This window comes from Allobosea sp. RAF48, from assembly GCF_052114025.1.
GTDB lineage: Bacteria > Pseudomonadota > Alphaproteobacteria > Rhizobiales > Beijerinckiaceae > Allobosea.
Genome location: NZ_JBFRDZ010000010.1, coordinates 1 through 57181 on the forward strand (window position 1 = coordinate 1; position 57181 = coordinate 57181).

Below are 57181 nucleotides of genomic sequence, written 5' to 3' on the forward strand. Positions count from 1 at the left end.
ACGCTCGACTTCTCCCGCCCGGGAAAGCCGACCGACAATGCCTTCATCGAAGCCTTCAACGGCCGTTTCCGCAGCGAGTGCCTGAACACGCACTGGTTCCTGACGCTTGCAGATGCGGCCGAAAAGATGGAGGCTTGGGTCAGATACTATAACGAGGATCGGCCGCACGGGGCCATCGGCAACAAGCCACTGATCCTGCTGCAAAATCCCGGCGGGACACCCAGCTCACCGCCGTGATCGAAGGCCGGAAACTCCAGCCTCCGGCGGTCCAGCAAACGGTCTCGGATCAACCGCCTTGAAGCATTCGATCATTCTCAAGTTGAGGTCCATGAGACGATGGCTCTCATATCCGGTGCGTATGGATTGCGGTCCGAATTTCATTCGTCGAGCACAGTCTTGCAATGTCAAATGCGGCGATTGCGTTCGCCATAGCGGCGCTCCGCGTCGCCTTCAGTTGCTCGACGGCCTACGGACAGTCGACAACCCTCGATCGGGTCAAGGCTTGCGGCAAACTGAGCTGTGGTGTCAGCCAGGTGGTGGGCGGCTTCTCGATGCCGGATGGAATCGGCGTCTGAAAGGGTTTCGACACGACGTTCGGAAATGCAGTCCGGCATGCACGCCGAGCGCGATGAGTTCAGCCTTGTTGCTCACCCTGCCCTCATCGTGGACCTCGCGTCCTCGCGATCGGCGACCGAATGCACGTCATAGCAATCGGGGCCATGAGCCGATTCCGGCCTCCACGAATCCGGATTCCCGTGGCTATAGGCCCCTGCGAATCCCTCCGGGACTTCAAACAGACAGCCGCAGGGCGTTCGCGAAGTGCATCATTGCATCTTCCATGTCCTGTGGGGGCCGGGAGGCGAAACCCATGAGCCAGCCTCCGGTCGGCGCGGAGCCGAGCGCCAGCCGACCGAGACCGCGCAGAGCAATGCCCGAGCGCTCCGCGACGGCGAGCGTCGCCGCCTCGTCCAGCGCGCTCTTCAGCATCGCGGTGACGTGGAGTCCCGCCCGCGGCACATTGCAAGCGGCAAAGGCGCCCAGATGCCGGTTGAATGCTGCGACGAACCGATCCCGGCGCGCCTGGTATATCTGCCGCATCCGTCGGGTATGCGCGGTGAAATGTCCTTCCCGCATGAAATCGGCCAGCACCACCTGATTGAGCTTGGCGGCGGAACCGTCGATCAGCGAGCGCCCGGTAACGAAGGCCGCAGCCAGGTGCTCCGGCACGACGAGGTACGCGATCCGAAGCCCCGGAAATAGCACCTTGGTCATGGTGCCGACGTAGAGGACATTGGCCCGCGCATTCAAACTCTGGAGCGCGGCGATAGGCCTACCATCGTAGCGGAATTCGCTGTCGTAGTCGTCTTCGACGATCCAGGAGCCGTTCCTCTCCGACCAATCGAGCAGCGCCAGCCTTCTGTCGAGCGACATGGTGACGCCGAGGGGATATTGGTTCGACGGCGTGACGTAGGCGGCGCGGACCCGTGCCTCCGCCTTCGCGAGTTGCTCGACCGAGAGTCCCTCCTGGTCGACAGATATCGGGAGCAGCATGGTGCCCGCGCCTCGGAACGCCATCTGCGCACCGTGGTAGCCGGGATCTTCGATGGCGATTAGGTCCCCGGCCGAGGCCACCAGCTTCGCGATCAGGCTGAGGGCCTGCTGCGAACTGCTGAGAACGAGAATCTGCCCGGGACTGGCGACGATTCCGCGGCAGGCCGCGAGGTAGTGCGCGATTTCTTCGCGCAGAGGCAAATAGCCCTGCGCCTCTGCGTAGAGCAGGTCCGTGCGTGATCGTGCGCGGACGGCGCGGGCAGCGATGCGCTGCCAGGTTTGCAGCGGGAAGATCTCGACATCTGGGAGCAAGGTGAAAGGCACCGGCCTGCCGTGGTCGATGATGCCGCCGCCGGCCGTCAGGAGCTGCCCGCGCTCGGATAATCCCGCGATCCCGCGGCCCTTCGCGCGCGCTCGGCCATTGGGCCCGGCGGGTGCGGCATCGCGCGGCGCGACAAAGGTGCCGCTTCCCTGCCGCCGCACGACAAACCCCTCGAGTTCGAGCTGATGATAGGCGGCATCAACGGTTTCACGGGCAAGGCGGGCCTGCTTTGCCAGCATCCGGCTCGACGGCAGGCGCGCTCCCCCAGGAGCGTGGCCTTCCAGCACGAGGCGCCGCACGGCTTGTTGCAACCGCGCTGCCAAAGACGCTGGCGGAGTGGCTGTCTCCAGCAGCGTCAGCAGGATCTCGGCCGTCGATCGTGTCCGTGAAAGTGGCCTGGTCATACTGTCCAAATTGGCTGAATTTGCCTGGTCAATTCGCCCGTATAAGGGCGCCTTTGGTGCACGGCAATGCCGGAGGGCGGCACGCCAACCACCCCTGCAACGAGGCTGCTATGCTATCCGACCTCCATTGGGCCGCGCGGACGGCCGAGGATCTCAACGATCTCGCGCAGAGCGATGCGATCGTGCTGCTGCCCGTGAGCTCCACCGAGCAGCACGGTCCGCATTTGCCGACGGGCTGCGATACAATCCTGACCGAAGCGGTCGCCGGGTGGGTGGCTCGTCTTGTCGCGCCTCATCGCCCGATCCTCATCGCTCCGACGGTCTGGATCGGGCTCGCTCAGCACCACATCGCATTTGGCGGGAGTTTCAGCGTTTCCATGGCGACCTATCACGCCTTGCTCCGCGACATCGTCACGTCGATCAAGGTCGCCGGTTTCCGCAAGGTTCTGCTCGTGAACGGACATGGCGGTAACATCTCGGCCCTGCATGTGCTGACTGATGTTCTCACGCAGGAAACAGGACTGGCCGTGGCGAGCACGACTTATACGCTCCTCCCCAATCAGCAGCGCGCACTGGAGGCGATCCTCGAAGACCAGTTGGTTCTGCAGCATGCCTGCGAGGCTGAAACCTCTATGATGATGGCCGTACAGCCCGATCTGGTCCGGACCGAGCGGCTTGGTGAGGCATTTCAGCCCGGATACCGCAAGGGCGACGCGTCGCCGCTGAGCGATCCATTGCTGCTCTGGACCTCTTTCAAGGACTTCTGCCCGAGCGGCGTTCGCGGCGACGCCCGGCGCGCTTCGACAGAAAAGGGCGAGCGTATCCTTGAGGTTGCGGCGGAACTTCTGGCCGCGAAGCTCATCGCCGGCGAACCGTGGAACAGGCAGGGAGGTTCTGCGTGATGGGGTGGGGCATCGCGGTCAGAGACGTCGAGCGATGCGATTTCGAGCAATGGCGGACGCTCTGGGACGGCTACCACAGCTTCTATGGGCGCACAGGCGAAGCGGCTTTCGCCGACGACGTCACATTGACCACCTGGGGGCGGTTCTTCGACTCCTACGAGCCGGTCCACGGCCTCGTCGCGGAGCATGCCGGCACGCTCCTCGGCCTCACGCACTACATCTTCCACCGCAACACCACCATGATCGGGCCGACCTGCTACCTGCAGGACCTGTTCACGAGCGAAGCCACGCGGGGCAAAGGCGTCGGCCGGAAGCTGATCACGGAGGTCTATGAGCGCGCGAGCCGAGCCGGGGCTAAACGCGTCTATTGGCAGACTCATGAAAGCAACGCACCAGCACGCAAGCTCTATGACAACGTTGCCCGTTGCTCAGGCTTCATTGTCTATCGCAAGGAGCTGGCCTGATCTCGAGCGACCTCACCGTCACCGTTCTTCCGAGGCGAATGTTCACCCGAGCAGTGCCTTCCCGATCGCATGACTTTTGACCACACGCCCTGGCAATCAAGCCTTTGGCGAACACCGGAGCTGAAAGATGAGTCGGACTGGGCAAATCCTGATCCAGGAACTCGATCTCTATGTCCTATCACGGGCAGTTTGCCGAGGAAGAGCGGCTGGGCCAGCGCTTCGTCATCGATCTCGTGCTCGATTGTGACCTGAGAGCGTCCTCTACTAGCGACAATCTGGCCGACCCGGTGAATTATGGGGACGTGGTCGCATTGGTGACCAAGACCTTCTCCATCAGACGTTTCAAGTTGCTCGAAGCCGCCGCTCGCTCCTTAGCCGACGCCATTTTCGTCGCCTATCCACCGATCAATGCCATTGCTTTAACGTTGCGCAAGCCCTCTCCACCAATCCCGGGCAGAATGACTGCGGTGGGCATCAAACTGGATTTTGCCCGTGAAAGCTGACGCAGCGATCGCCAAATGCGGTCGCAACGCTCAAGTCCGCGTGCTCGCGATGCGTTCCGCGCCGAAGCCAACGGGCATTTGGCCAGCAAGATCAACGACACCGCATCCGAGGTCGGTCAGATTTGGCCCTCTTATGGTGCCTTGGACGATTGCCGAAAAGCAGACGTTTGCAACGCCAGAAAAGGTTCGATTGTGTTGAAAAAAGTCCGGCTAGCGCCAAATTCGTTCGAGGTCGGCGCTAGACGGAGAGGAATTTTCTTCACGATTCAGGAAAATGCCCTTCGCGTCCGAACATCGCGTCAGCGTAGAGATGAAATTTCTACTCTTCGGCCGAGTAAACCGGCGCGAAGTATTGCAGCGAACTTTTTCAACATGGGGTAACGGTCTGGCTGCTCTTCTTTGGAGACCGATAGGGTTGTCTCCGCTGCAGAAGAGGAGATCGATCATGGAGTATTTTGCTGGACTGGACGTCTCGATGGAGGAGACGCACATCTGCGTCGTCGATCGCGACGGCGCGGTTATGCACGAGGTCAAAGCCATCTCGTCCTCGGTGGCGATAGCGGCAGCCCTGGAGCAAGCGCCCCGCTGCACGCGGGTGGTGTTCGAGACGGGCCGGATGGCGCCGATGCTCTATCACGGTTTGGCCGAACTTGGCGTTCCGGTCATCTGCATCGAGAGCCGACAGGCCTATCAGGCGCTCAAGATGCTGGCGACGCACAAGACCGACCGCAACGATGCGCGCGGGCTGGCGCAGCTGGCGAGGACCGGCTTCTACAAGGCCGTGCATGTGAAGTCGCTACCGGCCCATGCGATCCGCGCGCTGATCGCCGCCCGCAAGAAGCTCGTCGGGTAACGCGTCACGCTGGAGAACCAGATCCGGGGGCTGGCGGTGGTGTTCGGCGTCCGCTTGCCGCGCGGGCTCAGCCCGGCCTTCCGTCGACGAGGTCGTGCGGATGAGCGACGGAATCACCGGCTTGGCCGGCGCCATGCGCGGCCTCGTCGCGGCCCGGGACGCGGTTCTTGGCGCGGTCGCCGCCATCGACGCGGATATGAAGCGCCTCGTTCGCGCCTCCGACACCTGCCGTCGGTTGATGACCATCCCCGGCGTGGGCCAGCTCACCGCGCTGGCCTTCACCGCCGCCGTCGATGATCCGTCGCGCTTCCGGCGCTCGCGCGACCTTGGTGCCTATCTCGGTCTTGTTCCCGTCGCTATCAGTCCGGCGAGATCGACTATGTCGGCAGCATCTCCAAGGTGGGCGACCAACGCATGCGAATCCTGCTCTATGAAGCGGCCAACGTCACGCTCACCCGCTATAAGGGCAAACTGAAGCTGAAGGACTGGGCGCTCGCCATTGCCAGGCGCTCGACAATGCGTAAGGCGCGGATCGCGCTCGCCCGCCGTCTCGCGATCATCATGCACGCCATGCTTCGGCATGGCACCGAGTTCCGGCCCGCCTGACAATCAGAGCCAGGCAGAGGCAGACGAGACAGGAGGCCGCAACGAGCTCCCGAGCGGGAGCGACGCCCAAGGGAGGGAGCAGATGATGGCGCCGATTCCGTAGCATGCTGCCGACCAGGTCGGCCGACTGCGCTTTCAACCAAGCCACCTTGCACCCAGCTGACCCCATCAAGTGCCAATGAGCACGCAGAGAACACAGGCACCCAACGGCTGCCAGACCTTGACCCGTTAGAGAACACAATCGGTCGGGAGCGGAAGTCGCTTGAACGGTATCCAACTTGTTGCGAACCTGTCGCTCGCGGCGAAAGAGGTTCATGTATCAGGCTTAAGATCAGCTTCTTCGAAGTAGAGCGAGTGTCGTATCGGTCAAGCCTAGATTGGCTGAACTTCCTGCTGGCGGATCTGCGCGGCGGGCTCGGCCCCTACGTCAATGTCTTCCTGCTCACGGAGGTCGGATGGGACCAGGCGAAGATCGGGGCGCTGCTCACCGTCAGCGGTCTGATCGGCATTGCCTTTCACGCGCCGATCGGCGCCCTGATCGACGCCACGCGCGCCAAGCGCGGCCTGATGGTGGGCGGGGCCTGGCTTCTCGCGCTCCTGGGGGCGGGCATCGCGACCTATCCGACGATTGCGGTCGTGTTCGTCGCGGATGTCAGCATGGCGCTCCTCGGCGCCGTCTTTGCACCCACGATCGCGGCGATCACGCTCGGGCTCTACGGCTCCCGCGACGTTGCCGCGCAGCTCGGGCGCAATGCCGCATTCGACCGGTTCGGCAACCTGTTCATAGCCGCGCTGGCTGCGGTGGTCGGCACAAATTTCGGGCAACGTGGTGTCTTCTATATGCTTCCGCTATTCGCCGGGCTGTCGATGATCGCGGTCCTTTCGATCCCGGCCGGTGCCATCGATCATGAGCGCGCTCGCGGCCTCGATGACGTCGCCCCCGAAGCCGGCTGGCCCTATCCCTGGCGGCAGTTGTTCGCCGAGCGCCCCTTTTCCGTGCTGGCGATCGGCACGGCGCTGTTCCACTTCGCCAATGCGCCGATGCTGGCCCTCGCAAGCCAGAAGCTGGCACTTGAGGCAAAGGGCTTCGAGTCCGCCGTGACGTCGGCGGCGATCATCATCGCCCAGCTCGCGACGATCCCGATGGCCTTCCTCGTGATGCGCGCCAACCGGATCGGCGGCAAGCCGCTGCTCATCCTGGCGTTCGCCGCTCTCCCGCTGCGCGGCATCCTCTTCGCCACGGTCGACGACCCCTACTGGATGATCGCCTTCCAACTTCTCGACGGGGTCGGGGCCGGGTTGTTCGACGTGTTGCTGCCGCTCGTTCTCTACGGCGCCGTCCTGGGCAGCGGTCGCTACAACATGGCGCGCGGAATGCTCGGTACCATTCAAGGTATAGGAGGCGCATCAAGCTACGCATTCGCTGGCAGCTTGGTCGTTTGGGGCGGATACAATGTCGCCTTTGCCGTGCTCGCCGGAGTGGGGGTAATCGCCCTTCTTCTTATTCTGACGGCTATGCCGGAGACTGTCTCGCAGGCCCGACCAAAAACCCGCATCGGCGAGCTCTGACCCTGAACTTCCGGCCGCGATCGGCGTTGAAAGCGCGCCCGCGTTCGCAGGGCAGGTTGGCCGGAGAGCAAGGGATGCGGATCGCGCAAGCTGCGGCGCTGGCGGAACCGGTTCCTCCACGGCTGTATGGGGGCACGGAACGGGTGGCGTCATGGCTGACCTAGGAGCTCGTGCGGCAGGGGCATCAGATCACCTTGTTCGCCTCGGGCGATTCCGAGACCTCGGCCGAGTTGGTCGCCTGCGCACCCGGAGGCTTGCGGCTGTCAGGAATTCGAGATCACACCGCCAGCCACCTCGCGATGCTCGCGTGAGTCCGGGAACGGCAGGCGTCATTCGACGTCATCCATTTCCATCTCGATCTGCTCCAGCACGCTATGTTCTCGGACCTGACCCATAAATGCGTGACGAGGCTGCATGGTCGCCTGGACCTGCCCGATTTCCTGCCGGTCTATCATGCATTCCCGCGGATGCCGCCGATCTCAATCTCCGACGGCCAGCGGAAGCCGATGCCCAGCACCCGTGAACTGGCTGGCGACCGTCCATCACGGACTGGGGCAGGGACTATGTCCGTTCAATGAGCGGGGAGGGGATTACCTCTGCTTCCTGGGTCGGATCGCTCCGGAGAAGCCACCCGACCGCGCGATCAAGATCGCCAAGCGTGCCGGGATGCGCATTCGGATCACTGTGAAGGTCGACCCCGTCGATGAGGATTATTTCCGAAACATGATCCAGCCGCTTGGCCTCCGTGCGACGCACTGTGGCCGGCGGGCGCATGAGGTTCATGCCGCTATCCGACACGCACTGAGCGGCTCCGTTGGCGGGCGATCTCTGCCAGTCAAGCCGTCGGGATCGTACCCCCATCGACGACGAACTCGGTCCCACTGATGGCGCCGGCGCGCGGCGAGACGAGGAACGCGATGAGGTCGGCGACCTCCGGCGGCTTCGCCGGCCGGCCCAGAGGTATGCCGCCCAGGCTGTTTATGATGATCTGCTTGCCACCCTCATAGTCGGTGCCGGCCTGCGCGGCCAGACGCTTGGCGAGAGCGATCGCGGCCTCCGTTTCGATCCAGCCGGGGGAGACGCGCACCACGCGGATTCCCTTCGGCGTCACCTCCTTGGACAGACTCTTGCTGTAGGTCGAAAGTGCTGCCTTCGCCGCCGCATAGGCGGTCGTCGACTCGGGCAGCGGCAGGACATGCTGGATCGATGTGACGTGAACGATAACACCCGCCCCTTGCTCGATCATCGCCGGCAGCAGCGCCCGGTCCAGCCGAACGGCGGGCATCAGATTGAGGTTCAGTTCCTGCTGCCATTGCTGATCGTCCAAAGCGGCGAAGCCGCCGGCCGGCGCGCTCGATCCGCCGACGACATGGACGATGATGTCGACGCCTCCGAGGCAGTCGAACACCGCTTTGACCACTGTCGCGCAACCTTCGGCCGTGGCGATGTCGGCCGCGACATAGTGTAGATGCCCCGAAGCCGATCCGGGCACGCTGCGCGCCGTCGCCACCACCCGCGCTTCTGCTTCCCGAAGGACCGAGACGACGGCGGCCCCGAGGCCTTTCGTGCTGCCTGTCACGAGGGCACGGCGTCCATTCAAATCAAGTTCGAAGCTCACGGTGCAATCTCCAGCGAGACGATCGCATCGCTTGCGAGAACGAAGACGAAACGCAGATCGACGGGGCTGCCAGGGAAGTTGCCGGTCAAATGGCTCGTCACGATCGTCCGGTCGCCTTCGGCGGCGATCGCGACAGGCTCAACTACATAGCTGTATTGCGACGAGGCTTGCGCCTTCCAACGACGGATCGCGTCACGCCCGGTGTAGGTCCGGCGTTCGTCGATGACAGTGGCGTTCTCGGCGAAACAGCGGGCGACCGCTTCGCATCCTTTCGATCGGCGGCGAAGTAATCCGCGATCGGCTTGGGGAGCGTGAAGTGCATAGGGCATCTCCGGCTTGTTGCTTACGCTTGGAGATCGACCTAAACTCACCGAATGACAAGTACGCATGAAAAAGTAAGGTACATACCTGATGGTGAGCCGCAGGGCCACACGCGGGAATCGGCGGCGGAAGGCGTCGAGAAGGTGCTGAAGCTTCTGGAGGGGCGCTGGAAGCTCGTGATCCTGTTCCATCTCTTCGGCGGACGGATCCTGCGCTTCTCCGATCTCGAACGGGCAATCCCCGCCGTCTCCCAAAAAATGCTGATCCAGCAGCTCCGACAGATGGAGCAAGACGGCATCGTCCGCCGCATTGTGCACCATCAGGTGCCGCCAAAGGTCGAGTACGGGCTGACCGAGTGGGGACAGGCCCTTTGCCCTGCGCTCGACGCCCTGCTGACATGGGCTGCTTTGCGCGAGGACATGCGGCCATCGGACGGTGCCGCCTCGCCTACGGCTGCGGAAGGGCAGGGCTAGGCGGGCGGTTCGGTATCGTTGCCTGTTCCGTTGGCCTGGCGAAGGCGCGTGGAGGACAGCCCATGCTCTTCCAGGCTCGCAGAAGCCGTGTTGAAACGGCCCAGATGTGCCTTGGCTTCGGTCGCGCTGGTTGCCTGAGCGCTCATTTCATCGCCCGCACGTTGCGCAGGCTCCGCAGCTCAGGCGATCCCTACGATCCAGACAAACCAACTTAGCTTTGAGCTTCGGCCATCGCCCAGGTTGAACCCGCGTCCTGCATTAGCCGTCGGCAGAACCTTCGTGTCGAAATGCGAGACCGAGGAACGACGGGCTCGATGCGGCCGAGTACACCGCCAGTGCGAAAGCGGTCAGGCTAGAGCCGCACAAGCTCAGGAGGAAGCAGCTTCACCTGCCAAATAGGGCCGTTAATGGCCCCTAGCTGACTTGTGGAACTTCCGCTCTCGGGCGGCCTAATTCGCGATTTTCAAATTAGCCCGCGGCTGGCACGGCACTACCGCACAGCTCACCGAGCTTTTTTCGGCGCAGCATCATGACGAGCTCAAAATCATACTTGCTGAAAAACCGGTCACGCTCGCTGGCAAGTCACGCGCGGGTGGCAAGATCTTCATCGCTTTTTTTAGGCTTCGGCGGGTGTAACCCCAAACCTAGGTATGATGGCCGTTGCCGCGATAACGGGAGATTGGACGCTGACAACATTCTCCATGCGGGAGCCTCATCATGGCGGACGACGCGACCGACGGCATCAAGCCATATTCAGGACCGGCGGGAGGCTGGGGAGCCCTGAAGGCAGTCGCTGAGGCGCTCCGCAACGAAATGGGCACCAGCAGCGGCACACGGGCTCTGCTGCGGATGAACCAGCCGACTGGCTTCGATTGTCCCGGCTGCGCCTGGCCGGACCCCAAGCACACCTCCTCCTTCGAGTTCTGCGAGAACGGCGCCAAGGCCGTTACCTGGGAGGCGACCGTCAAGCGTGCCGGACCGAGCTTCTTTGCGGAACACACGGTGTCCGAGCTTTGGACGTGGTCGGACCATGCACTGGAGGACGCCGGCCGGCTGACGCACCCCATGCGCCATAACAGGGAAACGGATCGGTTCGAGATCGTCGAATGGCAGGAAGCCTTCGCCGAGATCGGCGCGCGCCTGCGAGCGCTTGATCATCCTGACAAGGCCGAGTTCTACACTTCGGGCCGAGCCTCCAACGAGGCCGCCTTCCTCTACCAGCTCTTCGCCCGCGCCTTCGGGACCAACAACTTCCCCGACTGCTCGAACATGTGCCACGAGGCGACGAGCGTCGGACTTCCGCAGTCGATCGGCGTCGGCAAGGGGACGGTGACGCTGGAGGATTTCGACCTCGCCGACGCGATCTTCTGCATCGGCCACAATCCCGGCACCAACCATCCGCGGATGCTGACGACCCTGCGCGAGGCTTCCAAGCGCGGCGTGCCCATCGTCGTCGCAAATCCTTTGAAGGAACGCGGCCTCGAACGCTTCGCTGCTCCCCAAGACCCGGTCGAGATGACGACGTTCAGCTCGACGCCGCTTGCCTCCGCCTACTACCAGCCGAAGGTCGGCGGCGACGCGGCGATGCTGAAAGGGATGATGAAGGCTTTGCTGGCTGCCGATCGGGCGCAGATCGACGACGGCGGCGAAGGGCTGCTCGATCGCCCGTTCATCGCCGAACACACGACGGGGTTCGCAGCACTCGTCGGTGACATCAATGCGACCTCGTGGGCGCAGATCGAGGCCCGGTCGGGCTTGTCCCGCGCCGACATCGAGGCCATGGCGCAGGTTTACTGGAGCGCTGAGCGCGTGATCATCTGCTACGGCATGGGCCTGACGCAGCATCGCCACGGCACCGAAAACGTCCAGCAGCTCGCCAATCTCCTGCTGATGCGCGGCCAGATCGGCAAGCCCGGCGCAGGCATCTGCCCGCTGCGCGGCCACAGCAACGTGCAAGGCGACCGGACCGTCGGCATCACGGAAATTCCGACGGAAGCGTTTCTGGAGAAGCTGGACAAGGCCTTTGGACTGAGTGCGCCGCGCAAGCACGGCCACAATGCGGTCGAAGCCGTGGCTGCCATGAAGGAGGGGACCGCGCGAGCCTTCATCGGGCTGGGGGGCAATCTCGCCGTGGCGATGCCCGATCCGGAAGCTTGCTTCGCGGCCTTCCGCAAACTCGATCTGTCCGTGCAGATCATCACCAAGCTCAACCGGACAGCCCTGCTCACCACGCCACACAGCTACATCCTGCCCTGCCTCGGCCGGACGGAGCGGGACGAGCAGCAAGGCGTGCCGCAGTCGATCACCGTCGAGGATTCGATGTCGATGGTGCATGCCTCGCGCGGCGGCTTGAAGCCCGCCTCGGACCTTCTGCTCTCGGAGCCCGCGATCATTGCCGGGCTGGCGCGCGCGACTTTGGCCGATAGCGCCATCGACTGGGAGGGAATGATCGCCAACTACGACCGCATCCGCGACAAGATCGAGGAGGTCTTCCCGGACTTCCATGATTTCAATACCCGTGTTCGCAAGCCCGGCGGCTTCCGGCTCACCGTTGCAGCGTCCGATCGCGTCTGGGCCACGCCGGATGGGAAGGCCCGCTTCCTGACTTTCGAGGGCGTCGACGAGGACGATCATCGCGACGATGACACCTTGGTGCTGACGACGATCCGCAGCCACGAACAGTACAACACCACGATCTACGGGATGAACGATCGCTATCGCGGTATCAGCGGGCGGCGCGACGTTGTCTTCGTGAACGAGGCGGATCTGAGCGATCTCGGCTTGTCTCATGGCGACCGGATCGACGTCGTCGCCGGCCCCGGGCGGGTACTTGCCGGCCAGACGGCCGTCGCTCATCCGATTTCGAAAGGATCGGTCGCGGCTTATTACCCCGAAGCCAATCTGCTGCTGGGTTTGCACGACTATGACCGGAGCAGCGGTACGCCCAGCTACAAGTCAATTCCGGTCATTCTGCGCGCTGCCGCTGGCTGAGCCGGCTCCTTAGCCGCCCGGCAGAATTTGGCGTGGCCGCGCGCACCTGAGGCGGGTTCGCGCGCAGAATGCGTGGCAGCGTGTCTGAGCCGCCGGCGATCCAGTCGGATCCGATCGTTCGTCGCATTGTCACGGGCCCTGCGGCGATTCCGGATGATCATGCGCGACAACGACGTCGCTTCGTAGCCCATCCATGCAGCTAACTCGTTTCGCCGGTGTGTTTCTGGCCGACTGAGAATTAGTCGGCCCGGAATCCTCACGCGGATGGGAGAAGAGATTCCGCTGGTATGACCCGAGCCGAACCGGCTTTCGGCGCCAACGCGGCCAGAATGCAGCAAAGAACGGCAACGCCCGCAGCGGCCGCGAAAGCGTCGATATAGGCCAGGACCGCCGCCTGCTGACCGACCGCTGTCGCCAGCACTTTCAGTTCCAGCGCCGCCGCTTGCGATGTCGTGGCGAGACGGTGCGCAATCGAATATCCGTAGTCCGCGAGCCGATGCGCCGTGTCCGCCGTCTGCCCCTGCACGTGCAATCCTAGCAGATTGGAGTGGATCTGCTCGCGCACTCTAACAAAGGTTTGCATGAAGGCGGTCCCGGCCTCGCCACCAAGAAGCCGACTGGTCTGCATGAAGGCGCCGACCGTCACGGCTTGCTCGGGCTTCACTGTTCTCGATACGAGGGCTACGAGGCTGGTCAGGGCGAGGGACTGGCCGACGGCCTGCAGGATCTGCGAGGGCAGGAAATCGCCCGTCGCCCAGGATCCGGTCATCTGGGTCAATAGGAGGCAAGCGATCGCGACCAGTCCCGCGCCCGCGATAAGCGTCCAGCGGGGATCGAGGCGCTTGATCAGAATGGCCAGCGGGACGACGAGAAAGACCTGCGGCGCGGCTATCCAGACGAGCACTGCGCCGATGTCCAGCGAGCGGTAGTTCTGCAGCGTCTGAAGGTAGGTCGGGATGACATAGGCCGTCGAGAGAATGATGAATCGGAATCCGGCGAGCAGCACAAACAGCACCAGGAGGCCCGGAACGGCGAGCAGGCGCAGATTCAGCGCCGGGCGGCTGGCCGTCGTTTCTCTTGCGACGAAGGCGATGATTGCCAGGCCGCCGGCGACGAGCAAGCCGTTGATCAGCCCGCTGCCGAGCCAGTCCAGGCGGTTGCCCTGGTCGAGCGCGATGTAGAGCGCGCCGAGCCCTAGCCACGCATAGGCCAGCCCGCTGCCGTCGAGGTTCTTGAGCGGGTCGCGGATGGGCGTGTCCCTGGGCATCCCGAGCCAGACGCACAGACCCATCAGCGGCAGCACGAGGCAATATTGCCAGGATATCCAGCGCCAGGACCAATGGTCGAGATAGAATCCTTCGAGCGAGGCCGCCACATTCAGCGAGATCTCCAGATTCATCGCGTAGACCGCGATGCCGTAGGGCAGCAGCGGCTTGGGCAGATAGCGGATGATGAAGATGATCGTCAGCGGTATGAAGGTTCCCGTACCGAGCCCGGCGAAGAATTGCGCGGCGATATAGCCGTGGACAGTGTGAGATAGTGGCGCGAGCAAGAAGGCGACGAAGGAGACGACGATGCCGCCCAGCAAAAGCCTTCGTCCGCCGATGACGGAAGCTATGTAGGGACATGAGATCCCCGAGATGAGCTGGCCGAGGCCGAGCGCCGTCGTGATCCAGGCCCCTTCATCGAAGCCAGCGCTCAAGCTGCCGCGAAGGTCGGCGAGACCGAAGGTGGTCACTCGCGTCCCGAGAGTCGCGATCATGGAGCCCAGCATCACACCCAGAAGGCCAATGTAGGGCTGCCAGGCGATCCCGGGCGTGGCGCTAGACACGAGGCTCTGGCTTTCGACGGAAACCGTCACGGCGCCCTCCCGGACGAAGCCCCTGCCGGGCCGGCTGCCTGGGGGCGGGCGGTGTCGATCGTGGCGACAACGGACATGCCCGGCCGGATCAAGGCTCCCAGATCGCGATTGGGATCGAGCGTGAGCTTGACCGGAATGCGCTGGACGACCTTGGTGAAGTTGCCGGTCGCATTGTCGGGAGGAAGCAAGGCGAAGACGCTGCCGGTGCCCGGAGACCAGCTCGCGACACGCGCCGTCAGCACGCTTCCCGGGAAGGCATCGACCGTGACCGTGGCCTTGTCGCCCACGCGGATATTGGTCATCTGCGTTTCCTTCAGATTGGCGACGACCCAGAGTTTTGTCATCGGCATGACGGTGATGATCTGGCTGCCGACGGAAACAAACTGTCCGGGATGGGCCTGCCTCGCACCGGTGAGGCCATCGACCGGAGCCAGGATGCGCGTGTAGCCGAGATTGTCATGAGCGAGCTTGAGCCGGGCTGCGGAGGCACTCACTTGCGCAGCGAGCTCGCGTTCGGTTGCATCGAGCGCGGTCAGGGCGGCTTCCTGCTGAAGCAATTGCGCACGCGACAGAGCCAGCGATCCAGCTGCCTTGGCTGCCGCGGCATCCGCCTGCTCGACCAGTTGTTCGGTTCCCGCGAGGCCTTTGCGCAGCAGCTCGCGTTGCCGGCTGGCCTCCGCATCGGCTCTCAGCACTTCGGCCTCGGCTATCGCGATCGTGGCCCTGGCCTGCTCGATCAATGTGCGCTGGATGGCGCGCTTGTCCGTGACCGAGGCGAGCGTCGCCCGGGCAGCGGCGAGATCGGCCTCGGCGAGGTCACGCTGCGCCAGATAGTCGGCGGGCTCGATCTCGGCGATCAGATCCCCCGCTCGCACGAGCTGATAATCATCGACCGCAACCGACCTGACCAATCCCGTGATTTGGGCAGAGAGCGGCGTGGTGTCGCCTGCTATGAAGGCGTTGTCGGTGGCCTGGTAGCGCGCCGACCCGGTCCAGCGGTCCCAATGCGCCGCGATGGCCCAACCGACCGCGACGATCGCGATCACAATTCCCGCATGGAACAGCGGATGGGCCAAGGCCGCGAGGCCGCGATAGCGCCAGGACGCCGGGCCGTCATACTGCTCAATGGGCGCGACGCTGTCGGTTTCGGTCACGGCAGATGTCATGGTCGTTCCTCCCGCTTTGAAGGACGAGGGCGCCAGTGGCTTCAGTGCGACGAGGCGCTGCCGGAAGCGGCGCTCGCGCGCCGTCTCCGCCGCTCGCCGATATGGCTTGCTGCCTGCAGCGCGACAGCGGCGGCGCCGAAGGCGATCCCGAGCGCGACAACGCCAGGCCAGCCGGCAGCCTGCCAGGCATAGGTTCCGGTCGCCGAACCGACGGCGCCGCCGAGGAACATCGCACCCATCAGGATGGTGTTAAGGCGAGCCCGGGCTTCCGGCCGCAGCGCAAAGACGATGTGCTGGTTGGAGACCAGCGCCGACTGCATGCCGAAATCGAGCAGCACGACGCCAAGAACGAGCCCTGCGAGAGAGGTCCACAGCCCGAAGACCAGCCATGACGACAAGGTCACGACGGCGCCCAGCGCAACCACGGGAGCAGCTCCCTTGGAGTCCGCGATGCGGCCGGCGAGCGGCGCCGCGAGGATTCCGACCGCGCCGACGATGCCGAAAAGTCCTGCTACATCGGCGCCGAAGCCGAAGGGTGGCGCCTGCAGGCGGAACGCAAGGACGGTCCAGAAGGCCGTGAAAGCCGCAAAGAGCAGAGCCTGCGTCAGCGCCGCCAGTCGCAGGGCCGGGAACTCGCGCCACAGATGCAGCATCGAATGCAGCAGGCGGCCATAGCCGAGTTGGGAATCCGGCCTGCTGTGCGGGAGCTTCAGCATCATCAGGGCCCCGGCTCCCAGCGCCATCGGCACGCCGAGCCAGAACATCTCGCGCCATCCGCCATGCGTCGCGACGAAGCCGGCCAGCGTGCGGCTGAGCAGGATGCCGGTCAGGATTCCCGCGAGGATCGTGCCGACCGTGGCGCCGCGCCGCTCCGGCGCCGAGAGATGGGCAGCCAGCGGCACGATCTGCTGGGCGACCGTCGCAGCGAGGCCGACGAGGAGCGAGGCGAGCACCAGCAGGGCCGCGCTCGGCGCCACGGCTGCCAGAATAAGCGCCACCGCCAACACCCCGAACTGGATGACGATGAGACGCCTGCGTTCGACGATGTCGCCGAGCGGCACCAACAGGAACAGCCCTGCGGCGTATCCGAGCTGCGTCGCGGTTGGAATCAGCCCGGACAGCGAGCCGGGCAGTTCCGCCTCGATCAGGCCAAGCATCGGCTGGTTGTAGTAGATGTTGGCGACTGCGATGCCGGCTGCGGCTGACATCGCATAAATCACCATGCTGCCGATGCGCGGCGGGCTTGCATCCGGCTTGACGGGCTTGTGCATAGTATGTGCTCCGCTAGCGGGCCGGCGCGACCGGGTTGGAGGTCGATCCGGCTCTGATGGCTTCGAAGCTACGCGCTGGCGCCTGCGCATTCTGTAGCGCTTGCGGATGCCCGGCACACACCTGCGTATGATTGCCGGATCGGCCCGCCGCGTTGTCTCAATGAAGGGAACAGGCCCGGTGGCGGAAACGCTCAGGGCCCTCCGGCATCCGCGAGAGGCGCGCCATGAAACCACTTCGCATCAGCATCATCGGCGGATCTCTCGCCGGCCTGTTCGCCGGCGTCCTGCTGAAGCGCGACGGTCATGATGTCAGGGTCCATGAGCGCTCCCGCCAAGGCCTCGCGGGTCGCGGCGCCGGCCTAGTCCCTCAACGAGAGGTTTTCCAGATCCTGCGGGCGATCGGCATCGAGCATCTCGCCGATATCGGCGTGGTCGCGCAGGAGCGGATCTTCCTCGATCAGGCTGGAGAGATCGTGCAGACGATCAGGGAAGCGCAGACCCAGCTCTCCTGGGACGTGCTCTACGAGCAGGTCGCAGCACGCATCGCGCCGGCCGATTACCGGCTCGGCAGCCAGCTCGTGCGGGTCGAAGCTGAGGGCGACGGCGCTACGACGCTCAGCTTCGCCGAAGGCTCGCGCGACGAGGCCGATCTGGTGATTGGCGCCGACGGCATCGGTTCGGTCGTGCGCCACGCACTCTCCCCCGATCATGCGGCAAACCGCTATGCCGGCTATGTCGCCTGGCGCGGATTGATCCCGGAGACGGCACTGCCTGCAAGGCCTTCGCTGCTGTTGGACCGCTTCGCCTTCTATCTCGTGCCGGGCGACCACGCGCTGGGCTACCTCGTGCCCGGCCCGAACGGCGAGACCGCGCCAGGCAAGCGGCGCTATAACTGGGTCTGGTACCGCCGGGTGGCGGAGCACGATTTGCGTGCGCTTTTCACCGATCGCGACGGCCACACCCATCCGGTCTCACTGCCGCGCGGCGGGCTGTCATCGGAGCGGCGCGACGCGCTGCGCCATGATGCCCGCATCCACCTCCCGCCGCCTTTCTCGCTTGCCGTCGCGGCGGAGGAGACGCCCTCGATCCAGGGGATCTACGACTACGAGACGCCGGCCATGGTGGGAGGGCGTATCGCTCTGATCGGCGATGCGGCCTTCGTGGTCAGGCCGCACACCGCCATGGGGGTCGGCAAGGCGGCCGGCGACGTGATGTCATTGCGCAAGCATCTGGCCGCGGCGGCCGATCTGGAAACGGCTCTCGCGCTTTACCAAAGCGAGCGCTTGCCGGTCGGTCGCGAGATCGCAGCCCTAGGCAGACGCCTCGGCGCGACCGCCTTGTAGGGCCGCGCAGACAGCCTCGATGACCTGGCAAACGGTCAGTCGAATGTGCCGACCAGGTGATACCGATATCCTTTGAAGACAGCGGGAAAGAGCAAGCTGATGTCGAAACGCAATGTTGCCGATCTGATCGTCGAAACTCTGGATCGTGCGGGAGTCGAGCGCATCTATGGCGTCGTCGGCGATAGCCTGAACGGGCTGACCGAGGCGCTGCGCGAGACCGGCAAGATCGAATGGGTCCATGTCCGGCATGAGGAAGTGGCGGCTTTCGCGGCCGCCGGAGAGTCTCAGATCACAGGTAAGCTCGCTGTCTGCGCCGGGTCTTGCGGTCCCGGCAACCTGCACCTCATCAATGGCCTTTACGACGCCCAGCGCAGCCGCACGCCCGTGCTCGCCATCGCTGCGCAGATACCATCGGCGGAGATCGGCGGTGGCTATTTCCAGGAAACGCATCCGCAGAACCTGTTCCGCGAATGCAGCTTCTATTGCGAGATGGTCTCCGACCCCAGCCAGATGCCTTATGTGCTGGAGAATGCGATCCGCGCCGCCGTCGGAGAGCGCGGCGTCGCGGTCATCGTGATCCCCGGGGACGTGGCGCTGAAGCCGGCGCCGGCGCGTGATGTCGCGCCCGCCGCAGGGTTGTTGCCGCCGATGCCCGTCGTCACGCCTGCCGAGGCGCAAGTCGAGGCCCTCGCTGCCCTGCTCAACGGAGCACAACGCGTGACGCTGTTCTGCGGCCGTGGCAGTGCCGGTGCGCATCCCCAGCTGATGAAACTCGCCGAGATGCTGAAGAGCCCGATCGTCCACGCGCTCGGCGGCAAGGAGCATGTCGAATACGACAACCCTTACGATGTCGGCATGACCGGCTTCATCGGCTTCGCCTCAGGCTATGAGGCGATGCACGCATGCGATCTGCTGCTGATGCTGGGCACCGATTTTCCCTACAAGCAGTTCCTCCCGAGCGGCATCACGATCGCGCAGGTCGATATCCGCGCATCGCAGCTCGGCCGCCGCTGCAAGCTCGATCTCGGCATCGTCGGCGATGTCGGCACGACGATCGAGGCCCTGCTGCCGCGTCTCGCGGTAAAGCAGGACCGGACGCATCTCGACGACAGCCTCGACCGCTACCGGCACTCCCGGGAAGGGCTCGACGCGCTGGCGCGCGGCACGCCAGGCCGCAAGCCGATCCATCCGCAATATCTGTCGAAGGTGGTCAGCGACGTTGCCGCGGAGGATGCGGCCTTCACCTTCGATGTCGGCACGCCGACGATCTGGGCTGCACGCTATCTCAAGATGAACGGCAAGCGCCGTCTGGTCGGCTCGCTGGTGCATGGCTCGATGGCCAATGCCATGCCGCAAGCCATCGGCATCCAGGCGGCGCAGCCCGGCCGGCAGGTGATCTCGCTTTCCGGCGATGGCGGCTTCACCATGCTGATGGGCGATCTGATCACGCTCAAGCAGCAGAAGCTTCCGGTGAAGATCGTCATTTTCAACAATGGCGTGCTCGGCTTTGTCGCACTTGAAATGAAGGCCGCCGGCTTCCTTGAAGTCGGAACCGATCTAGAAAATCCCGATTTCGCCGCGATGGCGCGTGCCATGGGCATTCATGGCGTCAGAGTGGAGGATCCCGGCGATCTGCCGGGCGCGGTTGCAGATGTGCTCGGCCATGACGGGCCGGCCGTGCTCGACGTGGTGACCGCGACGCAGGAACTCTCGATGCCACCGACCATCGGGCTAGAACAGGCCAAGGGCTTCGGCCTGTGGATGCTGCGTGCCGTGATGAGCGGGCGCGGCGACGAGGTGCTAGACCTCGCCAAGCAGAACCTGCTGCCGCGCTGAACTGACCGAACCAATCGAGATATCCGCCAGCTGGGGCCTCAACGGCCCCGGCGCCCGCTCCCTATTGCCGGAATCGCGCCATGGAACTGACGCCCCTGCTGCTGTCGCGGATACAATTCGCCTTCACGATCTCGTTTCACATCATCTTCCCGGCCTTCACCATCGGACTGGCGGCATGGCTGACCTTCCTCGAAGGCTGCTGCCTCGTCACGGGCGACCGGATCTATCGGCGGCTCTCGGATTTCTGGCTCAAGGTCTTCGCCGTCGCCTTCGGGCTGGGCGTTGTCTCGGGCATCGTCATGGCGTTCCAGTTCGGCACGAACTGGAGCGAGCTGTCGCGGCGGACCGGCCCGATCCAGGGCCCGTTGCTCGGCTATGAGAGCTTCACCGCCTTCGCCCTCGAGGCGTCGTTCTTCGGCGTGCTGATGTTCGGGCGTGGCCGGGTGCCGCGCTGGGTTTATTTCCTCGCCTGCCTGATGGTGGCCGCGGGCACCACGCTGTCGTCCTTCTGGATCATGGTGAACAACAGCTGGATGCAGTTCCCGACCGGCTTCGATCTGCGCCCGGACGGCGTCTTCGTGCCGACCAACTGGTCGGCGATCATCTTCAACCGGGCCGTCTGGACGCGCTTTCCGCACATGATGCTGGCGGCCTATGTCACCTCCGCCTTCTGCGTCGCGGCCACGGGCGCCTGGTACGTCCTGCGCGGCCGCGCCGTCCTGGAGGGCCGCGCCATGCTCGCAATGGGGCTGCGGCTCGCGGCGATCCTGGTCCCCCTCCAGATCGGCTTCGGCCATCTCGTCGGTGATTTCGTCCATGACGCGCAGCCGGCCAAGTTCGCGGCGATCGAGGGACGCTGGAACGACCAGCAACCCGCTTCGGAGATAATGATCGCCTGGCCCGACGAAAAGGCCGAGACAAATCGCTTCGAGCTCGCCATTCCCTATCTCGGCAGCCTGATCGGCTCGATGAGCCTGACCTCCAAGGAAATCGGCATCAAGAGCTTCCCGCCCGATCGGCGCCCTCCGGTCGCGATCCCCTTCTTCGCCTTCCGGATCATGGTCGGCTGCGGCCTCGTGATGCTGGCGCTGGCCTGGCTTGGTTCCTGGCTGAGCCTGAGCGACCGCATCCTGCGGGCGCGCTTGTTTCTCTGGGCGACGTTCCTGTCTTTCCCTCTCGGATTCATCGCGACGCTGACTGGCTGGTTCGCGGCCGAGGTCGGCCGGCAGCCTTGGGTCGTCTACGGCCTGCTACGAACGGCCGACGCGGCGACGCCACACCTGACCACGCCGCAGGTCGCCACGAGTCTGATCCTGTTCGCTCTCGTCTATTCGCTGATCTTCAGCTTCGGCTCCCTCTACATCTACCGGCTGCTGCGGGACGGGCCACGCCCGTCTGCCGGGCTACCGCCCGCCGACCGGACATCCGCCGGTACCAATCCCAAGCGGCCGCTTTCGATCCCCGGAGACAGCCCGGGCGTGGCGGCCGCCACCGCGAAGGGAGACTGACCATGGTCGAGTTCTGGGCCGCCGCACTAGCGCTTTCGATTCTGCTCTACGTGCTTCTGGACGGGTTCGACCTCGGCGTCGGCCTGTTGTTCCCCTTCGCACCCGATGAGACAGGGAGGCGCGCGATGCTGGTCGCGATCTCCCCGGTCTGGGACGGCAACGAAACCTGGCTCGTGATTTCGGCGGCCACGCTTTTCGGCGCCTTTCCGATGGTGTTTTCGATCCTGCTGCCAGCCTTCTACCTGCCCATGTTCCTCATGCTGGGCGGGTTGGTGCTGCGCGGCGTCGCCTTCGAGTTCCGGTACAAGACACAGCGTTTCCGCTGGCTGTGGGATAGCGGCTTCGTCGCCGGCTCCTATGTCGCCGCCTTCATCCAAGGAACGGCCGTCGGTGCGATCGTCCTGGGACTGCCGATCGAGAACGGCGTCTATGTCGGCGGCCCCTTGGGCTGGGCGTCTCCCTTCGCTCTGCTCTGCGGCGTGGGTCTCTGCATCGGCTATGCGATGATCGGCGCCTGCTGGATCGCGGGCAAGGATACCGGTTTGCTGCGCGAGTTCGGGTTCCGTGTCCTGCCGGGATTGATCGCAGCCCTGCTGGTCTTTCTGGTCGCGGTCTTCATCCACGCCCTGGTCATCGACCTTCCAGTCCTGCATCGCTGGATCGAGCGGCCGATCCTCCTGATCTTCCCGCTGATCGGGCTTGCAGCGTTCCACGCTTTGGTCCGCAGCGTGAGGAGGCGCGATGATCGCTACCTCTTCACCGCCGGAGCAACGATCTTCATTGCGGCCTTCGCCACGCTCGCGGGCTCGTTCCTGCCCTATATCCTGCCGTTCACGCTGACGATCGAGGAGGCAGCCGCGCCGCACGCCTCGCTCGCGTTCCTGTTCTGGGGAGCCGGCCTCTTCGTCCTGCCGCTCACCCTAGCCTATACGGTTGCCGTTTACTTCGTCTTCCGCGGCAAGCTCCGCCCGGATAGCGAGTATCACTAAAGTGTAGGGCGCCTTCAGCGGCATGGAGCCGCCTCCGGAGGCCTGAACGCCCACCACGAACTGCGAGTCGCTTCGCAGGAGATCGACCTCTTCGTTCCAAGAAGCCAGGCTCGGGTTCCCTTGGGATCCCGAGCTTTCGTGGTATCCGACGCTTTGGCCGCGTCCGTTGTGATACGTTCGTCGGCGGCGATGTCGTGGCTGCAGAGACGAGAGCTGCGGCCATGGCGAGCCCCGGCATCGCAAGGCGGCCGCGGCAGCAGGGCGGGAAGCCCGGTCCACACCCACCTTCAGCTTGCAAAGGAGTGAGCATTGCATGTGCCGGCGTGCTCCCTCGCCACGCCCTTTGGTCAGATCGAGGGTTTGCCCGGATACGCCGTGGTGGTGCGTCAACAGATGGGGGAGGAAGCGGCGGCCAAGCTGGGGCGACGCATCATGCAAAGATCACTTGGTTGCGTCGTCCAGCCAACACCACCGGCTGCGGCCAAACGAAAGGGAGGGCGGAGATGATCCGCCCTCCCTTGGTCATTGTTGCGCGTGGGTTGCGCGTCAGCCCTTCACGAAGGCCAGCAGGTCCGGATTGATCACCTCGGCGTGGGTGGTCAGCATGCCGTGCGGGAAGCTCTCGTAGATCTTCAGCGCGCCGTGCTTCAGGAGCTTGGCTTGGAGAAGCGCCGCGTCCTTGTAGGGCACGATCTGGTCGTCATCGCCCTGCATCGCCAACGTCGGCACGGTGATCGCCTTCAGGTCCTCGGTCTGGTCGGTCTCGGAGAAGGCCTTGATGCCCTCGTAATGGGCCAGCGCCCCGCCGATCATGCCCTGGCGCCACCAGTTCTGGATCACCCCTTGCGAAACCTTGGCACCCTCGCGGTTGAAGCCGTAGAAGGGGCCAGACGCGACGTCGAGATAGAACTGCGCGCGGTTGGCGGCGAGCGCCTTGCGGAAGCCGTCGAAGACCTCGATCGGCGTTCCGCCCGGATTGCTTGCGGTCTTCAGCATCAGCGGCGGCACGGCGCTGACCAGCACCGCCTTGGCGACGCGGCCATGGGGCTGGCCGAACTTCGCGACATAACGGGCGACCTCGCCCCCGCCGGTGGAGTGGCCGATATGGACGGCGTTCTTGAGGTCGAGATGCTCGACCACGGCGAAGGCGTCAGCGGCGTAGTGATCCATGTCGTTGCCGGTATCGGCCTGCGAAGAGCGGCCATGACCGCGACGGTCATGGGCCACGACGCGGTAGCCGTTCGCGAGGAAAAACAGCATCTGCGCGTCCCAGTCGTCCGAGGACAGCGGCCAGCCGTGATGGAACATGATCGGCTGGGCGCTTTTGGGCCCCCAGTCCTTGTAGAAGATCTCGACGCCGTCCTTGGTCTTGACGTAACCGCTGCTCATGGTCGTGGGTCCTGTCGTGTTCCGAATGGGTTGTGACGGTTGTGCAGATGCTGCCGCAGGGATCAGGCTCGCTGCAGAAGCGGCGGCCATGCCGGCCATTGCGACCCGCCGGGTGACGATGAAACTGACGTCGGACATGGCCTTGTCTCCGCATTGGGTAGCTGACGAAGACAGGTTAGGCGGGGGCAGCCGGGGCCGGAATCCTACGCTTGGATCAGCGCCTCATACGAAGGTGTGGGGTGTGCCGCTCAGCCGCGGCTATGCGCCAGCGCCGCGGCCAGGTGATGCGCAATCGTGTCGGGTTCGGCCGGCTTGTCGAGGAAGGCGCAAGCGCCGGCGGCCATGACGCGCTCGCGCGTGGCGGCTGTCGGAAAAGCCGTCATGAAGATCATGGGGAAGCTCCGTCCGGTCGCTAGCAGTTCGGCCTGGAGCTGGTCCCCGTTCATTTCGGGCATCTGTATATCGGAGATCATGCAGTCGGGATCGCCCGTCTCGCAATCTGCGAGGAATTCCGGCGCCGAGCCATAGCTGCGGGCTTCGTAGCCCAGCGAGCGGATCAGGCTGGCGAGAGAATTACGAACGCCGTCGTCGTCATCGACGATCGCGACTGTCGGTATGTGATGCATGTCCACGTTTCTTTGTGCCGATGGTCGCACGAAAGGGGACTCCGGTGCGCGGCCAGACCTTGTTATGAAGGATCATGCGTCGTGCGGCCATCATACGCAGGTTTGCACCCGGCACGCTCACGGCTTGTAAACCCCCAGGGCCTCGGCCGTGCGGACAAGGTCGGCCAGCGTGCGCACACCCATCTTTCGCATGACGTTGCCGCGATGGATCTTCACCGTGATCTCGCTGAGGCCGAGCACGCCGGCGACCTGCTTGTTCATCAGTCCGGCGACGACATGCGCCATCACCTCGCGCTCCCTGGCTGTCAGGGTCGCATAGGCTGAACGCTGATCGTCCAGCGCCGCCGTCGCGCTGCGCCGCTGCCGGTCGCGCTCGATCGCAGACGTCACCGCGTCGAGCATTTCCTGATCGCGGAAAGGCTTCGACAGGAAATCGACCGCACCTGCCTTCATCGCCCGCACGGTCATGGGTATGTCGCCATGTCCGGTCATGAAGACGATCGGCAGCGCGATCCCTTGCCGGGTGAGCTGGTCCTGGAAGTCGAGGCCGCTGATTCCGGGCAGGCGCACGTCGAGGATGATGCAGCCCGGCACGTCGGGCAAGCTGCCCTGCAACAGCTCCGCCGGCGCGCCGAAGAGCCGCGTCGCCAGTCCGACCGATCGGATCAGGCTGTCGAGGGATTCACGCACCGCCGGATCGTCGTCCACGATAACGACGAGTGGCGGGCTCGGTGAGGCCGGGGCCGGCTTGACGGAGGTCTGCCTGATCATACCGCGGTACCATGGTGGGAAATAGGAAGGGTCAGGCGGAATGTCGCTCCGCCGTCTGGAGGGTTCTCGACCGAAAGCTTTCCGCCGTGAGCTTCAGCGGTCGTGCGGCAGATCGCAAGACCCATGCCCATCCCCTCCGGCTTGGTTGTGAAGAAGGGATCGAACAGGCGCTCCAGGTGTTGGGGCGAGATGCCGGGACCGGTGTCGCGTAGAGCGATCTCGACACGACTGCCTTCCACTGGGCAGTGTGCCTGGCCGGCGGTGATCGTCAGCAGGCGCCGGCCATCATGTTCAGCCATCGCCTGGCCGGCATTGACCATGAGGTTGACCAGGACTTGCTGGAGCTGGATCCGGTCGCCGATGACAGGCGGCAGGTCCGCCGCGACCTCGACGCGCAACTCGACCTCGGCGCGCGCGAGCTCCCGCTGCACCAGCTGTGCCGCTTCCTCGACCAGGGTCGCGACGTCGAGCGCATTCGACCGGGTCGGCGTCTTGGTCAGGAAGGCGCGGATCCGCTTGACGATCTCGCTGGCGCGCCGCCCTTCGGAAACGACACGCCCGATGGCGCTGTCGACCTCCTGCAGGTCCGGCTGGTCGCGGCGCAGCCAGCGGAGCGCCGCCTCGCCGTTGGTCACGACCGCCATCAACGGCTGGTTGACCTCGTGGGCGATCGAGGCGGTGAGTTCCCCCAGGGTCGCCACGCGGGCGGCATGGGCGAGCTCCGCCTGCGCGTGCAGCACCGCGTCCTGCGCCTGCCGGCGTTCGGTGATGTCGACGACGAAGACCAACACGTTGCCGTCGCCGTCATCGACCGTCGGAAAGGTGATGGCGAAGATCACCGGCACGCGACTGCCATCTGCCCTGACGATTTCCGTCTCGCCTTCGTGGAAGCCGTCGCCACGAGCGAAAGCCGCCAGCGCCGGCCCGAAGGTCGGATCGCTCTCGCTCAGCACATCGTCGACCGTCTGATGGAGATGAGAAGTGCTCTCCGCTCCGATCATGGCAAGAAAGGCCGGGTTGACGTCGACAATCTTCGTCACCTTGCGCAGGCGCGCGATAAGGTCTGGCTGAGCGGCCAGATGAGCGGCCAGTGCCTCCCCATCCGCGAGATCGAGTGCGGCAAGTTCGCGGCGCGCCGCACTCCAGTCCTCCTGGACGACGCCGACCCGGGTCGCGTCGAACATGCGCCGGTAGCGTCTTTCGCTCTGAACCAGCGCCGCGTGGGCCGCCACGCGTTCGGTCACATCCGTATTCGTCTCGAACACGCCGACGATGCGTCCCTGGGCATCGTGCTGCAGGGCCCAGCGACTTTCCACGGTGATCCGCGCGCCGGCCTTGGTCCGGTGCTCCAGCGTGCCGTCCCATCGTCCCGTGTCGTAAAGCACGCGGTCGGCCGCGTCGCGCGGCAGCGCATACCGCGTCTCCAGCAACTCGTCGGCGATCCGGCCCGTCGCCTCGGCGGCAGACCAGCCATAGGTCTCTTCCGCGGCGCGATTCCAGAAGGTGATCTGTCCGAAAGTGTCTCGCACGAAGATCATGTCGTGCGACAGGTTGAGCAACCGGGCTTGCGCCGCGAGCGTCGCCGTGGCCGCCTGGTTCTTCAGGGAGAGCAGCGTCGCGATCATGGTCGCCGCCACGCTGACCAGCGCCCGCAAGGTCGGTGCGCCGGCCAGGCTCAGGCCATGTGTATCGACATAAGCCACGATGGTCAGGATCAGGCTTGTCGCCGCCGCCACGAGGATGTCGCCCCGCCGTCCGGTGCCCGCTGCCAGCAAGACCACCAGAACGTAGAGCACTGCGACCGCGCCCTCCAGCGGCGAGAGCGTATCGAACAGGAAGATGCAGAGCGCGAGCAGAGCCGCCGCGATGCGAAGCGCCGTCGTGTTCATGGCCGGAGAGAAGAAGGAGCGCTGGGGGAGACCGGTGTCCCGCGGGGCGGATCGAGAGGCGCCGTGCCGAGCGGCGGAGAAGCGGGAGGACATGAGAGGCAGCCGATTCCGGTCGCGAGAGCTGACAACGCGCTAGCATAGCTCATCTGCCTCGTCCCCCCGCGATCGGCGCGGATGCTTCGATCCGCGGCATCACTTTCGCGAAAGCGGCCGGCGATGAAATCATACAGGGGTTTAGGTCGGCCGGGAGCGCCCTTCGCTGGCGCACATAAACCTAGGTATGAGCTCGACATGCCTTCGTCCGATTCAGGCGGTGGCGGCCGCGGCCTAGGGTCAGGACATCGGGGAGACAGGCTCCTCGAAGCCAACGGAGAGCTGCCATGAACGACCTGTCCACCCATGCCAAGCGCGACGCCGCCTTGCGCACCCCGACCGATCTCGGCGCGAACGCCACGACCGACATCGCAGCCGCGCTGACCGGCGTCCTTGCCGACATGTTCGCGCTCTATCTCAAGACCAAGAACTTCCACTGGCACATGTCCGGCCCGCATTTCCGCGACTACCACCTGATGCTCGACGAGCAGGGCGATCAGATCTTCGCGACCACCGACGCGCTGGCCGAGCGCGTCCGCAAGGTCGGCGGCACGACACTGCGCTCGATCGGCCATATCGGCCGGATGCAGCGGCTGCTCGACAACGATGCGGACTACGTCACGCCGCAGGACATGCTGGCCGAGCTCGCCGACGACAATCGCAGCCTCACCGGTTTCCTCCGCGCCGCTCACGGCGTCTGCGAGACCCACAACGACGTCGCCTCGACCAGCCTGATCGAGGTCTGGATCGACGAGGCCGAACGCCGGAGCTGGTTCCTCTACGAGACGACGCGGGCGGCGCGCTGAGCGCCGCTGTCCTGAACGGAGGAAGACGACCATGCCCGAACAGCACTCGCAATCGGCCCTGCCTGCTGGCAGGGCCGCCCCGGCCTTCACGCTGCCGGCAACCCCTGACCAGATGGTCTCGCTCGAAGATCTCCGCGGCAAGCCGGTGATCCTCGCCTTCTATCCTGCGGACTGGAGCCCGGTCTGTGGCGACCAGATGGCGCTCTACAACGAGATCCTGCCCGAGTTCCACAAGGCCGGCGCGCAACTCGTCGGCATCTCGGTGGACGGCGTCTGGTGCCACGCGGCCTTCGCCGCCGAGCGCAAGCTGCATTTTCCGCTGCTGGCCGATTTCGAGCCCAAGGGCGCGGTCGCGCGCAGCTTCGGCGTCTACCGCGACAAGGAGGGCATCGCTGAGCGCGCCCTCTTCGTCATCGACGGGGCCGGCATCATCCGCTGGAGCTTCGTCTCGCCGCTCGGCATCAACCCCGGCGCCGACGGCATCCTTGAAGCACTCGACAATCTCGGCGCCGCGGCGCCCTCCGAAGGAACTGCGTCATGACCCGTCTCGCGATCCCCGTAGGCAGCCAGGACCATGTCCAGGGCCAGGCCCAGGCCACTGTGACCCTCGTCGAATATGGCGACTATGAATGCCCCTATTGCGGCGAGGCCTATCCGATCCTCAAGGCGGTGCAGCGCGCCATGGGGGACCAGCTGCGCTTCGTCTTCCGCAACTTTCCGCTCGCCGAAATGCATCCCCATGCGGTTCGTGCGGCAGAATTCGCGGAGACCGCCGGCGGGTTCGGCCAGTTCTGGCAGGCACATGACATGCTCTACGAGAACCAGACTGCGCTACGCGACGCCGACCTCTACGCCTACGGCCTGCGCCTCGGTCTCGATACGTACGTCGTCGCGGAAGGCTTCGACGGCCGCTTCGACCGCAAGATCAAGGAGGATTTCACGGGCGGCATCCGCAGCGGCGTGAACGGAACGCCGAGCCTGTTCATCAACGGGCTTAGGTACGATGGCGAGCGGGACGTCGACAGCCTCGTCGCCGCCCTGAGCCAGGCCGCTCGCGAGGCGATCCGCCCCCGCGCAGGCACGCATCGCTAGACCTCTTCACCCTGGCCAATGGATCAGACCATGCCCGAAACGACGACTTCCTTCCGCTATCGGCTCGAACAGGCCACGCCCCGCACCGGATCAGGCGGCATCACGCGCGGCGCCTCCGTGAAGCAGTTCCCGGCCAGCATCGGCATCGCCGGCGTCTCGATGCGGCTCGCGCCGGGATCGATGCGCGAACTGCACTGGCATGCCAATGCCGCGGAATGGGCCTATGTCGTTGCGGGCCAGTGCCGCACCACGGTGCTACATCCGAACGGCTCAGCGGCGACCGACACGTTCGGCCCCGGCGACGTCTGGTACTTTCCACGCGGCTGGGGTCACTCCATCCAGTGCCTCGGTCCCGGCGAGTGCCATTTCATCCTGATCTTCGACAATGGCGACTTCTCCGAGGATCATACGTTCTGCGTCACCGACTGGCTTTCCCGCACGTCGCCGGAGGTGCTGGCGCAGAATCTCGGCCTGAGCCGCGAGCAGATCGCACAGCTCCCGGCGGGCGAGGCCTATTTCGCCCAGGGCCCGGTGCCGGACGACCTCTCGCCCGATGCCGAGCCGCGCGCGACGCCTGCTTTGACGACGCCGCATCGCTACCCGCTCCTCGCCCAGCAGCCACGGCGCGTGCCGGGCGGCGGCACGCAGCGCACCGTCACCGTCGACGAGTTTCCGATCTCGAAGGGCATGGCCGGCTCCATCCTCGAGATCGAGCCGTGCGCGATGCGGGAGTTGCACTGGCATCCGAACGCCGACGAATGGCAGTACTATCTGGAGGGCAGCGCCGAGATGGCGGTCTTTCTGGCGGAGGGACAGATCGTTACCGAAACCTTCGAGGCTGGCGATATCGGCTATGCCCCGATGGGTGCGGGCCACTACATCCGCAACACCGGATCGACGGTGCTGCGCGTCCTTGTCGGCTTCAACAACGGCCACTACGAGGCCAACGACCTCTCGGCCTGGCTCTCCTCAAACCCGGTCGACGTGCTGGCTACGAATCTAGGTCTGAAGCGCGAGATCGCCGCTGGGCTGAGAAACCGCTCGCGCTTCATAGCGCCACCGCTGGCCCCGGCGACGCGATGACTGGCGTCATGCCGCCGCCCGCCGCGAAATTGGCGGGCGGCGGTTGACGTGGCGCTCGGAGGTCAGCGCATTCGGCATGTCTGTGTCCTTGCATCAGCGACATCGCATCGAGCTGGTCCGGACCACACCTCGGATATGGTTGGTAGCCTTCCGTAGCCCTTTTTCTTTCCAAGCGGCTAGGTCATGGACTGACGGCGGACGACATGCTCGGGCTTCGCGAGCGATAGACAATGTTGCTCGCACGACGACTCGTTGCGGCGGGAATGATCCTCGTACCGGGCGTGCCGCTGTTCAACGGCCTGCGCGATACGCGTGATAGCCAAGATCGTCACCGCTCTGAGCATCAGACGTCCGATCCCGTTACCCACATGGCCACCCAGCGGGCGACGTATCGGGAAAGGCCTTCATCGCCAATGTGCCGACCAGACCACCGCCAAAGGCGCAGAGGCCGGCAGCGGCAAGGGGATTCGTCGCCGCGGCGGCAAGGTGCTGCCGCAGCATCTGCGTTACGACACCGACAAGGAACGATACGCCGACGACCGTCCAGACGCCTCCGAAAAGCCGCGCGAGAGACGCGGCCGTAATGCCCATTCCGATGGCCACCAGCCAACGCGGATAGCGATTGCCGCCGCGCTCCACCTCGTCGAGCGCATTGTCCATGCTTGTGAGCTCGGTCGGCGCGGCAATGACGCGGCGGCGAATGGCGTTCAGCGCCGCGAGCGCGCCCATGTTGACCGATGTACCCGGAATGGCCGCGCCGAGCCGTGTGCGGAAGCCCTTGCCGTCATCGAGCGTCAGAAGAAGTCCTTCCAGACAAACCAACAGATGCACGCGGTAGCCGAGGCGTTCCGCGAAAGCCGTGACGGCTTGCTGCACATGCGCGGTGTCGGCCCCGTTCGCCAGCATGAGCCGGCCCAGCCGCAACACGAGGTGCGCCGCATCTGGGGCCGGAGGACGAGAGGCATCCATCACGCGCCCGCGAGGCCCGCGCCGACCATTTCGATCGGCTTCACGACCTCGTCGAACAGCACCTCGTCCACCTTGCCTGACATTAGCGCCGCCTGCCTGAGCGTGAGGCCATCGGCGATTGCTTTTTCTGCGATATGCGCGGCGTTCTGGTAACCAATGACCGGCGAGAGCGCCGTGACCAGCATGACGCTGCCCTCGACATAGTGCTCGATCCGCTCGCGGTTGAGTTCCGTGCCCTCAATGGAGAATTCGCGGAACCTTTCGCAGCCGTCCGCGAGGATGCGGGCCGAATGCAGGAAGTTGTTGATGATGACCGGCCGCATCGCGTTGAGTTCGAAATTGCCCTGACTGCCTGCGAACGCGACGGCGCCGTCATTGCCCATGACCTAGATGCAGATCATCACCATGGCCTCGCACTGGGTCGGATTGACCTTGCCGGGCATGATCGATGATCCCGGCTCGTTGCTCGGCAGAAGCAGTTCGCCGAAGCCGCAGCGCGGGCCGGACGCCAGCCAGCGCATGTCGTTGGCGATCTTCATCAGCGCCACGGCCAGCCCACGAAGGGCGGCATGCGCCCGCACCATCGCGTCCAGCGAGCCCTGCGCCGTGAACTTGTTCGACGCGGTGACGAATGGCTTGCCGGCCAATTCGGCGATCTTCGCCGCGACATCCACGGAGAAGCCCCTGGGTGCGTTCAGCCCGGTGCCGACCGCCGTGCCGCCGACCGCGAGCTCATAGAGGCCCTTTAGGCTCGCCTCGATGTCGGCCATGGCGCGCGGATCTGCCCCGCCCAGCCCTACCATTCCTGCCCGACCGTAAGCGGCACCGCGTCTTCGAGATGTGTACGGCCGATTTTGACCACCTTCATCCAGCCATCGGCCTTGCGCTCGATGGTTTGGACCAGCCTTTCCACCTGCGGCAGCAGCAACGTGTCGATTGCCTCGACGGAGGCGATGTGCATCGCAGTCGGGAACGTGTCGTTCGACGATTGTCCCATGTTGACGTCGTCGTTCGGTCCGATCGGGTGCTGCGAGCCTAGCGTCCCACCCAGCAGCTGTATCGCGCGGTTCGAGATCACCTCATTGACGTTCACGTTCGACTGGGTGCCGGAACCCGTCTGCCAGACGTAGAGCGGGAAATGATCATCAAGCTTGCCGGCGATAGCCTCGTCAGCGGCTTGGATGATGGCATCGCGTTTCCAGTTCGGAAGGCGGCCGCCGGCAGCGTTCACCAGCGCGCAGGCTTTCTTGACGATGCCATAGGCGTGGTAGACCGCTTTCGGCATGCGGTCGTCACCGATGTTGAAATGGTGCAGCGAGCGTTCGGTCTGCGCGCCCCAATAGCAGTCAGCCCGCACATCGACTTCGCCCAGCGAGTTGAACTCGCGGCGCATACCCGTGGCGTCAATGCCGATCGGGATGTCGCGCAGTTTTTCGGTAATCGGGACAGAGATGCCCGCCATGACTGAACTCCTGACTGTTAGCGATGGCTCGATCAACGCGATCAAGCGTTCAGCGACGCGCTCTCAAAGCTCGTCCTCACACAGCAACGGCCAGCACGATTTTCCCGAAGCCGCCGCCGGCTTCCATGCAGCGATGAGCCTCGGCGGCCTCCGAGAGCGGAAAGACCCTGCCGACGAGCGGCTTGAGCCGGCCGTCGCCGAACATCGGCAGCGCGCCCTCCGCGAAGCGCCGCACCATCTCGCGCTTCTCGTCCGGTGTGCGCGATTTCATGACCGTGCCGATGAGGCGCAGGTGATTGTGCAGAAGAACTGCGAGCGGGATCGTGGTGCTGTCTTGGCCACCGAGCAGGCCGACCTGCACCAGACGCCCGCCCGGTGCGAGGCTGCGCAGGTTGCGGGCCAGATCGTCGCCGCCGACGAAGTCGACGACCACATTGACCCCGCGCCCCCCGGTGGCTTCGCGCACGCCCTGCTCGAAGTCCTCGGATCGATAGTCGAACACGGCTTCCGCGCCGAGAAGCAGGACGTTGGCGCGCTGTTTTGTATTGGCCGTTGCGAAGACCCGAGCACCAAGCGCGTGAGCGATCTGCGCGGCGGCGGATCCCACACCGCCCGCCGCCACATGAACGAGCACCGCCGAACCCTGCGCGGCGGCGCCGAGGTGCACGACCGCCTCCCAGGCAGTGACGAAGGACTCCATCGTCGCTGCCGCCCCGATGTAATCGAGGTAATCCGGAATACGCACTGCCATGCCGCGATCGACACGAGCATATTCGGCGTAGGCGCCGCCTCCGACGATGGCCATCACACGCTCACCGGGGCGGGCGTCGGTAACATCGCTGCCGACGGCGACCACTTCGCCCGCGACCTCCAACCCGAGCAGGTCACTCTCGCCGTAGCTTTGGCGACCATAATAGCCCTGCCGTTGCAGCAGATCGGCACGATTGACGCCGGCAGCCATGACCTTGACCAGGAGGTCGCCGGCGCGAGGTTCCGGCGTCGGCGCCTCGGCAAGGCGGAGAACATCCGCCTTGCCGAAATTGTCGAATACGACCGCTTTCATTTCCCGGCGGCCTTGGCTGTCGCTCGGCGCCCGATGCTGGCAGCAAAGAGCGGCGTCTCGCGGCGATTATGGTCGCGCCCCGCTTCCTGCCGGGCCACCGCAGCTTGCTCGAAGGTCTGGCCGTGCGCGGCGATGAAGTCCATGAAAACGTCTGTCGGGTGCGAGGTGACCCGGTTGGTGTAGCGGGTCTTGCCGCCCTCGATCGCCTCGGCGATCAGTTCCCAGATCACGTTGACCTGCGTGCGTCCGACAGGGGTGAACACATCGGATATCGAGTTCATCCGGCAATAGGCCGCACTTGCCTGCTCGGCCACATAGTGCTGGATCACGAGCCCGGTGCCGATCATCTCGACATTGATCACCATGCGCTGTCCGTCGTCCGTGGTGGTGACGCCGGAGCCGATGTGGTCGGGCGGGCAGCAGCGCAGATACTCGGCCTCCGGCAGGGTGAAGAGCCAGTCGGCGATGTCGATTTTCTCGAACGGGACGTCGATCTCGGCGGTGCAGGCCGATTCCGAGAGGATCTTGTCGGTCAGAACTTTCATGGTCTTTCCCTTTCGAGGGTCCAGGTTGGGCGGGGCCAGCCTTCTACGGGCGGCAAGCGAGCCGCATCTCCGGTGCGTTTCGCCATGAAATCCGTGTCCAGCGGTCTGAGGCTTTAAAGCTGCCTCTATTTACTCATTGAAGTTGCCGCCCGCAGCGATTTGGAGAAATCATACGCAAGGGTTCGAACGATAAATCAGGGTATATCTCCACATACCAACGTATATATTTGAGTTCTCGCGCTTCCGTCGGATACGCGCAGCTTGATTGAATTTGCTCCTGCCGCCGCGGCCCGAAACGCAACTGCAATTTCAAAACGAGCGAAGGCGTTGTGCGTCTGATTCAGGAGGAGGATAAGCCGCACACGTCTGCAAACGGCTTTGCGCGGAGAGCAAAGATGAGCCCCCATTTCGCCGAGTTCCTCTCCATCTTCGTCGATGTCGTCCGGGCGGGGAGCTTTTCGGGCGCAGCCCGTAGGCGCGCACTCACGCCCTCGGCGGTCGTGCGTAAGATTGATGCGCTTGAAAAAGATTTGGGTGTCACCCTTCTGGTTCGCTCGACACGTGCGCTAACTCTCACTGACGCAGGCCAGAGGCTGCACGAGCGGGCCCTCCATCTTCTTGACGAACTGGCAGATACGCGCGCCGAAATCTCGGCTCTCGATGGTTGCGTTTCAGGCACGCTGCGGATCGCCTGCTTTCCAACCTTCGGCAAACGCTATGTCCTGCCGGTTATCGCGGCTCTGCAAACCGAACATCCTGCGCTCAATGTCGATCTCGATCTGACGGAGAGGCTGGCCGACCCGGTTGTCGAGCGTCTCGATGTGGTCATCCGCATGGGGGCGCTGGCTGACAGCACGCTGATCGCCACGAGGCTTGCGCCGCTGAACCGGCTGCTGGTGGCAAGCCCGACCTATCTGGCGCGTTCAGGTGCGCCGAGTTGCTTGGCGGATCTGTCGTCTCATCGTCTGCTCGATAAGCTGCATGGCCCTGATCTGCTCGGTTGGCGAGACCTGCTCGGCCGGCCGGCAGGGCATGGGCAAGATGTGGTAACGTTCCGCTCCGACGATTTTGAAGCCCTACGCGGAGCAGCCGAGGCCGGCTTAGGAATTGCGTTCTTATCGAGCTGGGTGGTTGGGCCAGACGTCCGGGCGGGAAAGTTGGCGAGGCTGCTGGTGGGTGACGAAACTTGGAATAAGACAACGGACGGGATTTACCTCCTCCGGTCCTTGCGGCATCCGAGTGCCAAGGTGAGAGCGTTCACCCTGGCACTGCAGAGCTCAATTGGAACGCCGCCAGTCTGGGAACCCTGATTCGCGTGCGTTTGCTCTCAGCGTTGCGCCAAGAAACTTTGCGGCGGCACCGCCGAGGTCATTTAGTAGCGAAGCCGGAATGCTTGCTGCTCGACACACGGCCAGCGTCGATTCCTGACGCTCGACTGGCCCCACCGCCTCGGGCCATAAAGTGACCGGTTCGGCAGGGAGCGGCCTCCTGCCAGTCAGCAAGGCATGTCTGCTCGCTGGTTAGGACCCGGATTTCCGCTTATGTCGCAACCTGGGCGGATGGTTAATGCTAATGAACGGAGCTATTAATCCTTAGACAGTGTGAGGCCGCCAGTCACTGTTTTCGTTGGGACGGTATCCGCGCAGAAGGAATGGGGCGCCGTATCGCATCATGGCGGCGCTGGGAGCGCGAACCGGAGCTATTGGAGCCAGCCTGCCGTCTGTCCGCTCGGCTCGAAGCGTCTTTACCCGCGAAGTCTTGGATCAAGCATGTCGCGCAGGAAGTCACCCAGCACATTGGTCGCCAGGACGAGAGCGAAGATCACAAGGCTCGGGATGATCGCAACATGCGGCGCGAAGAAGAAGAAATTGATGCCTTGAGCCGCCATTGTTCCAAGCTCAGGCGCCGGCGGCTGCGTGCCGAGGCCGAGAAAGCCGAGCGAGGCTCCTAGGAGGATGGCCTGACCGAGCCGAAGCGTCAGGAAGACGACGATGGTCGAGAGGCAATTCGGCAGGATGTAGCGAACCAGCAGGCCTCTATCCGTCAGGCCGATGACCCGTCCGGCGGCGATATAGTCCTGTGCGATCACCGTCAGCGCCGCGCCGCGAGCGATCCGCGCCGTGAGCGGGATGGTGGAGATCGCCAGTGCGATGATCACCGACAGCGTGCCCGCGCCGATGATCGCGGCGATCGCGAGCCCGAACAGAATGGCCGGGAACGAGAGCAGCACGTCCATCAGGCGCATGAGCAGCCCGTCCAGCCGCGGATAGAACGCCGCCAGCATTCCCGCCGCGGTGCCCAGTGCGCCGCCGATGGCGATCGCGCAGAAGCCCATCAGGCCGGTGAGCCGAAGGCCGAACAGAACGCGGCTGAAGATGTCTCGCCCCTGGCCGTCGGTGCCGAACCAATGGGCCGCGCTCGGGGGCTGCATCACCTGCGTCATCTCGATCCGAAGCGGATCGTAGGGAGCGAGAACGGGCGCGAACAACGCCCCCGCTGCCAGCACGAGGAGCATGCCGAGGGCGGCGGTGGCGATCGGATCGGCTGCGAGACGTCGCAGCAGCCGCGCGCTGTTGCTCTGCGGAAGGGCGGAGCCTGGTACCAGCGTCATCGGGCCTGGATCCTCGGATCGAGCACGGCATAGAGCAGATCGACAATGATGTTGATCGCGATGAACCCGAGCGCCAGGGCGATGATCGCGCCCTGCGCCACGGGGAGGTCATTGGCGACGATCGCGCCCACGGCAAGGCGGCCGACGCCCGGCCATGAGAAGATCGTCTCTGTGACGATGGCGCCGCCCATCAAATAGCCGATCTGGAGGCCGATCAGCGTCGTCACTGGGATCATCGCGTTGCGCAGCGCATGGCGCCCGACGATCAGGCGCTCCTCCAATCCCTTGGCGCGCGCCGTCCGGATATGATCCGCACCCAGCACCTCGAGCATGGATGTGCGCGTGATCCGCGCGACCGGGCCGACGAAGATCAGGCCCAGGCACAGCGATGGCAGAACCGCATGGCGAAAGCCGTCGAGGGTCCAGAGCGGGCCGCCGCGCCCGGTGAAGGGCAGCCACTGCAGCTGAAAACCGAAAATCCACAGCAGGATCATGCCGATCAGGAAGACCGGCAGGGAAATGCCAGCGACGGCCCCGCTGATGATCAGCCGATCGAGAAAGCCGCCTCGCGAGACGGCGGCAGCGACGCCGAGCAGGATCGCCAGCGGCACGGCCCAGACCAAGCAGAGAACGATCAGCTCCAGCGTCGCCGTGAACGAACGCGACAGCTCTTCCGCGACCGACATGTTGTTGACCAGCGATGTGCCGAGATCGCCTTGCAGAATGCTGCCGACATAGAGCAGGAATTGCTCCCAGAGCGGGCGGTCCAGCCCCATTTCGCTTCGGATCTGGGCGATGACGGCGCCGGTGGCCGTCGGCCCGGCGCGCACGGTCGCCGGATCCGAAGGAACGAGGTTCAGCAGGGTGAACCCGATCAGCAGGACGCCGAAAACCACCGGGATCGCAAGCAGCAGGCGCTGCGCCGTGTATCTCAGCATGGGGCTGCCTTTCGGGCTCGCTTACGATCAGGCCTGAACCGGCTCGGGAGCCTTGCGAGGCTTCACCTCGTTCGGGCGCAGGACCTGCACGATGAAGTGTTCGAGCTGCGGCTCATAGGCCTCCCAGAGCTGGCGCAGCTTAACCTGCGGCTCCGGCTCGAGGTCGACGCGCAGATCGACCAACGGCCAGTCCTGCTCGTCGACCACGAGGAGAGCCGCCGACATGATCGGCTGCGTCTCGCCACCCGCGGCCAGGCCGGCATCGATCGCGCCCAGCAGCTTCTCGACGAACGGCACACCGGCGGAGCCCTCGAAATATTCGACCATCGCCTTGGGCACGTCGAGGTTCGCGATCACATTGCCGGTCGAGACGCAATTGACGCCCTGGTAGCCCGAATTGATCGAGGGGATCTTCGGCCCGGTGTAGAACGCCGTGCCTCCATCGCGGTCGATGGCTGCGACCTGACGCTGATCAGGGAATTCGCTCTCCGCGATGAGGCGACGCACGGTCTCCTCGGCGCTCAGCCCGGCTGACAGGAAATCGAGCCCCTTCGGACCGAGGCGGATGTCGCTGCGGTGCTGCGAAGTCACGGCGCCGACCTTGGCGCGGGCCCAGGGGCAGCGGTTGCCGACGGCAATGCTCGACGTGGCGATACCGATGCCGAACATGCCCGTCTTTTCGTCACGGGCGATCAAAGAAAATGTCATCTCGTTCTCCTGAAATTGAACAATCTGGCGCGATCAGCGGAACCAGGACCGCGCCCTGTCCTGCAGCGACAGGGCCATGGTCATCGGCGCCATGAACCAGGGGATGCCGTTGTAGTAGGGACGGCTCGGCAGCTCCTGCTGAGCGAAATGGCTCGTCGAGCGGCCGGACAGGACCAGTTCGGCCGTGCAGCGGCCGAGATAGCTGCCCATCACGATCCCCGAGCCGTTGCAGCCGAGCACATGATGGATGTTGCCCCGCCGGCCGATGTGCGGGATGCGGTCGAAAGTGAAGCCGACACGGCCTTCCCAGGCATTGCTGACACGCGTCTCGGCGAGCGAGGGAAAGGACTGCACCATCACCTGCTTAAGGCGACGCGCGATCGCGACCGGGTCGACGCGGTCTACCTGCAACGCCCTTCCTCCGACGAGCAGGCGCCGTCGATCGGGGCTGGCGCGAAATGCGAAGGCGAGCTTGCGCGTGTCGTTGACCAGTTGGCCTCCGGGCAGAAGGCGCTCGACCGCGCTCGCCGCCAGCGGTTCGGTCGCGATCATGTGGCTGCCGACGGCGATGACGCGGCGGCGATACCAGGGCAGCTCGCGCCCGGTATAGGCGTTGGTCGCCAGAATGACGTCGCGAGCGCGGATATCGCCGGCCGCCGTCGTGACCGAGGTGGCCTTGCCGTTCTCGGTCACCCCCGTCACCGGGGTCTGTTCGATGACCTGGACGCCATGTGCACGCGCGAGGCGCAACAAGCCGAGATGATACTTTGCGGGATCGATGCCGCCATCCTCGGGCAGCACCATCGCGCCGTGATAGAGATCGGTCGCCACATGCGCGGGCAACCCGCCCTTGTCGACGGTATGGGCCGGAATGCCGAAGGTCGTGGTCAGGAATGCCGCCTGGCGCTTGAGCATCTCCATGTCCCTGGCGGTCCAGGCGCAGATCAGCCGGCCGGACAGCGCCAGGTCGCAATCGATGTTCTCGTCGCGGACGAACCCGCGGAACCAGCCATAGGCGTTCCAGGTCTCGCTGAGCAGTGCATGCGCCTTCTTCGCCCCGAAATCCTTGGCCAGCGCGGCGTAGCCCTGCCGCAGCCGGCCGCCGATCATTCCGACGCTGCGGGTGCTGGCTCCATGGCCTGCGCTGTGAGCTTCGATGACGACGACCTCGCGACCGGCGCGAGCGAGCGTGATGGCCGCAGAAAGGCCTGCATAGCCGGAGCCGACGATGACGACATCAGCCTCGGCGGGGAGCGACTGGCGAGCGGCGGTGCCCTGGGGCACGGCCTCCCACCAGTAAGGCTCGGCCTTGAAGCCGTCAGCCAATAGGGTCTCGCTCACTTGGCGATCTCGATGTCGAGGCCCTTGTAGACGGCGCTGTTGTAGATGCCGTGCACATCGACGCCCTTGACCCGCTTGGTCGAGAACAGGAACAGGCGCTCGTGAACCAGCGGGATCAGCAGGGCCTGGTCCGCCACGATCTTCTGGACGGCGGCATAGGCTTCGGCCTTCTTGGTCGCGTCGAGGCTGGTCTGGCCGGCTGCGAGCAGATCATCCGTGGCCTTGTCCTTCCAGTTGAAGCGGTTCGGCGCCGGAACGTTGGCGGAGTGGAACATCATCAGCACCTCGCCCGCCGTGGCATAGGGCGAGAACAGGGCGTAGCCGTCGAACTCCGGCGAGGTGTTGATCTGCGCCATCGCGGCCGCGGGCTCGACCAGCAGGAGCTTCAGGTCGATGCCGACCTGTTTCATGTAGCCCTGGATGGCCTCCAGGCGGGAGCGCCACCCGGCCGTGCCGGCGGCCAGGATCGAAGGCGCGAGACGCTCGCCGTCCTTGTAGCGAAAGCCGTCATTGCCGAGCTTCCAGCCGGCCTCGTCGAGCAGAGCCTTTGCCTTGGCCGGATCGTAGACTGCCTCGGCCGCGCCCGAGTAGTCGATGGTGCCGGGGCTGACGAGCGTCTTGGCGGGTCGGGCCTGGCCGAACCACATGCTCTTGGCGAGCGCCTCGCGGTCGACGGCCAGGATCATCGCCTGGCGGACGCGCAAGTCGCTGGTCATCTTGCGGTTAGGGCGCAGGCCCAGATAGGCGGAATAGTTCGAAATGCGCGGCTCGGCCTTGTTCAGCATCGGCATCTTGCTGAGCTGATCGATCGACCATTCCGGCAGCACATAGGAGATGTCTCCCGCGCCCGTCTGCATCGCCGCCAGGATCGCGCTTTCCTCGGGGATGACGCGCCAGACGACGGCTTCGACCTTGGCCGGCCCCTTGTTGTCGTAGATCGCCGGGCCCCATTTGTAGGCATCGTGGCGGGTCAGCACGAACTGGTCGCGCGGACGCCACTCGCCCCAGCAGAATGGGCCGGTGCCGTTGAGGCCCTTGACGCCGAAATCGGCGCCCAGCTTCTCGACATTGGCGCGGTCGATGATAGAGCCGAAGCTCTGCGCGAGGTGCAGCAGGAGCTCGTTGTGCGGCTCCTTCAGCGTGTAGATGACGGTTGTGTCGTCCTTCGCGGTGACGTCGGCGACCTTGCCCAGGCGCCAGGCAGCCGGGGACCGTGTCTCCGGCGCGATCAGGCGCTTCAGCGAATAGACGACGTCAGCGGCTGTGAGCGGCTTGCCGTCGCAGAACTTCACGTCGTCGCGAAGGTTGAAGGTATAGGTTAAGCCGTCATCGGACAGGGTCCACGACTTCGCCAGCAGGGGATGCAGCGTCTTCTGGTCGTCCTCGACCGAGACCAGCGTATCTGCCATCATGAACAGGATTTCGGCCGCGCCACGGCCGGTCGACTTGTGCGGGTCGAAGCCGACGGAATCGTTCCTGACCAGGATGGTCGCCGTCCGTTCCTTCGCCGGCGGATTTGCTGCCGATGCCGGTAGGGCGCCGGAAAGAAGCGCTGCTGCGATAAGACAAGCCCGAGCTATAGCCATCATTCCCCTCCATTATTGGTCGCGAGATAGTCGATTGCCGACAGCGCATGGACGCGCAGAACGGCGAACAGCTCGTCGATCGTGACGTGCTCTTCGCGGTGGCCCATCGTCTTGGGAGAGGGGCCGTAGAGATAGGCAGGAACCCCGCGCCACCGCCAATAGCGCGCGTCCGAGCCGCCGAGGCTGACGATCGGCACGGCCTCCCGCCCCGTCACCTGCCGCGTATTGGCGCGCAGGATGCCGGCCATGTCCCCCTCGGGATCACACCAGCTCGAGGGATAGCTGTGGTCCGGCCGCGTCTCGCGCGTCACCATCGGATAGCGGGCGAGAATGCCGGCGAGCTCGCTCTCGACCCGCTCGATGCTCAGGCCGGGCGGCATCCGGACCTCGACTTCGAGCAGGCACTCGTCCGGCAGCATGTTGACCTTGAGCCCGCCGCGGATCACCCCGATGTTCACCGTCGCACGGTCGGCGATGTCGGCGGCGCCGTCGCCGAGGCTGATGTTCATCGCCTCACGCGCCGGCGCGGAGCCGATCACGGCACTGACCGCTTCCGGCAGTTCGGGCCGGAGCTCCGCCAGCGCTTCCAGATCCGTAGCCAGGCGACAGGCGATCTTGATCGCACTCTCGCTGAGATGCGGGTAGGCGCCATGGGCTCCACGGGTGCGAACCGTCAGCGCCATCCGCAGCGCGCCCTTTTCGCCGAAGCGCAGGGTGGCCAGGCCGCTTGGCTCGCCGTTGAGGCAGCAATCGCCGATTACTTCCTCGGGAATGGTCTCCATGAGGTGCCGGGTACCGTAGCGGCCGCCGGTCTCCTCGTCGGACACCACCGTCAGCGTCAGGCGCCCGCGCAGCTCCGGCATCAGCTCCGCGAGGTAGCGGTAGGTGTAGATCGAGGCCGTCGTGCCGCATTTCATGTCCGCGGCGCCGCGCCCATAGATGCGGCCGTCGACGACTTCGCCGCTCCACTGGCTGCGCTGGCCCGGCAGTTCCTCGATCGCCGGGAATACGTCCATGTGGCCGTTGAGGATGAGGTGCCGCCCCGGCTGCGCCGCCGAGACCGAGCCGACAATGTTGGGCAGATGCTCTTCGGCGCTCAGTACGCGGAAGGGCAGCCCGCGCTCGGCGAGGAAGCGCTCGACATGGGCGCTCGCGAGGCGGGTATCGCCGGGAGGGTTCGGGGACTTTGCCTGCAGGAATGCCGAGAGGAAGGCGATGATCTCCTCGCGATCACGCTCGATCCAGCCAAGCACGCGCTGCTTCAAAGTATCTGCTTCGGTCACGATAAATCCGCTTGTTAGCGCTAACGTTATCGCTAACATCCAGGTTTATGTTTTGCCCGCTGTCAAGTAGGGTACGACTCAAACCAGCCGCGACGATGCTCAAAAGGCGTGCAGCAGAGCCGATCTATGAACCATGATCCCGTGAAGCGATTGCCGGGCTGGGCCACCATGTCCGATGTCGCGCATGCCGCCGGCGTCTCGCTTATGACGGTCTCGCGCGTCTACAAGAACCCGTCCGCCGTGAGCGCCGGGACACGCGCGCGCGTGCTGAACGAAGGCGAGCGCCTGGGCTTCGTTCCGAACATGCTCGCCGGCAATCTCGCCTCGGGCCGCAGCGCCATGATCGGGATCGTCGTGCCATCCCTCCGCAACTCCAACAACGCCAACAGCATTCAGGGCATGGCCGATCGCCTCAGGCAGGCCTCCTATCAGTTCATGATCACGAATACCGGCTATTCGCCGGATGCGGAGGCCTCAGCGGTGGAGGCTTTCATCCGCCGGCGGCCGGACGGCCTCGTGCTAACGGGCACCCGCCACAGCGATGAGACCTACGCGCTGCTGCGCGGCTCCGGCCTGCCCGTCGTCGAGGTCTGGGAGACGGAAGGGCCGATCATCGACATGGCGACAGGGTTCCGAAACCGCGAGGCGGGAACCGAGATCGCGAACTACCTGATCGCCAGGGGTTACGATCGGATCGGATATGTCGACTACCCGGTATCCGGCCTGCGACGCTACGAGGCTCGCCGGGACGGAGCGCTGGAGGCGCTGCGTCAGGCGGGCCTGCCGGCCGATATCGTGGTTTCACCCCTGTCTTCGGATGGGGCGGAGGATGCATCTAGCTTTCGTGGAGGAGCGAGCGGGCTGCAGCAGTTGCTCGATGCAGGCGGCGTGCGGGCCATACTCTGCGCATCGGATCTCCTGGCCGTCGGTGTCATCTTCGAAGCGCAACGCCGCGGCATGCGGATCCCGGAGGATCTCGCCGTTGCAGGGTTCGGCGACTTCGAGATCGCGGCCGAGATCCCTCCCGGTCTGACGACCATCAGGACCCAAGGCTATCAGATGGGTTGGGCGGCCGCTGATATGCTGATCTCCCGCATCGAGGGTTCGCCGATCGATGCGGCGATCAAGAATGTAGATTATGCTCTTGTACAGAGAGGCAGCGCCTGAGCGAGCTGGGTTGGGCGTAATTTAGGCGGCCCGGCACTACGCCCGACGGCCGCTGGTATTTTGGCTGCCGCCGTCGTGTTTGTGGGCGCGAATTCGGCCTCCGTAACTGCGCGCGATGCACATCGCGTCCTGCACCGCGAAGGTCCGGTTTCGGACGAGGAGCTAGAGTCCGCTTCTGGCGCGATGAAGCCTGAAGGCTCCCACGGAAAGCTCCCGATTGGATCAGGACGCCGAGCCGAGAGGTGTTAAACTCCGACCTCCCCTCCTCCTCACCGTCCTAGTGGCACACCCGCGACGCGTGAACCTGCGGCAGGACAATGCCAGGGGTCTCGATGCCTTAGGAACCAGCGCTCCATGTCGTCGATCAATACTCTTCGCGGGCTAAGTTACCCGCGCAGCACCTGAGCCGAGCTGGACGCTGTCGGAGCTGATTCCGACACGCTAGTCAGCCAATATCGATGCAGCGTCGACCGACCAGCTAATCGCGACGCGATCTCCCTCTTTCGGCGCGAAATGCTGTGCTGCGTGGCCGGTGTCCGCAAGGAAAACCGTCCCGTCATCCGTCCTCATTTCATAGCGAACGGTAGCGCCCATATAGCTGCGCGAGACGACCGTCCCGACAAGTTCGTCGCGGCCGCCTCTGGGAAGGGTCACGTCGAGCTTCTCGTATCTCAAGGCGAACAGAACCTTCTGTCCCGGCTGAATCGATGGGGGTATCCGGCATGTCAGGGATGCCGCCCCGGTGGTCACCATGCCGACTCGATCGGGCCCGACTGAGTGGACGCTGCCTTCGAGGAAGTTGGAATGGCCCATGAATTGCGCGACAAATCTCGAATTGGGGCGCTCGTAAACCTCTTCCGGCGTGCCGACCTGAATAATCCGTCCATTGCCCATCACTGCAATCCGGTCGGACATGGTCATTGCTTCAGTCTGGTCGTGCGTCACGAATATGAAGGTTCGCCCGGTTTCCCTGTGAAGCCGCTTGAGCTCGTCCTGCATCTGCAGACGCAACTGCAGATCCAAAGCTCCCAGCGGTTCATCGAGAAGCAGGACGTCGGGTTCGTTGACGAGTGCGCGTGCCATCGCAATGCGCTGCTTCTGACCGCCTGACAGGGCGTCGATTTTGCGCCCTCCCATTTCAGAAAGACGGACCAACGCCAGTGCCTCGTCGACCTTTCTCGCTATCGTCCTGGCATCGAGCTTCTTCATCTCCAGGCCAAAGCCGATGTTTTCGGCCACGGTCATGTGCGGGAAGAGGGCGAGATGCTGGAAGATCATGTTTGTGCGCCGGCGATACGGCGGGTCTTCGATCACACTGCGGCCACTGATCGAAATATCGCCCGAGGTGGGCGTCTCAAATCCTCCGATCATCCTCAACAGGGTGGTCTTGCCGCAACCGGACGAACCCAGCAGGGAGAAAAACTCTCCCTGCCTGATATCGAGATCGGTCTCTCGCAGGACCTTTACCTGACCGAAGGACTTGGAGACTGCGCGGATTGAAACTGCGCTGGGAGGCGCCGCCCTATCGGCCTGGCTCAAGTTTGCATCCATCAGGTCCACCTGCTTAGCCACAGCCACCATGGTGCCATCCCTTCAATTGATGTCGAAAGCCTGCGAGGCTTTATCGGTTAGAAGAGGATGTGCTTCTTGAAGGCCTGATGCGTGACTTTCCCTTCGAAATGAGGAAACCGACCCGCGTCCTCACGCGCACGGATGCGTGCTTCCGAAGCGAGGGCAGCGTTGAGAGCGTCGACCGAGTCGAACGTGAATTCACCCAGCATGAAAGACGTGCCCGGGTTGATCTTCAGAGGATCGTGCCAGCCCTCGACCGGCAAGTGAACGATTGCCGACCGGATGCCGGGGTAGCCCTTCATGAACGAGCCGTGAGTGTTCATGTAATAGTCGACAAACCGCTCTGGCTCACTGGACTGCCCCTCATAGCGAACGAAATAACCGATCGACATGCCATTCTCCCTTGGTCGGCGACCGGCCAAGCCGGCCGAAAATAAGCTGAGGGCTCCGGCCTCGGCCGGCCGGAGCAGTTGTCGGTGCGGACGTTGTCAGGGGCCGCGACTTACGCGCTCTTCACCCGGTTCCAACCTTCGATCCATTTCGCGATGGCCGGCGGGAACCCGAGTCCGTGATGCTTGGTCGAACCATCGAGAACGCCGTAGCCGAAGCGCTTCCGCTCCTCGGCTGTGAAATCCTGGCTGCCGAGATTCGAGGTCGAGAGGTAGCCGGAGACCTTCGTCACCTGCGAAGCGTAATCCTTGCCCAGCATCGCATTGATCACGGCCTGAGAGGCTTCCAGGTTCTTGGAGTCGCGTGGCACGAATGCCGAATGCGCGAAGGAGAGCACCCCCTCCTTTGGCCATGCATTGGTGACCTTGAAGCCCTTGCGCTGCAGTTCGGCGCGAACCGGGATCGGTCCGTACAGACAAGCGACCTCGCCCGTCGCGAGCAAGTTCGTGCCTTGAGCAAACGTCGACCAGATGGTGCGGATGTTCTTCTTGCGGGAGATCAGGAATTTGACGACCTCGTCGAGGTCCTTCCCTTCCAGCTCCTCGGGCTTCTTGTTCCCAAGGTGAAGGCCGGCCGCCATGATCATCTGGTGCGCGGCGTCGTACCACGCAATCCGCCCGGCATATTTGTCCTCGAACAGGGGTGCCCAGGACTGCGTGAAGGGATCATTCTCCGGCATCTGCTCCGTGTTGTAGATCACCGAGTCGAAGCCCCAGAACACCGGCACCATAAAGATTTTGCCGTCGCGGTCGGCGACATCCTTTTTGAAGGCGTCTGCGACCTGGCTGAAGTTCGACATCTTCGCGGTATCGATGGGCAGGACGAGCTCGCTCCCGGGCTTCGGTCCCATGATCGGCTTGCGAACGAAATCGGAGCCCGCGATGAGCAGGTCGTAACGACCTGTGCCGCCGGGTGCCGTAAGGCGGGAGACGACGTCGGTCGTCGACTGCCAAGGCGCATCGTTGATCTTGCCGCCGGAGGCACCTTCGAGAACTGCGCGGAGAGGGCCGCCGATCGCCGCATTGACCATGACGATATCGATGGAGGCGGCTGCCTTCGCAGCGCCGCCCCAAAGCCCGAGGCTCGCAGCGGCGCCAATGCCCGCGCCGCCTTTCAGCAGAAGCCGGCGGTTCAGGCCCGATGATGTGGAATTCAGTTTCGACATGCTGTTCCCCTCGTTCCGTTCTTGTTGGACTTTCGAAAGCGGTGTCTTGCCGGTGCGGCTTCACTTCTCCTTCGGCGTAAGAGCGAAGCCGACGAGCGAAACGCTGACCGAAACAGCCATGATCACGACGCCGACGGCGGGCAGAAACGGCGCCATTTGATCGACGATCAAAGTCCAGAGATGAACGGGGATCGTGCGCTGCGTGCCGATGACGAGGAACGTGCGCACGAACTCGTCGAACGACAGTGTGAAGGCGAAGAGGAAGGTCGCGACGATGCCTGGCCGGACGATCGGCAGGAGTATTCGCCGGAAGACGACGATCGGCGTGGCGCCCAGATCCATCGCCGCTTCCTCGAGGCCGCGATCGAAACCGTGCAGTCGCGGAAAGATCGTCAGGAAGGCGAAGGGTAGAGCCCAGGTGATATGGACCATCAACGCCGTGGTCCACAGTCCGAACGGGATTTCCAGATAACCGAAGAAAACCAGGAACACGGCGCTCCCGACAATGCCCGGAATCAGGATCGGCAGGAGCACGATCTTCATCAGAAGGCCCTTGAGCGGGAACTCCCGTCGGAAGCCCATGGCCATCATCAGCGCGATTGCAGTCGCGATGCCCGCGCTGACAAAGCCGAGCGCGAAGCTGTTCGCCAGCGCGCGCATGAGCTCGGGCGTCGTCAGGACGTATTGGTACCAGCGTAAGGTGGTGCCCTTGAAGGGCAGTCCGATCACCTCGGAATCATTGACCGACAGAACGAGAAGGAGCCCAATCGGCGCATACAGGAAAAGGAAGAACAGGGCGGCATAGGCGTAAAGCATGCTTTTGCGCAGGTTTTCGGCGCGTGGCCAGATGAACGACGTGGCTGGCCGAGCTTCGGCCTGGAGAGCGGCGTTTCTCATCAGTGCTGCCCTCCAACGAAGATCTCTTCCATCTTGGCCTTGCGGCCGACCAGGAACATCCCGGCCAGGACCACGAGCACCAGGACGACGGACAACGCGGCGCCGAGCGGCCAGTTGTTCGTGTTCAAGTACTGGGCGGCGATGATGTTGCCGAACATGACGCCGGCGGTGCCGCCGAGAAGCTGCGGCGTCACATAGGCGCCGCAGGCGAGCAGGAAGACCATGACGCTGCCCGACAGGACACCGGGCATGCTCAGTGGCAGGACGATGCGCCTGAATGTGTTGACTGGACCGGCTCCGAGATCGGCCGCAGCTTCGATCAGGCGTTTGTCGAGGCGATCGAGCGACAGGTAGATCGGCAGGATCATGAACAGCGAGTAGACGTAAATCAGCCCGAGATGGACGGTGCCCTCCGAGAAAAGCAGGACATTGATCGGCTCGTTGATGATGCCGATCTTCATCAGCAGCGTGTTGACGAGGCCGTTCCGCCCCAGCATCGGCAGCCACAGGAATGTGCGCACGACGTAGCTCGACCAGAACGGCATGAAGAGCAGGAGAAGGCAGATCGCCTTGCCGCGGCCGGTCAGGCCGGCGAGGAAATAGGCGACCGGATAGGAGAACAACAACGTCAGCGCTGTCGTGATCAGCGCCATCCGGATCGTTTTGGCGAGGATAGTGAGATAGACGCTATCGGAGAAAATGGTGGCGTAATTGTCGAGCGTGAATTCGGTCGAAAGGCCGAAGATGGTGGTCGACCAGAACGACATGACGACCAGAAAGCCCAAAGGCAGCACGGCAAACGTCAGCAGCCAGATCGCACCGGGAAGAGCGAGAAGCGCCTGCCGCGATCCTGGAGTGGCTGAAGACCTCATCGGCATGTCCCTCGGACGTCTGACGATTTTTCGATGAGCCCAACAGGCCACTCACCGCCGTCGATGCGAGCAGGATTCAGGCCATTCAGAGCAGCAACGTCGAACATGTCCCGCCACGATCTCTAGTGCGCGGCGTGGTGCGAAACGTGCCGCCGTCTACTAGAAAGAAAGGATAGGCGGAGATATTTTGATAATTCAATGATGATGTTTTTTCATCAGACGATAACGGAACGATATCGAAAATTCGGAGGCTCCGACGTATGTTCACCGCCGACCTGCAATCCCGACTGAAGGTCCAGCACCTGATGGTGCTCGCAAACGTCGGGCGCTTTCGCAACGCTCATCGAACTGCCCAGGAGATGGGCCTGAGCCAGCCGGCGATCAGCAAAATCATCCGCGAGGTCGAGGAGATCTTCGAGGTTCAGCTTTTCGACCGCGGCCGCAGCGGAATGCATCCGAACGGGATCGGAGAGGCATTGATTGCGCGTGCGGTCGCTCTCCTCAATGAGCTGGCGCATACCCGGTCCGAGATCGAAGCCATCACCGCGGGTGAAATCGGGCATCTGCGACTTGGGGCAATCGCGTTTCTATCGCCCGCGCTGATACCGCGTACTCTGAAGCGGTTCACGAGCGAGAAGGTCTCCTTGACCCTCGACATCCACGAAGGAACGACACAGGCGCTCGTCAACCAGCTTCTGCAGCGCGAGCTGGACTGCGTGATCGGGCGATATGTCTCCGAGCATGAACACGCTCTGGACCAGCAGATCCTCTACTATCAGCGCTTCGCGGCGGTGGTGAACGGGAAGCATCCCACGCTGGGCCGCCGCGATCAGGTCGCGCTCTCGGAGACAGCGGGCTTCGGCTGGATCGTGCCTCCATCTCGGACAGCTGCAAGGCAGGCGCTGAGCGCCCTGTTTATGCAATCAGGGCTGACGCCGCCTCGGGTTCAGGTCGAGAGTTCATCCCTGGAAATCATCAAGGCCTTTCTCCTGGACAGCGACCTGATTGGCATTCTGCCGACGGAAATCGCCCGCCATTTCACTGCCGAGGCAGAGCTTCGCGTGTTGCCATTTCCGATCGAATATCAGCCAGCGCCCGTGACTCTGATCCGTCGGCGCGGCGAACAGAGCGCGCCGTCGATAGAACGCTTCAGCCGCACGGTGACTGACGTCGCGGCTCAGCTGGCCAGCGAAACGGAAGATCAGGCGATTTGAAATCGATCCCATTTTGTTATCGATAGATGAGAAAACATCATCGTTGAATTATCATAATCACTGACTCATCCTCGCGGCCGTTGGCACTGGCCGGAGGGAAGCAGTTGTCGAACGTCGCATCAGACGACGCCGCCAGGGAAGAAATCGAGACTGCGCCTTGGCTCTGTCGAGTTGATTCAATCAATTATCTAACAGAGGCGGCCAGGGGCCTCGTTGTTCTGTCCGGGTCTCATGGCGGCCTCTACTCTGCGTTCAAGGGACTGAGTGTTCAGCCTCGAGGCCTGGTGTTGAACGACGCTGGCCGAGGTCTCAACGACGCTGGCATCGCCGCCCTCGCCGAGGGCGATCGGTCCGGGGTCGGAGTCGCGACGGTCAGCCATTCGAGCGCCCGCATCGGCGACGCCAGCGATATGGCGAGAAGGGGCATTATCAGCCATGCCAACCGCATTGCCCGGCGAGCCGGGGTGGTTCCCGATATGGTCAGTATGGAGGCACTGAAGCGACTGGCTCAACTCGGCCAGGGCCAGATGCCGGTCGACGTCGTCAATGAGCATCGCAGCGAGGTCGTTCTTGCCTCAGGTCTGGAAAGCGTCGTCTGTATCGACTCCGCGTCCTTGATTGAGGCGAGGGATCAGGGACGTGTCGTTATCACCGGATCGCATGGTGGTCTGATAGGTGGCGACCGTTCGAAAGCGATCAATGTTGCAGCCCGCTTTGTCGCGTTCAATGACGCGGGCAACGGATGCGACGATGCTGGGACCGGCCGTCTTGATCCCCTCGGCAGCCGAGGCATTGCTGCCGTCACGGTCGACCACGAGAGCGCAGAGATCGGGAATGCCGCGTCCACGCTGACAGCCGGCATCATCTCTCGTGCGAACACTGCTGCGCTCGATCTCGGCTCAGCCATCGGAATGCCGCTCCGGATATTCCTGGAGCGATGGCTCGGTGCATCCCCGTAGCCGACGGGCCGTGTCGGCAACCGGGCCTGATTTTCCAATCCGGCGATCAACTCCTCACACTTCGCGAGCTCTACGATGACCCAGACCGTTGCGACCAATATTGCGCGCACTCTGAAAGAGTGCGGTGTCGAGCACTTCTTCATGCTGACGGGCGGCGATCAGCCGCTCTGGATCGCCCTGCGCGATGCCGGGATCAAGATGATCGTGGCCCGCAGCGAACCTGGCGCAGTCTATATGGCGGATGGGTTCGCGCGTGCGACTGACAAGGTCGCCGTGACGTACGGACAAGCGGGGCCAGGGGCCGTCAATGTCGCGGCGGCACTGGCCGACTCCTTTTGGGCTCAGTCTCCGGTTTTTGCGCTGACGGGCGCCACCGCGACCGGCGCTGTACATGTGAACGAGTATCAGGCGATCGATCAGAACACGATGTTCGGCCCGGTCACGAAGTGGAACGGTGCCGCCGAAGAGCCGGGGCAGGTCGCCTCATTGATGAGGCAGGCGCTGACCGCTGCCGTCTCCCCGACGCGGGGGCCGACGCACCTCGATGTTCCCAAGAACTATTTCGGAATGCCCGGGGCGAGCGAGGGCGTCGAAGGCAAGGGACCCCTGCCGACATTCAACAGGCTGCAGGCCGCCAGCGAGGAAACGGCCAGCGCCCTTGAGGCTCTCAGATCGGCGAAGCGGCCGATGATCCTCGTCGGCGAAGGAGTTCGCCTCGGCGACGCGGGACAAGCCGTCGCGCGCCTCGCGGAAGCGCTAGCCATCCCCGTGGTCGCAACGATGGGGGGCAAGCCCGCCGTCCTGTCCTCATGCAAGCAGTTCTGCGGAATCGTCGGTCGCTACTCGTCGGTCACGGCGAACCGCCTTATGGCGCAGGCCGATTGCGTGCTGGCGCTTGGGACGCGGCTAGGGGGGCTGTCGACCAACGGCTACAGCCTGCCTTCGCGAAAGGCGAATGTGCTCCAGGTCGATCAGGATCTCACGGCGTTTGCCAACCCTTATGCGCCGGCGTTCTGCATTCGCTCTGATATCCGGGCGTTCGTCGACGGACTGCTGAGCGAAGCCCTGAAGAATGCGCCCACCGATGCGAGCGATTGGCTCGCCGATTGCCAGAAGGAGAGCGCGGCCTGGCTGGAGCGATTTACGCGTCACACCGCCCGTGTCGCTTCGCATGAGGTACTCTCGCCAGTGTCTGTCCTCGAGGAACTGTCTCGCTACGGATCCGAGATCACCGTCGTGGCCGATACGGGCTATATGGCCGCCTGGACCGGCGTTCTGTTTCCGACGCTGCGCTACAACGCGTTCTTCCGGGCTGTGGGGTCTCTCGGCTGGGCGCTGCCCGCTGCCTTGGGCGTGCAGATGGCACGCAAGGAGAAGGTCGTCTGCATCACTGGAGATGGTGGAGCCGGCTACCATCTCGCGGATATCGAAACGGCCGTCCGCTACAAGATTCCCGCTCTCATCCTGGTGTTCAACAACAACGGTCTGGCGTTCGAATATCACGAGCAAAAATACCGCTGGAACGGGAATGTCGTGGCCGAAGCAAACGACTTCACTGCCTCCGATTTCGCTTTGGCTGCCAAGGCGCTCGGCGCCACAGGGCTGCGGGCGACGAACAGGGACGAACTCAACCGAGCACTTGCTCGCGGCATTGCTGCCGACCATCCTTGCGTGATCGACATTGTCGTTGATCGCGAGGCCTTTCCGCCAGTGACCAATTTCGATGCCGTCCTTGAGAGGGAATTATGAGCGAACGGGCTGGTCGGCCGCGGGACGTCCTCGCGTTGCACTACGGAATTGTTCTTCCCGAGGAGGATGCGGGCCGGCTTGATGAGGCGGTGACCCGCATTGCTCAAAAGCTGCCAGTCCTGTTGCTGCAAAGCGCGCCCAGACAGCCCGGCTTTGATGAGTCGCATGTGAGAGCGCCCAAGAATGGCTGATCTTCTTGACGTCGATCTGTGCACCGCCTCGGAGCTTGTTTCTTCCGGACAGATCCTGCCATCGGAGCTCGTATCGGCGTCGATCGAGAGGATCGAATCCAGTCCGGCCGCTCGGGCTTGCTTCATACGGTTTGACAAGGAAGGGGCAATATCGCGGTCGCGCCTTCTGGACGGCACGCGCGATCGGAAGGGAAGCCTCTACGGAGTGCCATTGGCGCATAAGGATCTCTTCTCGATCCGGTCAGAAAAGGCGTCATTCGCCACCCATTCCCATTTCCATCTGGAGGGTTCGAGCACGGCCGCCGCTCTGGCCGCTCTGGATTCGGCTGGTTCCGTGAATATGGGCTGCCTCCACCTGTCGGAATTTGCCATGGGCCCCGCCGGCTGGAGCGAGCACTACGGTTTCCTGGAGAACCCGCGAGACCCGGACCGGGTGACCGGTGGTTCTTCGAGCGGAAGCGCTGCGGCTGTTGCTCGCGGGTTGGTGTATGGCGCGCTGGGAACGGACACAGGAGGGTCGATTCGGATCCCGGCCGCATTTTGCGGCATCGTCGGGATGAAGCCGTCGGTGGGTCTGGTCCCGTCCCATGGCTGCTTTCCAGTCTCGGGCAGCCTCGACACCATCGGTCCTCTAGCTCGCACCGTGCGCGACTGTGCCCGCATTCTCGATGCAATTGTTCCGGAACGATCGCAGCTGAGCTTCGAGAGGCGGATCGGGGAGGAGAGGGCTATCCGCTTTGGCGTCCTCGATTCGAAATCGTTGACCGTGTCGCCGGACGGGGAAGTCGCGGACGCCTTTGAAAGCGTGATGGCCGCCGCGGGTCGGGTGGGCCTAGACCTTAGGTCGGTGCAGATCGAGGACCTCGCCGACCTCTCTGCTCTCTCCGCCGTCGTTTTCCTTACGGAGGCGGGGGCCGAGCATGCCGCCCGGTTGCACTCCGACCGAGAGAAGATTGGTCCGCAGGTTCGGGATCGATTGCTCCAGGGGCTCACATATCCCGGGAGCCTTTATCTCCTGGCCCGGAAAGCGCGCGAAGAACATCTGGCGAAGTTGAGGCAGGCGGTCTTTTCCGAGGTGGATGTCATTCTTATGCCGACATCGCCATCTCTTCCGCCTCGACGCGACGAGTATGAGAGGTTGTCGGGCACAGGCGCGATCCTCGATTTCAATGCGAGGCTCGGAGCCTATACCCCAGCGTTCAGCTATCTGGGGGTTCCGGCACTCTCGCTGCCGCTTCCCATCGGAGGCCCCGGGTTCGGCCTCCAGATGGTCGCGGATTTCAATCACGACGACATGTTGTTGAAAGCAGCTTCCGCGCTGGAAGCGGTGCTGGCTAGATAAGGCAAATCTCCTTGAGTAACCGGCCGACTAGCGCTTCAGATCTGACAAGGAGCGCGCTGAAGTCTGTGGCGCGTAAGGGCTATTGATCAGCATTTTTCTGATTTTAATTTCTCTTCCTGTTGTGGATCGGATCGTCTTAAGAGAAATTCATCTTGGTATTCCGAATTCGAACGCGACGATTTAGATGTATACGCGGCCGAAGTTCGAAGAATTGGCGATTACTGTCCAGCGGACGATAAATGCTGATCTTATAGGCACTATTGTTTTACGAGCGGTCTGGCGCTTGAAATCTTAAATTATTCTATTAGCTCAACGAGTTAATTGGGTCGCGACTAGAGTGATTTAAAGCGCCTGGGCGGCGATGATCAAGGGCCATTGTCGAAGGCTGATAGATGCGTTCATACCGGGGATGAAACTTCATGATCTGGGGATGCTCTATGGCCCAAACGTCCGCTGATCCGACGCGCGGCATCCTTAAGCAGATCAGCAAGCTCTCGCGCGCGAGCGTGGTATCTTAGTGCTACGACGCCAAGGTTGAGCGCGGCTATGACCTTGCCCTCTCTCCCCCAGATCGGCGCGGCAAGCCCCGTCGATCCCGTTACGTGCTCTTCGTCGCTGACGGCTAAGCCTTCGGCGCGGATCGTGTCGAACATTCCCCTTATCGCGTCGGGATCTGTGACGGTCTTAGGAGTCCTCTGTACGAGATGCGCCCTCGCAAAGTAACCGTCGGTAAGAACGGGATCCCAGTGAGCGAGTAGGAGACGGCCGGTGGCTGAGCAGTAAGAGTCGGAAAGGCCATCCAGTTCGATATCGTAGCGGACGGCCTGCCGGCTCACGCATTTGGCAATGCGTCGGCAATCGCCTCGCTGAGTTAGAACCGCCAGCATGACTGTCTCGCCGCTCTCGTCCCGAAGCTGTTCCATGATCGGGTGCGCCGCAGAAAGGAGGCGGGCTTCGAGCGCGCGAGAAGCCGATTGATGGCGACTAGCATGGACAAGCACGTATCGCTCAGTCGCGTCCTGAATTGCGTAACCGCGTGAAACCAGGGTCTGAGCCAGCGCATGAGCGCTGCTCTTCGGAAATCCCAGAGCCGCGACGATTTCCTTCAGCTTCACGGGCTCAGAGCAGCCTGCAAGATACTCCAGCAGGTCCAACACGCGCGCCGCAGACTTGACCTCGGTGTTCATGGACGTGAACCGAATCTCTCTTGGCGAACCAATTTGCCGGCGATAGGCTCTCCCTTAATCAAGAGGAAATCAACCCTCTTGAAAGAGGGTGAGTCATGAATTCGAGCAACGCTGCGCCCGTGGCGATTGTCACGGGCGGCGCGCGAGGTATAGGCCGCGCTTGCGCGCTGTCTCTTGCGAAGTCTGGACTGGACGTTGCGCTCGTCGATCTGTTGCCGGATGAGCTCAAGCGCACGGCTGACGAAATAATATCGCTAGGCCGGCGCGTGTTGACTTTCCAGTCGGACGTCATCTTCAAAGAAGAGGCGAGCCGTATTGTTGCGGAAGTCGTCGCGCAGTGGGGCCGCGTAGACGTCCTCGTGAACAATGCTGGCAAAGGGATGCCGAAGGGTATCTTCGAGATCACTGAAGCCGAGTTCGACCACACTATCGCTCTCAATCTGAAGAGCTGCTTCAACTACATCCAGGCTGTCGCACCGATAATGCAGCGCCAGGGTCGTGGGCGCATCGTGTCGATGTCGTCGCTGAATGCGCATTCTGGCGGTGTGACTGCTGCCGTCAGCCGGTTCGCCTATGCGGCTGCCAAGGCCGGAATCATCGGGATGACCCGCGCTCTCGCCAAAGAGCTCGGCCCGGAGATCCTCATAAATGCCGTCTGCCCCGGCATCATCGAGACCGAAGTCGGCAACACACTGACCCGAGCCCGCGGCCCCGCGATTGCCGATGCCGGCATCGCGCTGAAGCGAATGGGCAAGCCCGATGACGTGGCAGAGCTCGTCACGTTCCTAGCAACCTCGAACCCCTGCTTCATCACGGGCCAAGACATCGTGGTGGATGGGTTCCAGTTCAATCGCTGAGTGCTTCCGATGAACGTCACACTGCCCCCCGACACCAAGCCCTGGACGTGGAGTGAGGAGACTTGGCGGCAGGTGGTGAACCACGTCCGGGCAGGGCGGTCGCTCAAGCCTGGAGTTTGGAAGAATGGCGCCAAGTTCGCCGTCGCCCTGTCCTTCGACTCCGATCACGAGACGAACGAGCTCCGGGAGGGTGGGCGCTCTTACTCCAAGCTGAGCCAGGGGCAATACGGCAATCGCTCCGGCATTCCGCGTATCCTTGCAACTCTTGCCCGCCACTCGGTTCCGGCCAGCTTCTTCATGCCAGCCGTTGCCGCGCTTTTGCATGACCAGGAAGCCCGTTCAGTTGGAGATGCCGGGCATGAGGTGGCGATCCATAGCTGGATCCACGAGCTCAACTCGGTGCTCGACTACAACACGGAACGTGATCTGGCGCTCCGTGCCCGCGACACGTTGACGAAGCTGACCGGCCGGGAGCCGAAGGGCATGCGGACCGCGTCATGGGATTTCAGTCCATGGACGCTGAAGATCGTTCGCGAAATGGGGTTGCTCTACGATTCCTCATTGATGGCAGACGACGAGCCCTACGAGCTTCTCGACGAGGGGCAGCCGACCGGAATCGTGGAGTTGCCGGTGGAGTGGATCCGGGACGATGCCGTCTATTTCGGCATGGATCGCTTCAAGGGGCTGCGGCCTCACAGCGGGCCGCCCATGGTGCTCGATCTCTTCCTGCGAGAACTCGACGTCGCTGCGGAG

The 57181-nt window shown here is 63.8% G+C and carries 48 protein-coding genes and 3 pseudogenes (1 of these 51 cut by a window edge); 25 read left to right on the forward strand and 26 right to left on the reverse strand.

Annotated features, from left to right (window positions below):
* Positions 1 to 237: integrase core domain-containing protein (locus AB4Z10_RS18270; protein ID WP_441471811.1), on the forward strand; the 237-nt coding region annotated here is incomplete at its 5' end.
* A 552-nt stretch (positions 238 to 789) separates the two neighbouring features.
* On the opposite strand, the gene pdxR is transcribed toward AB4Z10_RS18270, so the two are convergent.
* The gene (gene pdxR, locus AB4Z10_RS18275) at positions 790 to 2277 is read right to left on the reverse strand and encodes a MocR-like pyridoxine biosynthesis transcription factor PdxR (RefSeq protein ID WP_441471812.1); all 1488 of its coding nucleotides are present in this window, start codon (positions 2275 to 2277) and stop codon (positions 790 to 792) included.
* A gap of 110 nt (positions 2278 to 2387) precedes the next feature.
* On the opposite strand from pdxR, the gene AB4Z10_RS18280 reads away from it, so the two are divergent.
* From AB4Z10_RS18280 to AB4Z10_RS18305, 6 genes and pseudogenes are all read left to right on the forward strand, one after another.
* A complete protein-coding gene (locus tag AB4Z10_RS18280; RefSeq protein ID WP_441471813.1) occupies positions 2388 to 3179 on the forward strand; it encodes a creatininase family protein in 792 nt (263 codons plus the stop codon).
* Positions 3179 to 3643 (forward strand): GNAT family N-acetyltransferase, encoded by a 465-nt coding sequence (locus tag AB4Z10_RS18285; protein ID WP_441471814.1) that lies wholly within the window; start codon positions 3179 to 3181, stop codon positions 3641 to 3643. The genes AB4Z10_RS18280 and AB4Z10_RS18285 overlap by 1 nt, the downstream gene beginning before the upstream one ends.
* A gap of 170 nt (positions 3644 to 3813) precedes the next feature.
* On the forward strand, positions 3814 to 4146 hold the full coding sequence (folB, locus tag AB4Z10_RS18290; RefSeq protein ID WP_441471815.1) for a dihydroneopterin aldolase: 333 nt from the start codon (positions 3814 to 3816) through the stop codon (positions 4144 to 4146).
* Positions 4147 to 4591: 445 nt separating this feature from the next.
* Positions 4592 to 5605: pseudogene (locus tag AB4Z10_RS18295) on the forward strand (IS110 family RNA-guided transposase).
* A 354-nt stretch (positions 5606 to 5959) separates the two neighbouring features.
* On the forward strand, positions 5960 to 7174 hold the full coding sequence (locus AB4Z10_RS18300; protein ID WP_441471816.1) for an MFS transporter: 1215 nt from the start codon (positions 5960 to 5962) through the stop codon (positions 7172 to 7174).
* Positions 7175 to 7248: 74 nt separating this feature from the next.
* Positions 7249 to 7912, forward strand: a pseudogene (locus AB4Z10_RS18305) (glycosyltransferase); the annotation flags it as partial.
* Between the two features lie 97 nt (positions 7913 to 8009).
* On the opposite strand, the gene AB4Z10_RS18310 reads toward AB4Z10_RS18305, so the two are convergent.
* Both AB4Z10_RS18310 and AB4Z10_RS18315 read right to left on the reverse strand, forming a co-directional pair.
* Positions 8010 to 8792 (reverse strand): SDR family oxidoreductase, encoded by a 783-nt coding sequence (locus AB4Z10_RS18310; protein ID WP_441471817.1) that lies wholly within the window; start codon positions 8790 to 8792, stop codon positions 8010 to 8012.
* Complete coding sequence (locus AB4Z10_RS18315; RefSeq protein WP_441471818.1) at positions 8789 to 9181, reverse strand: nuclear transport factor 2 family protein; 393 nt, start codon at positions 9179 to 9181, stop codon at positions 8789 to 8791. Before AB4Z10_RS18315 ends, AB4Z10_RS18310 begins: the two co-directional genes overlap by 4 nt.
* Here AB4Z10_RS18315 and AB4Z10_RS18320 point away from each other — a divergent pair.
* Complete coding sequence (locus AB4Z10_RS18320; RefSeq protein ID WP_441471819.1) at positions 9167 to 9586, forward strand: winged helix-turn-helix transcriptional regulator; 420 nt, start codon at positions 9167 to 9169, stop codon at positions 9584 to 9586. The genes AB4Z10_RS18315 and AB4Z10_RS18320 overlap by 15 nt on opposite strands.
* A 717-nt stretch (positions 9587 to 10303) precedes the next feature.
* Positions 10304 to 12577 carry an FdhF/YdeP family oxidoreductase gene (locus AB4Z10_RS18325; protein WP_441471820.1) on the forward strand — a complete coding sequence of 758 codons (2274 nt, stop codon included), beginning with the start codon at positions 10304 to 10306 and terminating at the stop codon, positions 12575 to 12577.
* Positions 12578 to 12833: 256 nt separating this feature from the next.
* Here the strand turns inward: AB4Z10_RS18325 and AB4Z10_RS18330 are convergent, their stop codons facing one another.
* Genes AB4Z10_RS18330 through AB4Z10_RS18340 form a run of 3 tightly spaced genes read right to left on the reverse strand, consistent with a single transcriptional unit; the run spans position 12834 to position 16875 of the window.
* Positions 12834 to 14438, reverse strand: a complete 1605-nt coding sequence (locus AB4Z10_RS18330) for an MFS transporter (RefSeq protein WP_441471821.1) — start codon at positions 14436 to 14438, stop codon at positions 12834 to 12836.
* Complete coding sequence (locus AB4Z10_RS18335; RefSeq protein WP_441471822.1) at positions 14435 to 15604, reverse strand: HlyD family secretion protein; 1170 nt, start codon at positions 15602 to 15604, stop codon at positions 14435 to 14437. The genes AB4Z10_RS18330 and AB4Z10_RS18335 overlap by 4 nt, the downstream gene beginning before the upstream one ends.
* 41 nt (positions 15605 to 15645) lie before the next feature.
* Positions 15646 to 16875: an MFS transporter gene (locus AB4Z10_RS18340; RefSeq protein WP_441471823.1), complete on the reverse strand. Its 1230-nt coding sequence runs from the start codon at positions 16873 to 16875 to the stop codon at positions 15646 to 15648.
* A 224-nt stretch (positions 16876 to 17099) separates the two neighbouring features.
* Here AB4Z10_RS18340 and AB4Z10_RS18345 point away from each other — a divergent pair, with 224 nt between their 5' ends.
* The 4 genes from AB4Z10_RS18345 (at position 17100) to cydB (ending at position 22551) form a co-directional block, all read left to right on the forward strand.
* On the forward strand, positions 17100 to 18218 hold the full coding sequence (locus AB4Z10_RS18345) for an FAD binding domain-containing protein (RefSeq protein ID WP_441471824.1): 1119 nt from the start codon (positions 17100 to 17102) through the stop codon (positions 18216 to 18218).
* 99 nt (positions 18219 to 18317) lie between these two features.
* Complete coding sequence (poxB, locus tag AB4Z10_RS18350; protein ID WP_441471825.1) at positions 18318 to 20054, forward strand: ubiquinone-dependent pyruvate dehydrogenase; 1737 nt, start codon at positions 18318 to 18320, stop codon at positions 20052 to 20054.
* 80 nt (positions 20055 to 20134) lie between these two features.
* Positions 20135 to 21562, forward strand: coding sequence for a cytochrome ubiquinol oxidase subunit I (locus AB4Z10_RS18355; RefSeq protein ID WP_441471826.1), 1428 nt, complete (start codon positions 20135 to 20137; stop codon positions 21560 to 21562).
* Between the two features lie 2 nt (positions 21563 to 21564).
* Positions 21565 to 22551 carry a cytochrome d ubiquinol oxidase subunit II gene (cydB, locus tag AB4Z10_RS18360; protein ID WP_441471827.1) on the forward strand — a complete coding sequence of 329 codons (987 nt, stop codon included), beginning with the start codon at positions 21565 to 21567 and terminating at the stop codon, positions 22549 to 22551.
* A 546-nt stretch (positions 22552 to 23097) separates the two neighbouring features.
* Here cydB and AB4Z10_RS18365 read toward each other — a convergent pair.
* The 4 genes from AB4Z10_RS18365 to AB4Z10_RS18380 all read right to left on the reverse strand — a co-directional run bounded on the left by AB4Z10_RS18365 (position 23098) and on the right by AB4Z10_RS18380 (position 27319).
* Positions 23098 to 23940: an alpha/beta fold hydrolase gene (locus tag AB4Z10_RS18365; RefSeq protein ID WP_441471828.1), complete on the reverse strand. Its 843-nt coding sequence runs from the start codon at positions 23938 to 23940 to the stop codon at positions 23098 to 23100.
* Positions 23941 to 24188: 248 nt separating this feature from the next.
* Positions 24189 to 24566: a response regulator transcription factor gene (locus tag AB4Z10_RS18370; RefSeq protein WP_441471829.1), complete on the reverse strand. Its 378-nt coding sequence runs from the start codon at positions 24564 to 24566 to the stop codon at positions 24189 to 24191.
* Positions 24567 to 24683: 117 nt separating this feature from the next.
* Complete coding sequence (locus AB4Z10_RS18375) at positions 24684 to 25337, reverse strand: response regulator transcription factor (RefSeq protein ID WP_441471830.1); 654 nt, start codon at positions 25335 to 25337, stop codon at positions 24684 to 24686.
* Positions 25334 to 27319, reverse strand: a complete 1986-nt coding sequence (locus AB4Z10_RS18380; protein WP_441471831.1) for a PAS domain-containing sensor histidine kinase — start codon at positions 27317 to 27319, stop codon at positions 25334 to 25336. Before AB4Z10_RS18380 ends, AB4Z10_RS18375 begins: the two co-directional genes overlap by 4 nt.
* Positions 27320 to 27606: 287 nt before the next feature.
* Between AB4Z10_RS18380 and AB4Z10_RS18385 the strand changes: the two genes are divergently transcribed.
* The 4 genes from AB4Z10_RS18385 to AB4Z10_RS18400 are packed head-to-tail and all read left to right on the forward strand — an operon-like array spanning position 27607 to position 30300.
* The gene (locus tag AB4Z10_RS18385; RefSeq protein WP_441471832.1) at positions 27607 to 28125 is read left to right on the forward strand and encodes a Dps family protein; all 519 of its coding nucleotides are present in this window, start codon (positions 27607 to 27609) and stop codon (positions 28123 to 28125) included.
* 31 nt (positions 28126 to 28156) lie between these two features.
* Positions 28157 to 28666: a peroxiredoxin gene (locus AB4Z10_RS18390; protein WP_441471833.1), complete on the forward strand. Its 510-nt coding sequence runs from the start codon at positions 28157 to 28159 to the stop codon at positions 28664 to 28666.
* Entirely contained in the window at positions 28663 to 29217 is a 555-nt protein-coding gene (locus AB4Z10_RS18395) for a DsbA family protein (protein WP_441471834.1), read from the forward strand. The genes AB4Z10_RS18390 and AB4Z10_RS18395 overlap by 4 nt, the downstream gene beginning before the upstream one ends.
* Positions 29218 to 29247: 30 nt before the next feature.
* Positions 29248 to 30300, forward strand: coding sequence for a cupin domain-containing protein (locus AB4Z10_RS18400; RefSeq protein ID WP_441471835.1), 1053 nt, complete (start codon positions 29248 to 29250; stop codon positions 30298 to 30300).
* A 360-nt stretch (positions 30301 to 30660) separates the two neighbouring features.
* On the opposite strand, the gene AB4Z10_RS18405 is transcribed toward AB4Z10_RS18400, so the two are convergent.
* The 4 genes and pseudogenes from AB4Z10_RS18405 to AB4Z10_RS18420 form a co-directional block, all read right to left on the reverse strand.
* Complete coding sequence (locus AB4Z10_RS18405) at positions 30661 to 31269, reverse strand: threonine/serine exporter family protein (RefSeq protein WP_441471836.1); 609 nt, start codon at positions 31267 to 31269, stop codon at positions 30661 to 30663.
* Positions 31269 to 32662, reverse strand: a pseudogene (gene fumC / locus AB4Z10_RS18410) (class II fumarate hydratase). The gene AB4Z10_RS18405 and the pseudogene fumC overlap by 1 nt, the downstream one beginning before the upstream one ends.
* 145 nt (positions 32663 to 32807) lie before the next feature.
* The gene (locus AB4Z10_RS18415; RefSeq protein ID WP_441471837.1) at positions 32808 to 33794 is read right to left on the reverse strand and encodes an NAD(P)H-quinone oxidoreductase; all 987 of its coding nucleotides are present in this window, start codon (positions 33792 to 33794) and stop codon (positions 32808 to 32810) included.
* Positions 33791 to 34339: a hypothetical protein gene (locus AB4Z10_RS18420; RefSeq protein ID WP_441471838.1), complete on the reverse strand. Its 549-nt coding sequence runs from the start codon at positions 34337 to 34339 to the stop codon at positions 33791 to 33793. The genes AB4Z10_RS18415 and AB4Z10_RS18420 overlap by 4 nt, the downstream gene beginning before the upstream one ends.
* Before the next feature lie 395 nt (positions 34340 to 34734).
* Between AB4Z10_RS18420 and AB4Z10_RS18425 the strand changes: the two genes are divergently transcribed.
* Complete coding sequence (locus AB4Z10_RS18425; protein WP_441471839.1) at positions 34735 to 35649, forward strand: LysR family transcriptional regulator; 915 nt, start codon at positions 34735 to 34737, stop codon at positions 35647 to 35649.
* A 434-nt stretch (positions 35650 to 36083) separates the two neighbouring features.
* Here AB4Z10_RS18425 and AB4Z10_RS18430 read toward each other — a convergent pair whose 3' ends face one another.
* The 6 genes from AB4Z10_RS18430 to AB4Z10_RS18455 are packed head-to-tail and all read right to left on the reverse strand — an operon-like array spanning position 36084 to position 42806.
* Entirely contained in the window at positions 36084 to 36950 is an 867-nt protein-coding gene (locus AB4Z10_RS18430; protein ID WP_441471840.1) for an ABC transporter permease, read from the reverse strand.
* Positions 36947 to 37888, reverse strand: coding sequence for an ABC transporter permease (locus AB4Z10_RS18435; RefSeq protein ID WP_441471841.1), 942 nt, complete (start codon positions 37886 to 37888; stop codon positions 36947 to 36949). Before AB4Z10_RS18435 ends, AB4Z10_RS18430 begins: the two co-directional genes overlap by 4 nt.
* 27 nt (positions 37889 to 37915) lie before the next feature.
* Positions 37916 to 38596, reverse strand: a complete 681-nt coding sequence (locus tag AB4Z10_RS18440) for a DUF1028 domain-containing protein (RefSeq protein WP_441471842.1) — start codon at positions 38594 to 38596, stop codon at positions 37916 to 37918.
* 33 nt (positions 38597 to 38629) lie between these two features.
* On the reverse strand, positions 38630 to 39937 hold the full coding sequence (locus tag AB4Z10_RS18445; RefSeq protein ID WP_441471843.1) for an NAD(P)/FAD-dependent oxidoreductase: 1308 nt from the start codon (positions 39935 to 39937) through the stop codon (positions 38630 to 38632).
* Entirely contained in the window at positions 39934 to 41523 is a 1590-nt protein-coding gene (locus AB4Z10_RS18450; protein WP_441471844.1) for an ABC transporter substrate-binding protein, read from the reverse strand. The genes AB4Z10_RS18445 and AB4Z10_RS18450 overlap by 4 nt, the downstream gene beginning before the upstream one ends.
* A complete protein-coding gene (locus AB4Z10_RS18455; RefSeq protein ID WP_441471845.1) occupies positions 41523 to 42806 on the reverse strand; it encodes a M20/M25/M40 family metallo-hydrolase in 1284 nt (427 codons plus the stop codon). The genes AB4Z10_RS18450 and AB4Z10_RS18455 overlap by 1 nt, the downstream gene beginning before the upstream one ends.
* A 126-nt stretch (positions 42807 to 42932) precedes the next feature.
* Here AB4Z10_RS18455 and AB4Z10_RS18460 point away from each other — a divergent pair, with 126 nt between their 5' ends.
* On the forward strand, positions 42933 to 43973 hold the full coding sequence (locus AB4Z10_RS18460) for a LacI family DNA-binding transcriptional regulator (protein WP_441471846.1): 1041 nt from the start codon (positions 42933 to 42935) through the stop codon (positions 43971 to 43973).
* A gap of 441 nt (positions 43974 to 44414) precedes the next feature.
* Here AB4Z10_RS18460 and AB4Z10_RS18465 read toward each other — a convergent pair whose 3' ends face one another.
* The 5 genes from AB4Z10_RS18465 to AB4Z10_RS18485 all read right to left on the reverse strand — a co-directional run bounded on the left by AB4Z10_RS18465 (position 44415) and on the right by AB4Z10_RS18485 (position 48929).
* Positions 44415 to 45554, reverse strand: a complete 1140-nt coding sequence (locus AB4Z10_RS18465; protein ID WP_441471847.1) for an ABC transporter ATP-binding protein — start codon at positions 45552 to 45554, stop codon at positions 44415 to 44417.
* 47 nt (positions 45555 to 45601) lie between these two features.
* Positions 45602 to 45937 carry an EthD family reductase gene (locus tag AB4Z10_RS18470; RefSeq protein WP_441471848.1) on the reverse strand — a complete coding sequence of 112 codons (336 nt, stop codon included), beginning with the start codon at positions 45935 to 45937 and terminating at the stop codon, positions 45602 to 45604.
* A gap of 110 nt (positions 45938 to 46047) precedes the next feature.
* Entirely contained in the window at positions 46048 to 47160 is a 1113-nt protein-coding gene (locus AB4Z10_RS18475) for an ABC transporter substrate-binding protein (protein WP_441471849.1), read from the reverse strand.
* A 60-nt stretch (positions 47161 to 47220) separates the two neighbouring features.
* Positions 47221 to 48057, reverse strand: coding sequence for an ABC transporter permease (locus tag AB4Z10_RS18480; protein WP_441471850.1), 837 nt, complete (start codon positions 48055 to 48057; stop codon positions 47221 to 47223).
* Positions 48057 to 48929, reverse strand: a complete 873-nt coding sequence (locus AB4Z10_RS18485; protein ID WP_441471851.1) for an ABC transporter permease — start codon at positions 48927 to 48929, stop codon at positions 48057 to 48059. Before AB4Z10_RS18485 ends, AB4Z10_RS18480 begins: the two co-directional genes overlap by 1 nt.
* A 260-nt stretch (positions 48930 to 49189) precedes the next feature.
* Between AB4Z10_RS18485 and AB4Z10_RS18490 the strand changes: the two genes are divergently transcribed.
* The 4 genes from AB4Z10_RS18490 (at position 49190) to AB4Z10_RS18505 (ending at position 54384) form a co-directional block, all read left to right on the forward strand.
* Positions 49190 to 50143: a LysR family transcriptional regulator gene (locus AB4Z10_RS18490; RefSeq protein ID WP_441471852.1), complete on the forward strand. Its 954-nt coding sequence runs from the start codon at positions 49190 to 49192 to the stop codon at positions 50141 to 50143.
* A gap of 104 nt (positions 50144 to 50247) precedes the next feature.
* Positions 50248 to 51102, forward strand: coding sequence for a hypothetical protein (locus tag AB4Z10_RS18495; RefSeq protein WP_441471853.1), 855 nt, complete (start codon positions 50248 to 50250; stop codon positions 51100 to 51102).
* A 75-nt stretch (positions 51103 to 51177) separates the two neighbouring features.
* Positions 51178 to 52851, forward strand: coding sequence for a thiamine pyrophosphate-binding protein (locus AB4Z10_RS18500; RefSeq protein WP_441471854.1), 1674 nt, complete (start codon positions 51178 to 51180; stop codon positions 52849 to 52851).
* Between the two features lie 183 nt (positions 52852 to 53034).
* Positions 53035 to 54384: an amidase gene (locus tag AB4Z10_RS18505; RefSeq protein ID WP_441471855.1), complete on the forward strand. Its 1350-nt coding sequence runs from the start codon at positions 53035 to 53037 to the stop codon at positions 54382 to 54384.
* 398 nt (positions 54385 to 54782) lie between these two features.
* Here AB4Z10_RS18505 and AB4Z10_RS18510 read toward each other — a convergent pair whose 3' ends face one another.
* The gene (locus AB4Z10_RS18510; protein WP_441471856.1) at positions 54783 to 55571 is read right to left on the reverse strand and encodes an IclR family transcriptional regulator; all 789 of its coding nucleotides are present in this window, start codon (positions 55569 to 55571) and stop codon (positions 54783 to 54785) included.
* Between the two features lie 95 nt (positions 55572 to 55666).
* Here AB4Z10_RS18510 and AB4Z10_RS18515 point away from each other — a divergent pair, with 95 nt between their 5' ends.
* Together AB4Z10_RS18515 and AB4Z10_RS18520 are read left to right on the forward strand one after the other, a co-directional pair.
* Complete coding sequence (locus tag AB4Z10_RS18515; RefSeq protein ID WP_441471857.1) at positions 55667 to 56428, forward strand: SDR family NAD(P)-dependent oxidoreductase; 762 nt, start codon at positions 55667 to 55669, stop codon at positions 56426 to 56428.
* A gap of 9 nt (positions 56429 to 56437) precedes the next feature.
* Positions 56438 to 57181, forward strand: partial view of a polysaccharide deacetylase family protein gene (locus AB4Z10_RS18520; protein ID WP_441471858.1) — the 5' portion only. Its footprint extends 201 nt past the window's final position; the window shows 744 of its 945 coding nt (coding positions 1-744); it begins with the start codon at positions 56438 to 56440; its stop codon lies off the right edge, out of view.

Coding starts and splice junctions, on each gene's coding strand:
- pdxR (WP_441471812.1), bottom strand. CDS start 2,277: ATGACCAGGCCACTTTCACGGACACGATCGACGGCCGAGATCCTGCTG.
- AB4Z10_RS18280 (WP_441471813.1), top strand. CDS start 2,388: ATGCTATCCGACCTCCATTGGGCCGCGCGGACGGCCGAGGATCTCAAC.
- AB4Z10_RS18285 (WP_441471814.1), top strand. CDS start 3,179: ATGGGGTGGGGCATCGCGGTCAGAGACGTCGAGCGATGCGATTTCGAG.
- folB (WP_441471815.1), top strand. CDS start 3,814: ATGTCCTATCACGGGCAGTTTGCCGAGGAAGAGCGGCTGGGCCAGCGC.
- AB4Z10_RS18320 (WP_441471819.1), top strand. CDS start 9,167: ATGACAAGTACGCATGAAAAAGTAAGGTACATACCTGATGGTGAGCCG.
- AB4Z10_RS18315 (WP_441471818.1), bottom strand. CDS start 9,181: ATGCGTACTTGTCATTCGGTGAGTTTAGGTCGATCTCCAAGCGTAAGC.
- AB4Z10_RS18325 (WP_441471820.1), top strand. CDS start 10,304: ATGGCGGACGACGCGACCGACGGCATCAAGCCATATTCAGGACCGGCG.
- AB4Z10_RS18335 (WP_441471822.1), bottom strand. CDS start 15,604: ATGACATCTGCCGTGACCGAAACCGACAGCGTCGCGCCCATTGAGCAG.
- AB4Z10_RS18340 (WP_441471823.1), bottom strand. CDS start 16,875: ATGCACAAGCCCGTCAAGCCGGATGCAAGCCCGCCGCGCATCGGCAGC.
- AB4Z10_RS18345 (WP_441471824.1), top strand. CDS start 17,100: ATGAAACCACTTCGCATCAGCATCATCGGCGGATCTCTCGCCGGCCTG.
- poxB (WP_441471825.1), top strand. CDS start 18,318: ATGTCGAAACGCAATGTTGCCGATCTGATCGTCGAAACTCTGGATCGT.
- AB4Z10_RS18355 (WP_441471826.1), top strand. CDS start 20,135: ATGGAACTGACGCCCCTGCTGCTGTCGCGGATACAATTCGCCTTCACG.
- cydB (WP_441471827.1), top strand. CDS start 21,565: ATGGTCGAGTTCTGGGCCGCCGCACTAGCGCTTTCGATTCTGCTCTAC.
- AB4Z10_RS18365 (WP_441471828.1), bottom strand. CDS start 23,940: ATGAGCAGCGGTTACGTCAAGACCAAGGACGGCGTCGAGATCTTCTAC.
- AB4Z10_RS18370 (WP_441471829.1), bottom strand. CDS start 24,566: ATGCATCACATACCGACAGTCGCGATCGTCGATGACGACGACGGCGTT.
- AB4Z10_RS18375 (WP_441471830.1), bottom strand. CDS start 25,337: ATGATCAGGCAGACCTCCGTCAAGCCGGCCCCGGCCTCACCGAGCCCG.
- AB4Z10_RS18380 (WP_441471831.1), bottom strand. CDS start 27,319: ATGTCCTCCCGCTTCTCCGCCGCTCGGCACGGCGCCTCTCGATCCGCC.
- AB4Z10_RS18385 (WP_441471832.1), top strand. CDS start 27,607: ATGAACGACCTGTCCACCCATGCCAAGCGCGACGCCGCCTTGCGCACC.
- AB4Z10_RS18390 (WP_441471833.1), top strand. CDS start 28,157: ATGCCCGAACAGCACTCGCAATCGGCCCTGCCTGCTGGCAGGGCCGCC.
- AB4Z10_RS18395 (WP_441471834.1), top strand. CDS start 28,663: ATGACCCGTCTCGCGATCCCCGTAGGCAGCCAGGACCATGTCCAGGGC.
- AB4Z10_RS18400 (WP_441471835.1), top strand. CDS start 29,248: ATGCCCGAAACGACGACTTCCTTCCGCTATCGGCTCGAACAGGCCACG.
- AB4Z10_RS18405 (WP_441471836.1), bottom strand. CDS start 31,269: ATGGATGCCTCTCGTCCTCCGGCCCCAGATGCGGCGCACCTCGTGTTG.
- AB4Z10_RS18415 (WP_441471837.1), bottom strand. CDS start 33,794: ATGAAAGCGGTCGTATTCGACAATTTCGGCAAGGCGGATGTTCTCCGC.
- AB4Z10_RS18420 (WP_441471838.1), bottom strand. CDS start 34,339: ATGAAAGTTCTGACCGACAAGATCCTCTCGGAATCGGCCTGCACCGCC.
- AB4Z10_RS18425 (WP_441471839.1), top strand. CDS start 34,735: ATGAGCCCCCATTTCGCCGAGTTCCTCTCCATCTTCGTCGATGTCGTC.
- AB4Z10_RS18430 (WP_441471840.1), bottom strand. CDS start 36,950: ATGACGCTGGTACCAGGCTCCGCCCTTCCGCAGAGCAACAGCGCGCGG.
- AB4Z10_RS18435 (WP_441471841.1), bottom strand. CDS start 37,888: ATGCTGAGATACACGGCGCAGCGCCTGCTGCTTGCGATCCCGGTGGTT.
- AB4Z10_RS18440 (WP_441471842.1), bottom strand. CDS start 38,596: ATGACATTTTCTTTGATCGCCCGTGACGAAAAGACGGGCATGTTCGGC.
- AB4Z10_RS18450 (WP_441471844.1), bottom strand. CDS start 41,523: ATGGCTATAGCTCGGGCTTGTCTTATCGCAGCAGCGCTTCTTTCCGGC.
- AB4Z10_RS18460 (WP_441471846.1), top strand. CDS start 42,933: ATGAACCATGATCCCGTGAAGCGATTGCCGGGCTGGGCCACCATGTCC.
- AB4Z10_RS18465 (WP_441471847.1), bottom strand. CDS start 45,554: ATGGTGGCTGTGGCTAAGCAGGTGGACCTGATGGATGCAAACTTGAGC.
- AB4Z10_RS18470 (WP_441471848.1), bottom strand. CDS start 45,937: ATGTCGATCGGTTATTTCGTTCGCTATGAGGGGCAGTCCAGTGAGCCA.
- AB4Z10_RS18475 (WP_441471849.1), bottom strand. CDS start 47,160: ATGTCGAAACTGAATTCCACATCATCGGGCCTGAACCGCCGGCTTCTG.
- AB4Z10_RS18480 (WP_441471850.1), bottom strand. CDS start 48,057: ATGAGAAACGCCGCTCTCCAGGCCGAAGCTCGGCCAGCCACGTCGTTC.
- AB4Z10_RS18485 (WP_441471851.1), bottom strand. CDS start 48,929: ATGAGGTCTTCAGCCACTCCAGGATCGCGGCAGGCGCTTCTCGCTCTT.
- AB4Z10_RS18490 (WP_441471852.1), top strand. CDS start 49,190: ATGTTCACCGCCGACCTGCAATCCCGACTGAAGGTCCAGCACCTGATG.
- AB4Z10_RS18500 (WP_441471854.1), top strand. CDS start 51,178: ATGACCCAGACCGTTGCGACCAATATTGCGCGCACTCTGAAAGAGTGC.
- AB4Z10_RS18505 (WP_441471855.1), top strand. CDS start 53,035: ATGGCTGATCTTCTTGACGTCGATCTGTGCACCGCCTCGGAGCTTGTT.
- AB4Z10_RS18510 (WP_441471856.1), bottom strand. CDS start 55,571: ATGAACACCGAGGTCAAGTCTGCGGCGCGCGTGTTGGACCTGCTGGAG.
- AB4Z10_RS18515 (WP_441471857.1), top strand. CDS start 55,667: ATGAATTCGAGCAACGCTGCGCCCGTGGCGATTGTCACGGGCGGCGCG.